61 protein-coding genes, 2 other RNA genes and 2 pseudogenes (1 of these 65 running past the window's edge) are annotated in these 54427 nt (G+C 59.2%); 13 read left to right on the forward strand and 52 right to left on the reverse strand.

The genetic code is table 11. The features are described from left to right. Positions 1-139: 139 nt before the first annotated feature. Positions 140-475 (reverse strand): annotated as a pseudogene (locus BN1128_RS24665) (transposase); the annotation flags it as partial. A gap of 238 nt (positions 476-713) precedes the next feature. Between BN1128_RS24665 and BN1128_RS25890 the strand changes: the two are divergent. Both BN1128_RS25890 and prfC read left to right on the forward strand, forming a co-directional pair. Continuing rightward, the gene (locus BN1128_RS25890) at positions 714-2576 is read left to right on the forward strand and encodes a GGDEF domain-containing protein (RefSeq protein WP_042869374.1); all 1863 of its coding nucleotides are present in this window, start codon (positions 714-716) and stop codon (positions 2574-2576) included. A gap of 301 nt (positions 2577-2877) precedes the next feature. Continuing rightward, positions 2878-4464: a peptide chain release factor 3 gene (prfC, locus tag BN1128_RS12635; protein WP_042869211.1), complete on the forward strand. Its 1587-nt coding sequence runs from the start codon at positions 2878-2880 to the stop codon at positions 4462-4464. 123 nt (positions 4465-4587) lie between these two features. Here the strand turns inward: prfC and BN1128_RS24670 are convergent, their stop codons facing one another. Both BN1128_RS24670 and BN1128_RS12645 read right to left on the reverse strand, forming a co-directional pair. Further along, positions 4588-5520 carry a bifunctional helix-turn-helix transcriptional regulator/GNAT family N-acetyltransferase gene (locus BN1128_RS24670; RefSeq protein ID WP_042869213.1) on the reverse strand — a complete coding sequence of 311 codons (933 nt, stop codon included), beginning with the start codon at positions 5518-5520 and terminating at the stop codon, positions 4588-4590. 205 nt (positions 5521-5725) lie between these two features. Continuing rightward, positions 5726-6763 (reverse strand): alkene reductase, encoded by a 1038-nt coding sequence (locus tag BN1128_RS12645; RefSeq protein WP_042869215.1) that lies wholly within the window; start codon positions 6761-6763, stop codon positions 5726-5728. Between the two features lie 187 nt (positions 6764-6950). On the opposite strand from BN1128_RS12645, the gene BN1128_RS12650 reads away from it, so the two are divergent. Then, a complete protein-coding gene (locus tag BN1128_RS12650) occupies positions 6951-7517 on the forward strand; it encodes a TetR/AcrR family transcriptional regulator (RefSeq protein ID WP_042869217.1) in 567 nt (188 codons plus the stop codon). Positions 7518-7589: 72 nt separating this feature from the next. Here BN1128_RS12650 and BN1128_RS12655 read toward each other — a convergent pair whose 3' ends face one another. Further along, complete coding sequence (locus BN1128_RS12655; protein ID WP_042869219.1) at positions 7590-8543, reverse strand: LysR family transcriptional regulator; 954 nt, start codon at positions 8541-8543, stop codon at positions 7590-7592. A 197-nt stretch (positions 8544-8740) separates the two neighbouring features. Between BN1128_RS12655 and aguA the strand changes: the two genes are divergently transcribed. Next, a complete protein-coding gene (aguA, locus tag BN1128_RS12660) occupies positions 8741-9838 on the forward strand; it encodes an agmatine deiminase (RefSeq protein WP_042869221.1) in 1098 nt (365 codons plus the stop codon). A gap of 265 nt (positions 9839-10103) precedes the next feature. Next, entirely contained in the window at positions 10104-11807 is a 1704-nt protein-coding gene (locus BN1128_RS12665) for an amidase (RefSeq protein WP_042869223.1), read from the forward strand. Positions 11808-11885: 78 nt separating this feature from the next. Here the strand turns inward: BN1128_RS12665 and BN1128_RS12670 are convergent, their stop codons facing one another. Both BN1128_RS12670 and BN1128_RS12675 read right to left on the reverse strand, forming a co-directional pair. After that, positions 11886-12350 carry a CesT family type III secretion system chaperone gene (locus tag BN1128_RS12670; protein WP_244464589.1) on the reverse strand — a complete coding sequence of 155 codons (465 nt, stop codon included), beginning with the start codon at positions 12348-12350 and terminating at the stop codon, positions 11886-11888. Between the two features lie 109 nt (positions 12351-12459). Beyond that, a complete protein-coding gene (locus BN1128_RS12675) occupies positions 12460-13368 on the reverse strand; it encodes a hypothetical protein (protein WP_209428562.1) in 909 nt (302 codons plus the stop codon). A 411-nt stretch (positions 13369-13779) separates the two neighbouring features. Between BN1128_RS12675 and BN1128_RS12680 the strand changes: the two genes are divergently transcribed. Further along, the gene (locus BN1128_RS12680) at positions 13780-14172 is read left to right on the forward strand and encodes a Mor transcription activator family protein (RefSeq protein WP_017409075.1); all 393 of its coding nucleotides are present in this window, start codon (positions 13780-13782) and stop codon (positions 14170-14172) included. 165 nt (positions 14173-14337) lie between these two features. On the opposite strand, the gene BN1128_RS12685 is transcribed toward BN1128_RS12680, so the two are convergent. After that, positions 14338-14700 carry a hypothetical protein gene (locus tag BN1128_RS12685; RefSeq protein WP_042869229.1) on the reverse strand — a complete coding sequence of 121 codons (363 nt, stop codon included), beginning with the start codon at positions 14698-14700 and terminating at the stop codon, positions 14338-14340. 52 nt (positions 14701-14752) lie between these two features. Beyond that, positions 14753-15361 carry a hypothetical protein gene (locus BN1128_RS12690; protein ID WP_042869231.1) on the reverse strand — a complete coding sequence of 203 codons (609 nt, stop codon included), beginning with the start codon at positions 15359-15361 and terminating at the stop codon, positions 14753-14755. 486 nt (positions 15362-15847) lie between these two features. On the opposite strand from BN1128_RS12690, the gene cphA reads away from it, so the two are divergent. Together cphA and BN1128_RS12700 are read left to right on the forward strand one after the other, a co-directional pair. Next, the gene (gene cphA / locus BN1128_RS12695; RefSeq protein WP_082030409.1) at positions 15848-16612 is read left to right on the forward strand and encodes a CphA family subclass B2 metallo-beta-lactamase; all 765 of its coding nucleotides are present in this window, start codon (positions 15848-15850) and stop codon (positions 16610-16612) included. Between the two features lie 224 nt (positions 16613-16836). Beyond that, the gene (locus BN1128_RS12700; protein ID WP_042869235.1) at positions 16837-18108 is read left to right on the forward strand and encodes a membrane protein; all 1272 of its coding nucleotides are present in this window, start codon (positions 16837-16839) and stop codon (positions 18106-18108) included. An 87-nt stretch (positions 18109-18195) separates the two neighbouring features. Here BN1128_RS12700 and BN1128_RS12705 read toward each other — a convergent pair whose 3' ends face one another. Then, positions 18196-19446 (reverse strand): DEAD/DEAH box helicase, encoded by a 1251-nt coding sequence (locus BN1128_RS12705; RefSeq protein ID WP_042869237.1) that lies wholly within the window; start codon positions 19444-19446, stop codon positions 18196-18198. Between the two features lie 181 nt (positions 19447-19627). After that, positions 19628-20497: a LysR family transcriptional regulator gene (locus tag BN1128_RS12710; RefSeq protein WP_042869239.1), complete on the reverse strand. Its 870-nt coding sequence runs from the start codon at positions 20495-20497 to the stop codon at positions 19628-19630. Between the two features lie 223 nt (positions 20498-20720). Between BN1128_RS12710 and BN1128_RS12715 the strand changes: the two genes are divergently transcribed. Continuing rightward, positions 20721-21953 (forward strand): MFS transporter, encoded by a 1233-nt coding sequence (locus BN1128_RS12715; protein ID WP_042869240.1) that lies wholly within the window; start codon positions 20721-20723, stop codon positions 21951-21953. A 19-nt stretch (positions 21954-21972) separates the two neighbouring features. Here the strand turns inward: BN1128_RS12715 and BN1128_RS12720 are convergent, their stop codons facing one another. Then, positions 21973-22428, reverse strand: a complete 456-nt coding sequence (locus BN1128_RS12720) for a hypothetical protein (RefSeq protein ID WP_042869242.1) — start codon at positions 22426-22428, stop codon at positions 21973-21975. 175 nt (positions 22429-22603) lie between these two features. Between BN1128_RS12720 and BN1128_RS12725 the strand changes: the two are divergent. Next, a pseudogene (locus BN1128_RS12725) lies at positions 22604-23269 on the forward strand (SAM hydrolase/SAM-dependent halogenase family protein); the annotation flags it as partial. 185 nt (positions 23270-23454) lie between these two features. On the opposite strand, the gene BN1128_RS12730 reads toward BN1128_RS12725, so the two are convergent. The 29 genes from BN1128_RS12730 to BN1128_RS12870 form a co-directional block, all read right to left on the reverse strand. Next, on the reverse strand, positions 23455-24009 hold the full coding sequence (locus tag BN1128_RS12730) for a hypothetical protein (protein WP_042869244.1): 555 nt from the start codon (positions 24007-24009) through the stop codon (positions 23455-23457). Then, positions 24006-25115 carry a hypothetical protein gene (locus tag BN1128_RS24115; RefSeq protein WP_052445512.1) on the reverse strand — a complete coding sequence of 370 codons (1110 nt, stop codon included), beginning with the start codon at positions 25113-25115 and terminating at the stop codon, positions 24006-24008. The genes BN1128_RS12730 and BN1128_RS24115 overlap by 4 nt, the downstream gene beginning before the upstream one ends. A gap of 2 nt (positions 25116-25117) precedes the next feature. Beyond that, positions 25118-25687 carry a putative phage tail protein gene (locus tag BN1128_RS12740; RefSeq protein ID WP_042869246.1) on the reverse strand — a complete coding sequence of 190 codons (570 nt, stop codon included), beginning with the start codon at positions 25685-25687 and terminating at the stop codon, positions 25118-25120. Further along, positions 25678-26769: a baseplate J/gp47 family protein gene (locus BN1128_RS12745; RefSeq protein ID WP_042869248.1), complete on the reverse strand. Its 1092-nt coding sequence runs from the start codon at positions 26767-26769 to the stop codon at positions 25678-25680. Before BN1128_RS12745 ends, BN1128_RS12740 begins: the two co-directional genes overlap by 10 nt. A 1-nt stretch (position 26770) precedes the next feature. After that, positions 26771-27211, reverse strand: a complete 441-nt coding sequence (locus BN1128_RS12750; RefSeq protein WP_042869250.1) for a phage GP46 family protein — start codon at positions 27209-27211, stop codon at positions 26771-26773. Continuing rightward, a complete protein-coding gene (locus BN1128_RS24675; RefSeq protein ID WP_082030410.1) occupies positions 27211-27759 on the reverse strand; it encodes a phage baseplate assembly protein V in 549 nt (182 codons plus the stop codon). Before BN1128_RS24675 ends, BN1128_RS12750 begins: the two co-directional genes overlap by 1 nt. A gap of 120 nt (positions 27760-27879) precedes the next feature. Continuing rightward, the gene (locus tag BN1128_RS12760) at positions 27880-29010 is read right to left on the reverse strand and encodes a phage baseplate assembly protein (RefSeq protein WP_042869253.1); all 1131 of its coding nucleotides are present in this window, start codon (positions 29008-29010) and stop codon (positions 27880-27882) included. Beyond that, the gene (locus BN1128_RS12765; protein ID WP_042869255.1) at positions 29003-30409 is read right to left on the reverse strand and encodes a DNA circularization protein; all 1407 of its coding nucleotides are present in this window, start codon (positions 30407-30409) and stop codon (positions 29003-29005) included. The genes BN1128_RS12760 and BN1128_RS12765 overlap by 8 nt, the downstream gene beginning before the upstream one ends. Then, on the reverse strand, positions 30409-32199 hold the full coding sequence (locus BN1128_RS12770; protein ID WP_042869257.1) for a tape measure protein: 1791 nt from the start codon (positions 32197-32199) through the stop codon (positions 30409-30411). Before BN1128_RS12770 ends, BN1128_RS12765 begins: the two co-directional genes overlap by 1 nt. 116 nt (positions 32200-32315) lie before the next feature. Continuing rightward, positions 32316-32699, reverse strand: a complete 384-nt coding sequence (locus BN1128_RS12775; protein WP_042869259.1) for a phage tail assembly protein — start codon at positions 32697-32699, stop codon at positions 32316-32318. Beyond that, positions 32700-33059: a phage tail tube protein gene (locus BN1128_RS12780; protein ID WP_042869261.1), complete on the reverse strand. Its 360-nt coding sequence runs from the start codon at positions 33057-33059 to the stop codon at positions 32700-32702. Positions 33060-33070: 11 nt separating this feature from the next. After that, positions 33071-34528 carry a phage tail sheath subtilisin-like domain-containing protein gene (locus BN1128_RS12785; RefSeq protein ID WP_042869263.1) on the reverse strand — a complete coding sequence of 486 codons (1458 nt, stop codon included), beginning with the start codon at positions 34526-34528 and terminating at the stop codon, positions 33071-33073. Beyond that, a complete protein-coding gene (locus tag BN1128_RS12790; RefSeq protein WP_042869265.1) occupies positions 34525-34716 on the reverse strand; it encodes a DUF2635 domain-containing protein in 192 nt (63 codons plus the stop codon). The genes BN1128_RS12785 and BN1128_RS12790 overlap by 4 nt, the downstream gene beginning before the upstream one ends. Before the next feature lie 3 nt (positions 34717-34719). Then, a complete protein-coding gene (locus BN1128_RS12795; protein ID WP_042869267.1) occupies positions 34720-35259 on the reverse strand; it encodes a DUF1834 family protein in 540 nt (179 codons plus the stop codon). After that, positions 35259-35681, reverse strand: a complete 423-nt coding sequence (locus BN1128_RS12800; protein ID WP_042869269.1) for a gp436 family protein — start codon at positions 35679-35681, stop codon at positions 35259-35261. The genes BN1128_RS12795 and BN1128_RS12800 overlap by 1 nt, the downstream gene beginning before the upstream one ends. A gap of 3 nt (positions 35682-35684) precedes the next feature. Then, positions 35685-36146 carry a hypothetical protein gene (locus tag BN1128_RS12805; RefSeq protein WP_042869271.1) on the reverse strand — a complete coding sequence of 154 codons (462 nt, stop codon included), beginning with the start codon at positions 36144-36146 and terminating at the stop codon, positions 35685-35687. A gap of 57 nt (positions 36147-36203) precedes the next feature. Then, positions 36204-37130 carry a Mu-like prophage major head subunit gpT family protein gene (locus BN1128_RS12810; RefSeq protein ID WP_042869273.1) on the reverse strand — a complete coding sequence of 309 codons (927 nt, stop codon included), beginning with the start codon at positions 37128-37130 and terminating at the stop codon, positions 36204-36206. 38 nt (positions 37131-37168) lie between these two features. Continuing rightward, positions 37169-38344, reverse strand: coding sequence for a phage protease (locus tag BN1128_RS12815; protein ID WP_042869275.1), 1176 nt, complete (start codon positions 38342-38344; stop codon positions 37169-37171). A gap of 207 nt (positions 38345-38551) precedes the next feature. Beyond that, positions 38552-39013 (reverse strand): phage virion morphogenesis protein, encoded by a 462-nt coding sequence (locus tag BN1128_RS12820; protein WP_042869277.1) that lies wholly within the window; start codon positions 39011-39013, stop codon positions 38552-38554. Further along, positions 39013-40293: a phage head morphogenesis protein gene (locus tag BN1128_RS12825; protein WP_052445513.1), complete on the reverse strand. Its 1281-nt coding sequence runs from the start codon at positions 40291-40293 to the stop codon at positions 39013-39015. The genes BN1128_RS12820 and BN1128_RS12825 overlap by 1 nt, the downstream gene beginning before the upstream one ends. Next, the gene (locus tag BN1128_RS12830) at positions 40286-41896 is read right to left on the reverse strand and encodes a DUF935 domain-containing protein (protein WP_042869281.1); all 1611 of its coding nucleotides are present in this window, start codon (positions 41894-41896) and stop codon (positions 40286-40288) included. The genes BN1128_RS12825 and BN1128_RS12830 overlap by 8 nt, the downstream gene beginning before the upstream one ends. Further along, positions 41896-43560, reverse strand: a complete 1665-nt coding sequence (locus tag BN1128_RS12835; protein ID WP_042869283.1) for a hypothetical protein — start codon at positions 43558-43560, stop codon at positions 41896-41898. The genes BN1128_RS12830 and BN1128_RS12835 overlap by 1 nt, the downstream gene beginning before the upstream one ends. Further along, positions 43557-44147: a DUF3486 family protein gene (locus tag BN1128_RS12840; protein WP_042869285.1), complete on the reverse strand. Its 591-nt coding sequence runs from the start codon at positions 44145-44147 to the stop codon at positions 43557-43559. The genes BN1128_RS12835 and BN1128_RS12840 overlap by 4 nt, the downstream gene beginning before the upstream one ends. 8 nt (positions 44148-44155) lie before the next feature. Beyond that, complete coding sequence (locus BN1128_RS12845) at positions 44156-44446, reverse strand: VpaChn25_0724 family phage protein (protein ID WP_042869287.1); 291 nt, start codon at positions 44444-44446, stop codon at positions 44156-44158. 9 nt (positions 44447-44455) lie between these two features. Further along, entirely contained in the window at positions 44456-44728 is a 273-nt protein-coding gene (locus BN1128_RS12850; protein WP_042869289.1) for a DUF2730 family protein, read from the reverse strand. Continuing rightward, a complete protein-coding gene (locus BN1128_RS25895; protein ID WP_042869291.1) occupies positions 44721-44993 on the reverse strand; it encodes a hypothetical protein in 273 nt (90 codons plus the stop codon). The genes BN1128_RS12850 and BN1128_RS25895 overlap by 8 nt, the downstream gene beginning before the upstream one ends. Further along, positions 44974-45165, reverse strand: a complete 192-nt coding sequence (locus BN1128_RS12860) for a hypothetical protein (protein WP_042869293.1) — start codon at positions 45163-45165, stop codon at positions 44974-44976. The genes BN1128_RS25895 and BN1128_RS12860 overlap by 20 nt, the downstream gene beginning before the upstream one ends. Beyond that, positions 45162-46013, reverse strand: a complete 852-nt coding sequence (locus BN1128_RS26045; protein ID WP_052445514.1) for a peptidoglycan-binding protein — start codon at positions 46011-46013, stop codon at positions 45162-45164. Before BN1128_RS26045 ends, BN1128_RS12860 begins: the two co-directional genes overlap by 4 nt. Positions 46014-46105: 92 nt before the next feature. Beyond that, positions 46106-46525, reverse strand: a complete 420-nt coding sequence (locus BN1128_RS12870) for a Mor transcription activator family protein (protein WP_042869295.1) — start codon at positions 46523-46525, stop codon at positions 46106-46108. 160 nt (positions 46526-46685) lie between these two features. On the opposite strand from BN1128_RS12870, the gene BN1128_RS12875 reads away from it, so the two are divergent. Both BN1128_RS12875 and BN1128_RS12880 read left to right on the forward strand, forming a co-directional pair. Further along, positions 46686-47720, forward strand: coding sequence for a DUF3289 family protein (locus tag BN1128_RS12875; protein WP_209428563.1), 1035 nt, complete (start codon positions 46686-46688; stop codon positions 47718-47720). Continuing rightward, positions 47717-48208, forward strand: coding sequence for a DUF943 family protein (locus BN1128_RS12880; RefSeq protein ID WP_042869297.1), 492 nt, complete (start codon positions 47717-47719; stop codon positions 48206-48208). Before BN1128_RS12875 ends, BN1128_RS12880 begins: the two co-directional genes overlap by 4 nt. A gap of 42 nt (positions 48209-48250) precedes the next feature. On the opposite strand, the gene BN1128_RS12885 is transcribed toward BN1128_RS12880, so the two are convergent. From BN1128_RS12885 to BN1128_RS24685, 4 genes are all read right to left on the reverse strand, one after another. Further along, positions 48251-48772: a gp16 family protein gene (locus tag BN1128_RS12885; RefSeq protein WP_042869299.1), complete on the reverse strand. Its 522-nt coding sequence runs from the start codon at positions 48770-48772 to the stop codon at positions 48251-48253. A 9-nt stretch (positions 48773-48781) separates the two neighbouring features. Then, positions 48782-48855, reverse strand: an RNA gene (locus tag BN1128_RS24680) — hammerhead ribozyme type II. Between the two features lie 270 nt (positions 48856-49125). After that, positions 49126-49677 (reverse strand): hypothetical protein, encoded by a 552-nt coding sequence (locus BN1128_RS12890; protein WP_042869300.1) that lies wholly within the window; start codon positions 49675-49677, stop codon positions 49126-49128. 10 nt (positions 49678-49687) lie between these two features. Next, an RNA gene (locus BN1128_RS24685) (hammerhead ribozyme type II) lies at positions 49688-49760 on the reverse strand. 57 nt (positions 49761-49817) lie between these two features. Here BN1128_RS24685 and BN1128_RS12895 point away from each other — a divergent pair. Beyond that, positions 49818-50024, forward strand: a complete 207-nt coding sequence (locus BN1128_RS12895; RefSeq protein WP_042869303.1) for a hypothetical protein — start codon at positions 49818-49820, stop codon at positions 50022-50024. An 87-nt stretch (positions 50025-50111) separates the two neighbouring features. Here BN1128_RS12895 and BN1128_RS12900 read toward each other — a convergent pair whose 3' ends face one another. From BN1128_RS12900 to BN1128_RS12935, 8 genes are all read right to left on the reverse strand, one after another. Continuing rightward, positions 50112-50564 (reverse strand): hypothetical protein, encoded by a 453-nt coding sequence (locus tag BN1128_RS12900; protein WP_244464590.1) that lies wholly within the window; start codon positions 50562-50564, stop codon positions 50112-50114. After that, complete coding sequence (locus BN1128_RS12905) at positions 50561-50779, reverse strand: ANR family transcriptional regulator (RefSeq protein ID WP_042869383.1); 219 nt, start codon at positions 50777-50779, stop codon at positions 50561-50563. Before BN1128_RS12905 ends, BN1128_RS12900 begins: the two co-directional genes overlap by 4 nt. Next, positions 50772-51290 (reverse strand): hypothetical protein, encoded by a 519-nt coding sequence (locus BN1128_RS12910; protein WP_042869306.1) that lies wholly within the window; start codon positions 51288-51290, stop codon positions 50772-50774. The genes BN1128_RS12905 and BN1128_RS12910 overlap by 8 nt, the downstream gene beginning before the upstream one ends. A 100-nt stretch (positions 51291-51390) precedes the next feature. After that, positions 51391-51909: a host-nuclease inhibitor Gam family protein gene (locus BN1128_RS12915; protein ID WP_042869308.1), complete on the reverse strand. Its 519-nt coding sequence runs from the start codon at positions 51907-51909 to the stop codon at positions 51391-51393. A 237-nt stretch (positions 51910-52146) separates the two neighbouring features. Continuing rightward, positions 52147-52479, reverse strand: a complete 333-nt coding sequence (locus BN1128_RS12920) for a hypothetical protein (protein WP_042869311.1) — start codon at positions 52477-52479, stop codon at positions 52147-52149. Continuing rightward, on the reverse strand, positions 52466-52750 hold the full coding sequence (locus BN1128_RS12925) for a hypothetical protein (protein WP_156140264.1): 285 nt from the start codon (positions 52748-52750) through the stop codon (positions 52466-52468). The genes BN1128_RS12920 and BN1128_RS12925 overlap by 14 nt, the downstream gene beginning before the upstream one ends. Before the next feature lie 11 nt (positions 52751-52761). Then, positions 52762-53469 carry an AAA family ATPase gene (locus BN1128_RS12930; protein ID WP_042869315.1) on the reverse strand — a complete coding sequence of 236 codons (708 nt, stop codon included), beginning with the start codon at positions 53467-53469 and terminating at the stop codon, positions 52762-52764. A gap of 51 nt (positions 53470-53520) precedes the next feature. Next, a protein-coding gene (locus BN1128_RS12935) for a Mu transposase C-terminal domain-containing protein (RefSeq protein ID WP_156140266.1) crosses the window boundary here: on the reverse strand, positions 53521-54427 show its 3' end. Its footprint extends 1325 nt past the window's final position; the window shows 907 of its 2232 coding nt (coding positions 1326-2232); the start codon falls outside the window, past its right edge — the gene reads right to left on this strand; it ends in the stop codon at positions 53521-53523.

The following is a 54427-nucleotide window of genomic DNA, read 5'->3' on the forward strand; positions in this document are numbered from 1 at the left end:
GAATCAACAGATTGAAATTACAATAATTAAAGTTCATTAGCAATGTTAAATGTTTCAAATAAATGCTGAGATTGGTCAACATTGGCGTTGATTCCAAAATAAGCCATCAAGTCATCACTGCCTCAGCCCGAAGTGACCCCTACACACGGGTTTTTCTGACAGGCAGGCCAAGGGCGTTCAGTTTGTTTATCGCGCTCACATATGCCATTACTGCTCCCACTTGGTCGTTGTAGTTACGCAGACTGATTTTTCCTGCCATCAACTATTTAAACCGGCACATCGCTGTCTCCGCCCGTGAACGACGGTGATACCCCTGCACGTGTTTCCTGTGAGCCAGTCCCTCTTTGCGCATCACCAACACAGCCTCATTTCTCGGATGTTCCTTTTCCCATAACCCCTCATTCTTGCGAGGTGGGATACAGGCTGTTCCTCCTTTGCGCGTTATCAGCTGATGGCTGGCTTTACTGTCATAGGCGGCCTGCAGCTCTTCGTGTGTCATGAAGGCACTCTTCCCTGTGATGAATGCCGCCTATAGTCGACGCTGATTTTCCTCCTGTAAAGGGGATGAGATCGGCAGTGTGAGGGCCAGCCTGAACCGGTGGTTTTTCTCTCCCTCACTCTGGTTGCTGTGCCCATCGGCAAGGAGAGATATGATGGGACATCCGAGTGCCAGCACCATCGAATGGGGAAACCGAACCGGCATGAAACGCATCATGACCTTGATCCTGCTGACCAGCCTGTGTGGCGCCCCCGCGTGGGCGGCCAGGGTGCCGCTCGTCGAGCCGCAACTGTCCCGAGAGTTGCAACTGCTGGAGGAGGGATTCCAGCCCGACCGCATGTTCCGCTTGCGCATCGCCGCCCTGGTGGCGAGTCGTGCCGCTTACCCGCCCGAGGTGCAGGGCCGCATAGTCAGGCTGCAGTGCTGGGCCATGACTGCCGAGCGGGACAGCGAATATCGCGCCGTGGTGGCCTTTGCCGACAAGGAGCTGGCCCTCGCCCGTGAGCGCAAGGACAGGATCACCGAGAGCGGCCTGCTCACCTGTCGCGGTTTTTATCAGCAGATGCTGGGCAACATGGATCAGGCCAAAGCCGATTACGATCAGGCGCTGCTGCTGGCGCGCAGGCTGGGCGATCGGGGGCAGGAGGCCGACATCCTCAGCTACCGTGGCGACATGAAAGCCTATCAGGGGGAGCTGGCCGAGGGGCTGATGGAGCTCATCGATGCACACAAGCGCTTCGAGGCGCTGGGGCAGGATGGCAAGGCGCGGGAGGTGTTGTCCCAGATCGCCAACGCCTACCGGCGCATGGGGCTCTATGCGCGGGCCGAAGGTTACTTTCAGGAGCTGGAGCGCGACTACAGCACCCTGGGGGATCAGGAGCGGCTGGTGGACATTCGCTCCCAGCAGGGGTTGCTCTATGCCGAGATGGGGGAGTTCGACCGCGCTCTGCCGCTGATGATGCAGGCCGAGCAGCTCTATCATTCGCAGCACAAGGAGGGCTTGCTGGCCTGGATCCAGATCGAAATGGCCACCATCCTGATCAACCAGGGCAAGGTGGTCGAGGCCATGGCCAGACTGCAGCAGGCCGATGTCATACTGCGCAGCCGCGAGGATGTCGACAGCGTGACCCTGGGCCACTGGCAACTGGTGATGGGTATGGCGGAAGACGCGCTGGGCCATCCGACCCAGGCGCTCTACTACCTGACGCACGCCGAACCCATCTTTGCCAGGGAGAAAAACCAGCGCTTCCTGGCGCGAGTCTACGAGGTGCGGGCCCGCATTCTCGAGCAGCAGGGCCAGGTCAACGCGGCCCTGGCCAGTCTCAAGCTTTACGTGCAGACCCGGCACGCCCTCGAGCTGGTGCTCAGGGAGCAGCGCTCCCTGCAGATGCGCTTCGAGTTCGATCTGGCCCGCAAGGAGCTGGAGAACCAGGCCCTCAAGACCAAGCAGCTGTTGCAGGAGGCCAAGCTCAAGCAACTGCAGGAGCGGCGGCAATGGCAATACGTGGTGGTGATCCTGCTGCTGGTAGTGATGGGCATGCTGGCGCTGTACCAGTTCAACCGTTCCCGCAAGCTGCGCCAGCTCGCCATGACAGATGACCTCACCGGCATCCACAACCGCCGCCAGATCCAGGCCCAGGGACAGGCCTGGTTCAAGCAGGCGAGAGAGCAGGGCAAGTCCCTGTGCGTGCTGATCCTGGACATAGACCACTTCAAGCAGGTCAACGACAGGCTGGGCCACCACATGGGGGATCTGGTGCTGGCGGCCGTCGCCAGGTGCATAGCCGCCCAGTTGCGTACTCTGGACAGGGTGGGGCGCAATGGTGGCGAGGAGTTTCTGGTACTGTTGCCCGACACCTGCATGGCGGAGGCGGTCGAAGTGGCGGAGCGTATCCGCCATCGGATTTCCCAGCTGCGCATCGAGGGGATGCCAGAGGGGCATCCGGTGCACGTCAGCATAGGCTGTGCTCAATACAGCCCCCTCGACGACAGCCTGGGGGATCTGATCCAGCGAGCCGACGAGGCCATGTACAGGGCCAAGCAGGCCGGCCGCAATCGGGTGATGCTGGCCGAGTAGGGGCCCCCGGCGCCCTTCGCGAACGGCCCTAAGCCGGGCTGGGTATTTTTCACTCGCGCGGGTATAATGTCGCGCAATTTTGCTTTGACTCAGGCGAGAAGACCCATGTAATGCAACCCGCTTCCCCTGTCCCACCCGGTTGGCCTCGATGCCCGCCCGCGTGGCGTTAGTTGCATGCAGTCCTGTGTATGCCGGCGGACCCGAGGCCGCATACATGCAAATGTGCCGTGAGTCGAATGCGGCATCCCGGATTTATTCCCACGGTGGCCAAGGCCATCGCTCAATAGAAGAACGTTGAACTATGTCAGCTGAATTTCTGAGTGAAGTCTCCAAGAGACGCACTTTTGCGATCATCTCGCACCCGGATGCGGGTAAAACCACCATCACCGAAAAAGTCCTGCTGTTCGGACAGGCCATTCAGCGCGCCGGTACCGTCAAGGGCCGTGGCTCAGGCCAGCATGCCAAATCCGACTGGATGGAGATGGAGAAGCAGCGTGGTATCTCAATCACCACCTCTGTGATGCAGTTCCCCTATGCCGATTGTCTGGTCAACTTGCTCGATACCCCGGGTCACGAGGACTTCTCTGAAGATACCTACCGTACTCTTACCGCCGTGGATTGTTGCCTGATGGTCATCGACGCCGCCAAGGGTGTTGAAGACCGGACCCGCAAGCTGATGGAAGTCACCCGGCTGCGCGATACCCCCATCCTCACCTTCATGAACAAGCTGGACCGCGAAGTGCGCGATCCCATGGAAGTGATGGACGAGGTGGAACGCGAGCTGAAGATCATGTGTGCCCCCATCACCTGGCCCATCGGCTGCGGCAAATCCTTCAAGGGTGTCTATCACCTCTACAAGGATGAGACCTACCTGTATCAGACCGGTCAGGGCCACACCATCCAGGAGAAGCGGGTGGTCAAGGGCCTGCACAACCCGGATCTGGATGCCGCCATCGGCGAGGATCTGGCAGCCCAGCTGCGTGGTGAACTGGAACTGGTGCAGGGCGCCTCGCCCGAGTTCGATCACGAGGCCTTCATCGCCGGCGACATGACCCCGGTCTTCTTCGGTACTGCGCTTGGCAACTTTGGCGTCGACCACATGCTGGATGGCCTGACCGACTGGGCGCCTGCGCCTATGCCGCGCAAGGCCGAGAGCCGTCTGGTCGAGGCGACCGAGGAGAAATTCTCCGGCTTCGTGTTCAAGATCCAGGCAAACATGGATCCGAAACACCGCGACCGTATCGCCTTCATGCGCGTGGTGTCCGGCACTTACAGCAAGGGCATGAAGATGCGCCATGTGCGCATCGGCAAGGACGTGAACATCTCAGACGCCGTCACTTTCATGGCCGGTGATCGGGAGCAGGCTATCGAGGCCGTTGCCGGTGACATCATAGGTCTGCACAACCACGGCACCATCCAGATAGGTGACACCTTCACCCAGGGTGAGGATCTCAAGTTCACCGGCATCCCGAACTTCGCGCCCGAGCTGTTCCGCCGCATCCGCCTGCGCGACCCGCTCAAGCAGAAGCAGCTGCTCAAGGGGCTGGTCCAGCTCTCCGAAGAGGGCGCTGTGCAGGTGTTCCGTCCGCTTATCAGCAACGATCTTATCGTCGGTGCGGTCGGTGTGCTGCAGTTTGACGTGGTGGTGTCGCGTCTGAAGAGCGAATACAACGTCGAGGCCCTGTACGAGGCGGTCAACGTCTCCACCGCCCGCTGGGTGGAAGGGACCGACGTCAAGAAGTTCGAGGAGTTCAAGCGCAAGAACGAGCTGAACCTGGCGCTGGATGGCGGTGACAACCTCACCTACATAGCCCCGACCATGGTCAACCTGCGTCTGTCTCAGGAACGTCATCCGGACGTTCACTTCCGTCAGACTCGCGAACACTGATCACAGCGTGTTTGTCTGCAGGCGCGCGATATCTGCAGGTTGATGACATAAGAGACCCCGCTTCGGCGGGGTCTTTTTTGTTGGCGGCTTGTGGTGCCCGGTCTGAACCGGATTCATCGATTGCTAGGATGCTGAGGGGCTTCGGGTGAGCGACAGCATCATGCAGATCTCGCAGGCATCGTGGCCGGTGCAGCCGAGCGGCCCTGGCAGGTGCTCGAAGCCGATGGATTCGTAGAGCGTGGTCGCCTCGCGCAACACCTCGGTGGTTTCCAGATAGCAGCGCTGGTAACCCAGGGTTGTCGCCTCGTCCAGTGCCTGCAGCACCAGCCGTCGACCCAGCCCCAACCCGCGCAGGGAGGGCATGAAGTACATCTTCTGCAGCTCGCAGACCTGATCCTCTTCCCCCGCCAGCGGCGCTATGCCGCCACCGCCGAGGATGGTGCCATCAGGTCCTTCGATCACCCAATAGCGGCTCTTCTCCCCTTGGTAGGTCTCGTGCAGCCGATCGAGGTCAGGGTCGGCCACCCCGTAGCCCTTGTCGGCGGTGAGGCCGTATTCGGCGGAGACGGCGCGCACCACGGCGGCGATATGGGGGTTGTCGGCGGCTGTGATGGGACGGATGCGGTAGCCCTGCTGACGGCGGGCGCGGGAGAGGGCGCTGCGGTAGAGACGCAGACCGGCCCACAGCTGCTCGCGTTCGCTCAGGGTGAGCTGGGCCAGGGTCTCTTCCATGGCGTTGTCCATCTCCTGATGCAGATCCAGCAGTTGGGCCTGGCCGGCGATGGTGAGGCGCGCCTCTTTGCTGCGGCCATCGGACGGATGGGGGTGCCAGCTGATGAGCTCGCGCTCGGCGAGTCGCGCCAGCGGGCGGCTGGCATTGGATTTGTCGATGCGCAGCCGCTCTGCCAGCTGCTGGTTGGTGGCAGGGCCGTTCTCCAGTTCGATCAGCAGATGGGCTTCGAGCGGGGTAAGCGCCAGCTCGCCGCACTGCTGGGAGAGCATGCCGAGTTCGCGAACCAGATCGCGCGACAGGGCGCGCAGGGGACGGGGATCCATATCAGGGCTTCCTATTTGGTTGTCTTCAACAACCAATATAGCCAACTAGTTGTCACTAGCAACCTTTTTATGGGGGGTGAGTAGTGGATCATGAGGCGGACAAGGAGAGGCCGGACATAAAAAAGGGCCCGAAAGGGGCCCAAACATTGGAAACCCGCGCCCGGGGGCGCGGATCCCATCCTTGGTTGGTCATGAACCGGCGTGTTTACACCAGCTCTGTCAGCATGGCGTCGGCATAAGGGGTCAGTGCCTCGCCCTTCTGCACTTTGGCGAGATAGTCCGGGTTGGCGATCAGCGGGCGGCCGATGGCGACGAGGTCGAACCGGTTGGCCTTGATGGCATCCAGGGCGGTGTCGGCGCTGTAGTTGCCGACTCCCACCAGATGGCCGTCGTAGTGGGCGCGCAGGTAGTCGGAGGCGCGGCCATCCAGATAGTCAAAGGTGAGGCTGTCATCGAAGATGCCCAGATGCACATAGGCCAGGGCGCGCTGGTTCAGCTCGGCCAGCAGATAATCGAACACGGCGCGATCCCGCTTGTCACCTTCCAGATGCACATAGGCACCGGGGGAGAGACGCAGTCCCACTCGATCTGCCCCGATGCGGGCGTTGACCGCATCCACCACTTCCAGTGCGAAGCGGCTCATGTTTTCCGGGCTGCCGCCGTACTGGTCGCTGCGCAGGTTGCTCGAATGGTGCAGGAACTGATCGATGAGGTAGCCGTTGGCGCCGTGGATCTCCACCCCGTCAAAACCAGCTTCAATGGCGTTGGCGGCGGCCTGGGCATAATCCTCGGCCAGCTGGCCTATCTCGGCCACTGTCAGGGGACGGGGCACCTGATACTCCAGCTCGCGCATGCGCGGTACCGTGCCCTCATGGGCGACGGCAGACGGTGCCAGCACTTCGCCATGATGGAAGAAGGGGTGGGAGAGGCGACCCACGTGCCACAGCTGGGCGAAGATCTTGCCGCCATTGGCGTGCACGGCGCTGGTGACTTTTTTCCAGCCTGCGATCTGCTCCGGGCTGTAGAGTCCGGGGGTATTGGGATAGCCCTGGCCGTCCGGACGAATGATGGTGGCTTCGGAGATGATGAGACCGATGTCGGCACGACGGGCGTAATAGGCGGCCATCTGTTCGGTGGGCACCAGGCCCGGGCCGGCCATGCAACGGGTGAGCGGTGCCATCATGAAGCGATTCGCGAGGGTGAGAGTGTCGTTGAGGCGATAGGGCTGAAACAGGGTATTCATGATCATCTGTCCTGAGGGAGTGATTCTTGAATGTGCATTCAAGACGTTTTTTGTTTTGTGTGCAAGTCTTTTTTGAACGAGCATTCAACATGGGTTGGTCTTGCCTGCCCGCTGGGGTAAACTTGCCGCCCTTTTTGTTCCCCCTCATCGGCTCTGCGCCGGTGATCGCTTTTTCAACGGAGAAACCATGCGCAGCGCCGAGTTCAACCGGGACGACGTCTTGCGAAATGCCATGGAGGCATTTCGGGCCAAGGGTTACGCCAAGACCACCATGCAGGAGCTGGTGGCGGCGACCGGGTTGCATCCGGGCAGCCTCTACGCTGCGTTTGGCAACAAGCGCGGCCTGCTGCTGGCGGCGGTCGATCACTATGTGCAGGAAAAAAGCGCGCTGCGCCGTGGCTTCTTTGCCGGCCAGAGCCCGCTGGCGGGGGTACAGGCTTACCTCAGCCAGATAGTGAACGATGCCCTGTGCGGCACCTGTCTGGTGACGCGCACCCTGATGGAGCTGGCGGAGCAGGACGAAGAGCTGCACCTGCGGCTCAAGGCCATCTATGCCGAGCTGGACGCCGATCTGGCGCAGATCCTGAGTCTCGCCCAGCAGCGCGGCGAGCTGATGGCCGACCGCGACATCCCGACTCTGACCGCCTTCCTGCTGATCAACATTCAGGGTCTGGTCACCTTTGCCCAGTGTCGCCCCGACCACGCCCTGCTCGATGGCGTCGTCACCCAGCTGATGACGGCCCTGCGGGCATGATGACAGGCAGATAAACAACAGTGGCTCCCGCGGGAGCCACTGTTGTTTCTGGGGATGCTGATCGCAGCGGGCTTACCTGGGGCCAACCAGCTCTTTCATCAGATCCTTGAGCCATACCAATGCGGGCTGTTGCGCATGCACGGGGTGCCAGACGCAGTTGAGGTGATAGTCGGGCACGTCCGCAGGCAATGGCAGGCTTTTCAGCGGCCAGTGGTTGGCGAGCAGTTCGGCCACCATGCTGGGCAGCACCAAGAGGTGATCGCTCTGGCTGACGATGGCGGCGGCGGACATATAGCTCTGGCTGTTGACCGAGATGGTGCGGCTGAAGCCCAGCGTCTGCAGATAGCGGTCCAGGCTCGCCTCCGAGGTGCCAAGCGGCGAGTGAAACACGTGGGGCATGGCGATCAGCTGCTGTAAGGTGATGCGCTCCATCCACTGGGAGGGGTCATCTTCGGCCCCGGCGGGGGCGGATGTGGCAATCGGCAGATCGGCACGCACCAGCCCGGCCAGCGGCTCGGTGAGCCAGGTCTCCTTGCCCAGATACCCCGGCACCTGCATGTATTCGTCAAAGCCCAGCACCAGATCGATCTCGCCGCTCGCCAACTCCGCCTCCGGCAGGGTGTCGCGCAGTATGCGGATCTCTATGGTGATGCCGGGTGCCAGCCGTCTGAGCCGTTGAATGAGCGGCGGGATCAGCACGCACTCCACATAATCCGTGGTGCAGAGCACGAAGCGCCGCTTCGACTGGCTCGGTTCGAACACCTCTTCGTCAGATAGCTGTTGCTCCAGCAGCCGCAGCGCCTGCTGCACCCCCAGATGCAGCCGCTGGGCGCGCGGGGTCGGCAGCATCCCCTGCGGGGTGCGCACCAGCAGCGGGTCGCCAAAGAAGGTGCGCAGCCGACCGAGGGCGTGGCTCATAGCGGGCTGGCTGATAAAGAGCGTCTCGGCGGCGCGGGTGACGCTGCCCTGTGTCATCAGGGCGTCAAAGGCGAGCAGCAGATTGAGGTCGAGCTGGTGCAGTTTCATGGTGGGATCATTTGCCGTACTTATGGGACAATCCATCCTATTCATTTGATGGATGGGTGCGCAACTTCTTACACTGCGGGCCACGCTTATTTTTTCCAGGGGGCGCCCGTCCGGCACGCGGCCGGGGCCCGCCCGTTTCCCCCATTACCGGCCCCGTGAGGCGTGCATCGCCATCACAGGCCCGCAAGGATATTGCGATGAGCATCAAGACCATTAATTCCACGCCGGCCGCCGACGGTTTCACCATGCCCGCCGAGTGGGCGCACCAGCAGGCCGTCTGGATGATCTGGCCGTTTCGCCCGGACAACTGGCGTGAAGCCGGTCGCTTCGCCCAGCCCACCTTTGCCAAGGTAGCCGATGCCATCGGCGGCGCTACCCCGGTCTTTATGGGGGTGCCAGCCCAGTTTATGGAGCAGGCCCGCGCCATCATGCCCGCTCACGTGACCCTGGTCGAAATGGCCAGCGATGACTGCTGGGCTCGCGACACAGGCCCGACTATCGTCACCAACGCTGCCGGCGAGTGCCGTGGAGTAGATTGGGGCTTCAACGCCTGGGGCGGCCACAAGGGTGGTCTCTACTACCCGTGGAATCAGGATGAGGAAGTGGCGGCCCAGATGCTGGCCCAGCATGGCATGGCTCGTTACGACGCGCCGCTCATTCTGGAAGGGGGCTCCATCCACGTCGATGGCGAAGGCACCTGCCTGACCAGCGCCGAGTGCCTGCTCAACGAAAACCGCAACCCGCACCTGAGCAAAGAGCAGATCGAAGCGCACTTGCGCGACTATCTGGGCGTCACCAGCTTTATCTGGCTGGACGAAGGCGTCTACATGGACGAAACCGACGGCCACATCGACAACATGTGCTGCTTCGTGCGTCCGGGTGAAGTTGCCCTGCACTGGACTGACGACCAGAACGATCCCCAGTACGCCCGCTCCGTGGCCGCCCTCAAGGTGCTGGAAGCGGCGGTGGACGCCAAGGGTCGCAAGCTGAAAGTGTGGAAGCTGCCCCAGCCGGGCCCGCTGTTCTGCACCGAAGAGGAGTCTGCCGGTGTCGAGAGCGGCAGCGGTGTACCGCGCGAGGCAGAAGGCCGTCTGGCCGGTTCCTATGTGAACTTCCTCATCACCAACGATCGCATCGTCTACCCGCTGCTGGATGCCGCCACCGATGGCGAAGCCCAGTGCATTCTGGAAGAGATCTTCCCGGATCATACCGTAGTCGGCGTGCCGGCCCGCGAGATCCTGCTGGGCGGTGGCAATATCCACTGCATTACCCAGCAAATCCCCTCTGGCAAGTAAGAACCGGATGACGATCCTGCTGCGAGGCCGTGATCAAGGCTTATGTGCTGCTCGGAAGCCTCACGTATGTTTATACGCTCCGGTTCCTGCGCTGCTCTTCACCTTGCTGACGGCCTCTCGCGACGGGTCGTAAACCGGTTTACGCCAGCAGTGGTTGGTATTCAAAACCCCACTCCGTGGGGTTTTATCTCTTGATGGTGTGATGGTCGCAGGCGCTGATGCGGCGATCATCATGACAAACAGTCACCCTTTACAGGAGATCAACATGATCGAAGTGACCGAGGTTTCCATTGCCGAGCTGCGTGCCGCGCTCGAAGCAGGCCGCACCACAGCGGTCGAACTGGTCAAGGCTTATCTGGCCCGTATCGAGGTCTACAACGGCCCCGAGAGTGCCACCAAACTCAACGCCGTGGTGGTACCCAATCCCGATGCGCTGAAAGAGGCCGAGGCTTCCGATGCCCGCCGCGCCCGTGGTGAAACCCTGAGCCCGCTGGACGGTATCCCCTACACCGCCAAAGACAGTTATCTGGTCAAGGGGCTGACTGCCGCTTCCGGCAGCCCGGCCTTCAAGGATCTGGTGGCCCAGCGCGATGCCTTTACCGTTGAGCGGCTGCGCGCCGCCGGAGCCATCTGCCTAGGCAAAACCAATATGCCGCCGATGGCCAATGGCGGCATGCAGCGCGGCGTCTATGGCCGTGCCGAAAGCCCCTACAATGCCGACTACCTGACAGCGCCGTTTGCCTCCGGCTCCTCCAACGGTGCCGGTACTGCCACCACCGCCAGCTTCTCCGCCTTTGGTCTGGCCGAAGAGACCTGGTCGAGCGGCCGTGGCCCAGCTTCCAACAACGGTCTGTGTGCCTACACCCCGTCCCGTGGCGTCATCTCGGTGCGCGGCAACTGGCCGCTGACCCCGACCATGGACGTGGTGGTGCCTTATGCTCGTACCATGGCCGATCTGCTGGAAGTGCTGGATGTGGTGGTCGCCGACGATAGCGACACCCGTGGCGATCTGTGGCGCATGCAGCCCTGGGTGCAACTGCCCAAGGCCTCTGAAGTGCGTCCGGCTTCCTATCTGGATCTGGCTGCCAAGGCCGATGTCCTCAAGGGCAAGCGCCTCGGCGTGCCGCGCATGTTTATCAACAAGGATGAACTGGCTGGCACCAGCGAGAACCCCGGCATCGGCGGCCCGACCGGTCAGCGCATTCATACCCGTCCGACCGTGATTGCCCTGTGGGAGCAGGCCCGTCAGGCGCTGGAAGCCGTTGGCGCGATCGTTGTCGAAGTGGACTTCCCGCTGGTTTCCAACTGCGAAGGGGACAGACCCGGCGCGCCGACCGTGTTCAATCGCGGCATCGTGAGCCCGGAGTTTCTCAACGACGAGCTGTGGGAGCTCTCCGGCTGGGCGTTCGACGACTTCCTGCGCGCCAACGGCGACCCCAAGTTGAACAAGCTGGCCGATGTCGATGGGCCGAAGATCTTCCCCCACGATCCGGGCACATTGCCGAACCGCGAGGGCGATCTGGCGGCGGGCATGGACGAGTACGTCAAGATGGCCAAGCGCGGCATCAAGCGCTTTGACGAGATCCCCACAGTGCCGGACGGTCTGCGTGGGCTGGAGCAGACCCGCAAGCTGGATCTGGAAGATTGGATGGACGGGCTCAAGCTCGATGCCGTGCTGTTCCCGACCGTCGCCGATGTCGGCCCGGCTGATGCGGATGTGAATCCGGCTTCCGCCGATATCGCCTGGAGCAACGGCATCTGGGTCGCCAACGGCAACCTCGCCATTCGCCATCTCGGCGTGCCGACCGTCACAGTCCCCATGGGGGTGATGGCCGATATTGGCATGCCAGTGGGGCTGACCTTCGCCGGTCGCGCCTATGACGACAACAAGCTGCTGCGCTTTGCCTCGGCCTTCGAGTCCACCGGCAGCAAGCGTATAGTGCCGCCACGGACGCCGCCGCTGGCCTGATTGTTGTTAGATCAGGAACAAAGAGGGAGGGAGGCATCATGCCTCCCTCTTTTATTGTCCATTTTCTGGCTTTGGCCATCATACCCGGATGTTCTGGCCTGCGCCCATCTCGCTCTTTGTCATATGCGGGGTCTGCCCCTCTTGGGACAAGCTGGCCTCCCACTCGTGAGCCTTCTCCAGCAGTTCGGCGAGGCTCTCCCTGATCTGCTGCGGGCGATAGTTCCCCAGCGCGATCTGGGAGAAAAACGATACCCGCTCGGTGCCGGGATAGATGCCGACTCCGTAGCCATGGCGCAAGGGGGCGAGGGCATGCTCGCCAAAGCGCAGGAACAACTCGCGAGACAGACGCTCGGGAAGATCGCTCGCCGTGGTCACCGAGAGCACTAGCGCAATCTCGTCGGGTTGAGCGACGAGATTGACCACAAAGGGGGCAGTCGCCTCCTCTGCTGCTCGCTGGATCTCGAACGTGCAGACGCCGTTTTCATCGAAGGCCAGCGGTTCGACCGACAGCTCGGCCACGATTTTCTGATAGATATCCAACACAACACTCCAGTCCGGTTGCCCGGTCATCTTCGAAGGGGCAGGGCAAGATCACAAAGAGATGGCCCCGCCACCGAGCGGGCAGGGCCGTCATCCATATTCACCACAAGGGTCACACCTTGATATTGAGTGCTCTGCCCTCTTCCAGCTCGAACACCTTGACACTGCTCACCGGGTTGTCGTTAAAGCGCACGCTTTTCTTCATCTTGGCGGAGACGTTCTCCCCGTCCGATGAGCCAATGCGCTCTTCGACCTGCGGTGAGGTTTCGTTGGCGCGGGTGTTTTCCTCGGTCAGGGCGTCCAGCTCGGCGCTGGCTCTTTGCTCAAACAGCTGGATAAAGCTGCGATTGAACTCGGCATTGACCTTGGTGTTGAACACCTCCGACTCCTGGCTCTGCACCTTTAATGCCTCTTGCAATGCCTTGGGATCGTTGCTCAGCGAGGCGAACAGTGTATTGGTCTGCTCGATGGCACGGGAACTCAGCAGGCCGAAGATGGCGTCTCTCCCGTTGATAAAACTGGAGAAGTGCTCCATGGCAAATTCCCGAGAGGAATCGCTCATGGCCTCAAGACCCAGCCGATTCTTGTTTGAGTCGGTAACATCCGCCAGAGTCGCGGTCTTGGGATCGCTGCCCGGTTTCAGATATTGGGCATCGTTTTTGAACTCGCTGATGGGCTGGTTAAAGGCTTGATGCACAATCTTCTTGATCTGGCCAAGTTCGGTCAGCTGCCGCTGCACCTCGGACTGAATTTGAGTGGCCCGGGTGGTGAGCGCACTCTCCCCCTTGGTGGCGGCTCTGCTAAAGAAATCGACCACCGCATTCTTGATGCGGCCCAGAGTGCTTAAATGGGCCAAGTCCCGCTGTACGGAGACATCCCCACTCTTGCCGATATGGATGCTGTACTCCTTGCCTTCACCCAGATGAAGGGCAAGCTTCTGATTGCTGCCGGGATTGACGTTGGCGAGCTGCAGGCTGTCGATAGCCTTCAACATAACCGGTGTAGCTCCATGAATAGCCATGACGTTGGTTCCTTATCTCACTACAAGCGATACATCTGGTCTGTATCATACCCGTCAGTAAAAACGCCGTTTATTAGCCATGGTTGCACTATTTTAGTTTGGGGTTGGCTTGCGCTGGCGGTCTGTGAGAGGACAACAACTTGCTGTGTTGCCTCAGCTTTGAGTCCACCGGCAGCAAGCGCAGGGTACCGCCACGCACGCCGCCGTTGGGTTGATTGCCATTTGCCTGGGTTAGGCTGGTGATAATGAAAACAAAACCACCCGCTTTGCGGGTGGTTTTTTATTGTCAGTTCTGGGGAGTGAGAGAGCCGAAAAGGGGGCTGGCGCGCTTGGCCTGAATGATTTCCCCATCGATTGTCACATTTCAACGTGATGTCATTTGGGTTCTCAAATGACACAAGGAATGAGGCAATGAAATACCATGGAGAGTGCATTTTGGCCGATGCGTTGGCCTATATCGATGTCACCAGACTGCCCGGGCAGTTGCAGGAACTTATCGATATTATGGGACTGGAGGAGGCGTATATGTTCACGCAATCCTTTGGAGGGCAGTGCAAATATATCCCTAAATCACCCAAGCACCATGCTGCGTATTGCAGTGAGGTGGCGATGGGGCGATTATGTAACGCCTTGGGGGGACTAAGCATAGAGGTGCCTCTGGCCAAGCATATCGATAGACAATTGCGCAACCGAGAGATCATGGTTCAGTCGGAGAGTGGTAAATCGCGCACTCAGCTCGCCAAAGAGTTCGATCTGGGGACTCGCCAAGTTGCCAATATCAAGCGAAAGATGAGAGAGCAATAATTCGCGGTATCAGCCATAAGCGGGGCGGGCAAGGCCCTGCTTTTATCAACCGAGAAACATGGACGGGCTATGGCCCTGCGTATAACGGCTATCGAATCGGCCTATGTGAGATGCTTGGATTGTCAGGCGAGAATAAAAATGCCCGGGTCTCCCCGGGCGAAGATATTATAAGGTGATGGACGCTTTATATTTGAAGTCACCCGCCGGTTGGCCGTAGAAATTCAGCTTGTAACTGGTGGCTGTCTTATGCTCGCCCATGGCAATAATATGGTGGTTGCCACCATCGTCGTAGTAGAAGAGGCTGACGCTCTTCTGTACGTTGCCGGACGATGCATGCAGCACAGCATGGCCGTTATATTGATAAGCGCCGGTCGCCTTACCCTTACCTCCCATCACGTCGTTCAAACACTGCTTCAGGTTGGCGTGGAGATTTTTCTCCAGATAATCACTCAGATACTGTTCGGCTTCGCGCTGGTCCATGGGATCCAGTGCATGGCCGTTACCATCGATAATAATGATGTCTTTCACCTTGTGCTCCTTGGTTGTGTAGAGGCGGCGGTATGAACCCGCCGCCCAATACTCAGGCTGTTGTGATGGCCCAAGAGTTGTCTTGTTTCAGGGTTGCAACCATCTCGTAGATGTTGGGCCCGAACTTGATCTCAACCGCATCAGTGATCTGCTCGATATCCAGGATCTCTCCTTGCTGGAAGTCGCCAAATACAATCCAGTAAGAGGGGTGGGGGACAAACTCCAGATGCAGGTTCGGCTGGGTCGCCTTGACGAAGGTACCCGCTTTGCTCATGCCGATACCGACAGCGGCCTGCTTGAGAGGCACATTGGCGCTCTCGTCGATATAGAGAGAACCTGATTGGCCGCTAAAGGAGGTTGGCGAGAAAAAGTAACCGCCGTTGTAATCCAGGGTAATGGTGTTGGCCGTGGTCAGATCGGCGGCTATCTCCTCTCCCCCTTCGAAGATGATGCCGGGTTTGATCTCGCCGGTATCGGACCAGACAAAGGAGTAATCAATTTCCCATTTGAAGATCTCGTGTACGTTTGGATTAACAAACTTACTGAACCAGGCGAGGGAGAAAATATTCTGGGCTCGTTGATCCGGCAGCTGCTGAAACAGCGCCACATTCCCTGAGTTAGTGGATCTGTTGACAAACTTAACGCTGTATTGATTGGACATGGTATTTTCCTTGGTTATGAGGCCCATTATTAGGCCCAAGTTCAATTTCCCATGTCGTTACCGATTAAATAATCGGGAAGATATTCAGGTGAGTGTTTTTAAGTGATAAGTGTTTATCAGAGCCGTAGGTTAGAATAGCTAAGCGTATTCTGACGATCGCGAATAGGTCGTGGCCGAGAGGTTGCTGAAATACAGGGGGCCGCCAGTATTGCTATGACGCGGTATGCGGACGATTACGCTGCGCTAATTGTCCCTGCATCAAGGCGCTGATTGACTGCTTCGACCATTTCCCTCTCACTGCCAACCGCCATCTTTGTCGTGGTTCACTGCCGATTTCCCCTGATTTTTCCAGACTTTCCCCAGACTTCACCTTCTCTTCACACAAGCCCATTTTCCCTTCACAAATCCCCCGTATTTTCTGCCCACTGATAAATGGGCCCGGCTTGCCACAGGGGTGGCGAGGGGCAGTTGTATCGAGGGAGCAAGATGATGAAAGGTTGGATGAAATGCGGGCTGGCCGGTGCCCTGGTGCTGATGGCGAGTTTCTGGGGCGGCAGCGTGCATGCGGCAGCGATCTCCCTCACTCAGGTGAGCGGCCCGGTCTATGTGGTGGAGGACAACTACTACGTCAAAGAGAACTCCATGGTCTATTTCGGGGCCAAGGGGGTGACGGTAGTGGGGGCGACCTGGACGCCGGATACCGCCCGCGAGCTGCACAAGTTGATCAAGCGGGTCAGCAGCAAGCCCGTGCTGGAGGTGATCAACACCAACTACCACACCGACCGGGCGGGCGGTAACGCCTACTGGAAGTCCATCGGGGCCAAGGTGGTGGCGACTCGCCATACCCGGGATCTGATGAAGAGCGACTGGGCCGAGATTGTCGCCTTTACCCGCAAGGGGCTGCCGGAGTACCCGGATCTGCCGCTGGTGCTGCCAAACGTGGTGCACGATGGCGATTTCACCCTGCAAGAGGGTAAGGTGCGCGCCTTCTACCTGGGCCCGGCCCATACGCCGGACGGCATCTTTGTCTACTTCCCCGACCAGCAGGTGCTCTATGGCAACTGCATCCTCAAGGAGAAGCTGGGCAACCTGAGTTTTGCCGATGTGAAGGCGTATCCGCAGACGCTGGAGAGACTCAAGGCCATGAAGCTGCCCATCAAGATTGTGGTCGGCGGTCACGACTCGCCGCTGCACGGGCCCGAGCTGATTGATCACTACCAGTCGCTGATCAAGGCCGCCCCGCAGGCATAGAGAGCCAGGGCGCAGAGATAACAAGAGACGCCTCACTCTTGACAGGTGCTGGCCAGAGAACACGCCTGAACGGGCGTTTTCCTGTTTTCAGCGCACCGGATTTTCTGTGGCTGATTTCCGAATCTTGCCGGCCGGCAGCCGGCCCCCGGCATTAAGGCTGTTCAAGCCGGGTGCGCTTTCATAAGATGGATTCCTCTCTGGCCAGCCATTAACAAGCAATTGATATGCAATATAAATCCCTCGAGCGGCTGAAGCAGGCCTTTGTCACCGGCATGTGGGCCTCGCTAGTCAGCATCGTCATCGGCTTCGCCTTCAAGGTGTGGCTGGCACAGTGGGTGGCCAAGGGAGATCTGGCGCTGTTCAACAGCGTGGTGGATCTCATCTCCCTCTCCCTTATCCTGATGACCGGCTTTCGTTCCTCCATGGTGGTGAGCTACTCCCAGACCAAGAACGACAGAGACATCATCAATATCTTCCGCTACTTCCTCATCGGCATAGTGCTGCTCACCTGGGGGCTGGTGATCCCCTATATCAAGCACGGGCTCCATATCCGGGTGGAGTATCTGCAACTGGTGGGCGTTATCTTCGGGCTGGGGCTCAAGGTCTATTTCACCAATCTGGTGGCCATGTACCGCATGTATGACATTTCCAACAAGGTCACCTGGCTGGAGCCGCTCGCCAATGCCCTGCTGTTTATGGCCTGCTATTTCGGGCTGGGGATGGATGCACTCTCGTCGCTCTTCTACGGGCTGACCTCCTCTTCGCTGGGCATTGCCCTCTATATGTATCTTTATCGCCGCCGGGCCATCGCCACCCGGCCGCTGGCCAAAGTCGAACTCGGCCCCGAGATGCGCAGCTATGTGAAGAAGAGCTTTACCGCGTCCCTCGAGGCGGGGGCCAGTATCCTGATGATTTACATTACCGTGCTGCTCACCATACGCCACTTCAGCCTCGACGAGCTGGGGGATTTCCAGGTGGTGGTGCGCCCCATCTTCACCTATATGACGCTGCTGTTTGTCTTCCCCATCTACCGCTTCGTGCTGCCGGAGCTGGCGGTCAATCTGCGCAACGGCGATCACCGCCAGATCAGGATGATCCGCCGCTGGATCTTCCGCCTCTCCGCCATCGTCAGTCTGGTGTTCTTTGTGCTGATGCTGCTGGCGGGCAAGCCGCTGGTGTTGCTGCTGTTCCCCGTCGACTATGTGGGCGCCGTGCCCGTGCTGTTCCACTTTTCCATCTTCTTCATCTTCATGATGCTCAACGGCTATCAGCTTGCCTATATCAAGGCCCACGGCCACTTTACCCAGAGTCTGCTGATCCGGCTGGCGGGTATAGTGGCGCTGGTGGCGGCCTACTATCTGGTGGCCGAGTTCACTACCAATGTGGTAGCCATTATCGTGGCGCTGGGGCTTGGCTATATGGTGATGTTTATTCTCTCCACCCTGGCGGAGCGGCGGATCCTGAAATCCCTGCCACTGGTGCTGGCGACCCGCTAGGTGTTCAGTCACCAAGCTTGGCGCTGACCCTTGTCAGATAACAAAAAACGCCCATGCGGGCGTTTTTTGTGGGCGGCGTTGAGCGGCTTAACGCTTGCCCTTGCTACTCTTGCCACCGCCGAGGGCCTGCTTTCTGGCGCGCTGCTTCTGGGCTGCCTTGCTGTTGCGGCGTGGCTCGGGTTCGAAGCGGGTCAGATCAGGCTCAAAGCCCGGGAACCACTGCTGGGGCAATCGGGTGTCGAGCACGGCTTCCACCTTCTCCAAGAGCGGCGCATCTTCCGGGCTGAACAAGGTGATGGCCAGCCCCTTGTTGCCGGCGCGGCCGGTGCGACCGATGCGGTGGACGTAATCTTCGGCCACAAACGGGAATTCGAGGTTAATCACGTAGTTGAGATCCAAGATATCGAGGCCGCGGGCCGCCACGTCGGTGGCCACCAAGGCCTGCAGGGTGCCGGCACGAAACTCCAGCAGCACCTTCTCCCGCGCGCTTTGCGACAGATCGCCATGGAAAGCCAGCGCATTGATGCCCGCCTTGCCAAGCTGCTGGGCCAGCTTGTCAGCCCCCTGACGGGTGCGGCTGAAGATCAACACAGGTGCCCACCCTTTCACCTTGATCAGGTGCTCCACCAACGCCAGCTTGCGCTCGCCATCCACGGTATAGACCCGCTGCTCCACCTCGGCCGCCGTGGTGTTGCGCGGTGCCACTTCGATCAGCTCAGGGTCGCGCAGCAGCACACGGCTCAAGGCAAACAGGTTGTCATCGCAGGTGGCCGAAAACAGCAGGGTTTGGCGATCCGCAGGTATTTGTTTGAGCAGCGCCTTGATCTCGTCCATAAAGCCCATGTCGAGCATGCGGTCCGCCTCGTCAAACACCAGATGGTCGAGGTGCTCAAGGCTCAGGGCCCCCTGACGCAGATGGTCTAGCAAGCGGCCCGGGGTGGCGATCAGCAGATCCACCCCGGCTTTAAGTGCCTCCACCTGCGCGGCTATGCTGACCCCGCCATAGACCAGGGCGCTGGTGAGGTTGGTGCCCTGACCGTAGCGCGTCACGCTCTCAAAGACCTGCACCGCCAGCTCGCGGGTCGGCACCAGCACCAGGGCGCGGATCGGGCGGGTGGTGTCGCTCGCCGGGTGCTGCATCAATTGCTCCAGCAGCGGCAGCACAAAAGCGGCTGTCTTGCCTGTGCCGGTCTGGGCGCCCGCCATCAGATCCCGCCCCGCCAAAATGGTGGGGATGGCGCGAGCCTGAATGGGGGTAGGGGCGGCATAGCCGAGCTCGCTCAGGGTCTGCTGCAGACGGGGGGAGAGGGCCAGTTCGGCAAAGGAGGCAATGGACATAGGGGCACCAGTGTGTGGTTATCGCGGCCAGAGCCACGATGGAAACAATCGTAGTGGCCGGCATGGTAACAGAAGCGGGGGCATGGGCAGAAGGCGGGCGAGGGGACTGGCCTCTATCCCGCGCTTCGCCCTGCTGGTCGTGCTCGGGAGCTGCGCCATGGCGAGCAGCTCCCTGTGCTGGTTAGCGGCAATGAAACACCTCTTCCAGCGCATCCACCACGGCGCGTACCCGGCTGGCCTTCTGCAGGTCGGGGTGGAGCACCAGCCAGATGTCGACCGGATCGCTGAGGGCGGGCAGTACCCGTACCAGCTCAGTTTCTTTGTCTGCCAGAAAGGTGGAGAGCAGCGCTATCCCCAGCCCCTGACGGGCCGCCGCCAGCAACAGCAGTTGGGCATTGCACTGCAGCACCACGTTCGGTTCGTGCAGCGGCTCCCCGCACAGGCTGTGCCAGTGGCGGGAGACCAGCTCCTTGGCAAACAGCAGCAGGGCGTGCTGACTCAGCCCGTGGCCGCTCTTGGGCGTGCCTTGGCGGGCCAGATAGTCACGAGAGGCGTAGAGCCCCATCTCTATGGTGGTGAGCCGCTTGATCACCAGCTCGTCGTTGTCGGGACGCAGTCCCCGGATGGCGAGATCGGCCTCCCGGTAGGCGATGTCGCTGACGCTGACCGCCGTCTGCAGGCTGAGGCGGATACCGGGGTGGCGCTCGCGCAGCAGGGTGAGGGCAGGTAGCACGAAGGCCTGAGCCAGGGTGTCTGTGGTGGCGATGCGCACCTCGCCACACAGGCTCTGATCCCCGGCGCTCGCCTTGCGTTCTATGGCCTTGATGGCCTGCTCCATGGCGCTGGCATCCGCCAGCATGGTTTCGCCGAGGGGGCTCAGGTCATAGAGTTTGGGGGTGCGGATAAAGAGTTTGGAGCCCAGATTCTGCTCCAGCGCCGTGATGCGTCGCCCGACGGTGGCCTGATCGACCCCCAGCACTCCGGCTGCGCCACGCAGTGTGCCCTGTCTTGCCAATGCCAGAAAAAAACGTGCGTCATCCCAGTTGATCATCGAGCCTCCCACTCAAAGTGCCCCCTCGGGGCGAGCCCATTAGAAGCCAGCGCAGGCGGGATCACAAGGCGAGTGTGGCCTTGCTGGCATGCAAATTGATGTCACCGGCATGCATTATTGAAGCAGCATGATGCATTTGTGCCGCTGTCGGCAGGGATGGACGGGCGCTATCATTGCCGACTCTCGTCAGCGGGGCTCGGCCTCGCGTTCATCGGAGTTGTGCATGTCATCATCCTTGTCCACCGCCCGGCCCTGCGAGGTGCAGGCTTCCCATGGCGCCATCTTGCTGTTTCTGCCGCTGGCCCTGATGTCGGCGCTGCTCAACAGCAGCGTGCCCACACCTCTCTATCCCCACTACCAGCAGGCACTGGCGCTGAGCGATGTGAGCCTCACCCTGATTTATGGCGGCTATGCGGCCGGCGTGCTCATCTCCCTGTTCGGGGTGGGCAATCTGGCAGGGCGGGTGGCGGACTTGCGCGCCATGATATTGCCTGCACTGCTGGCGGTCGCGGGGGGCGCCCTGCTCTTTTCCCTGGCCGATTCGTTCTGGTCACTGCTGCTGGCGCGGGTGCTGGCCGGGATCGGCACGGGGGCGCTGACCGGCGCCGCCAATGTGGCGCTGTTGCGCTTTGGCCCCCGCGACGGCGGCAAGCGGGCGGCGCTGAGCGCGACCCTCTCCTTCACTGCCGGACTGGCACTCGGCCCGGTATTCAGCGGGCTGGCGTTGCAGCTGGACTTTTATCCGACTCAGCTGCCCTTCCTGCTCATCATGGGGCTGGCGGCCAGCGCCATGGTCGGTGTTGTGCCGAGCTGGCCCGCCAGCGCGCAAGGGGCGCCGGCCGCGGCGCACGGACAGGGCAAGGGATCCCTGGGGGAGGGGCTCAAGGTCACTGGCGTTGCATTCTTTCTTTGCGCGGCGGCCCTGTTTACCGCCTGGGCGGTGGCGGCCAGCCTGCTGGCAATTGGCCCCAAGGTGGTGAGCCAGTTGCTGGGGATGCGGGATCTCGGCCTGTTCGGCTATCTGATCGCGGCTTATATGGTGCTCTCCGGCCTGTGCCAGCTCTGGGCCCGCCGCCTCGATGCCCGCCATACCCTGCAGAGCGGTTGCCTGGCGCTGGCACTCTGCGTGCTGCTGTTTACCGGCGCCGTGCACGTCCAGTCGCTCTGGTTGGCGGGGCTTGGGCTGTTGGTGGCAGGTTACGCCCAGGGAGCCGTGTTTGTCGGCAGTGCGACCCTGGTCAACCGCATCACCCCCGGCGCCAGCCACGCCCGGCTGGTGTCGCTCTTCTATATGATCGCCTATGTGGCGAACTGGGTGCCTGTGCTGCTGGGTTGGGTGAGTGACAGTGTCGGCCTGCGGGCTGCGGTGGATCTGCTCGCCGTCGGCAGCGTGCTGATCAGCCTTGGGCTGGCCTGGGGGGTATGGCGCAGCCGTTTCGAGCGAGCCGCGGCCTGAGCCATTTATCCGCCAGCACTTACTCCGCTACGACTACCCGTTTGGCATCCAGGTGATGCATCCATTCCCGCAGGATCAACAACACTGCGGCAAAGTGCCGTCCCTTGGGCAAGTGGGCCGCCGCCAGCGGATCCCCTTCCACCATGGCGGCAAACTGGCCGAACAGCTGCTCTATGCTCTCCCGACTCAGCTCATGGCTGCCGAGCTCGCCAGCCAGCGGGAGCGGGCTGTGCAGCGTCACCAGCTCATGGGCCGGAATGCGGGCCGCCAGCGGCATCAGCGCATCCTCCACCACCATGATGGCCCGTTCCAGTTCGTGCGCCGTAGGCGGATCCTGGCGAAACGGGCCCGGCGTCATGGCCTCGAGACCAAATGCCAGCTTGTAGGTGATGGTGATACCGTCTGCCTGGGTGATCTGCACCTTGCTGGTCTGCTCCTCCAGCTTCAGCATGATGGTGGGGTGGCTGCTTGTCATGGGATCTCCTTGCCGTGTTGATAACCAAGCCTATCCATACACCCGCCCATGCTTGCTGGCGAGGGCTTTCAGCTCCCCCATCCGGGTGATACGGCTTGCAAACTTGGTTATTGATGGCATTCTGGATGTCTAAATGGCTATTCTTGTTCATCTATCACGATTCAGGAGTTCTGATATGGATATTCGTACCGCTCCCCGCGCCATCGCGCTCGCCCTCCTGCTGGCCAGCGGCATCGCCGCCGCCAACGAGGCACTGGTGATCCAGACCGATTTTGGCCTCAAGGATGGCGCAGTGTCAGCCATGAAGGGGGTTGCCTTCGGGGTGGATCGCAGCTTGCCGCTCTATGATCTGACCCACGAAATACCGGCTTACAACATCTGGGAAGCCTCTTACCGCCTCTACCAGACCCTGCAGTATTGGCCCAAGGGCACAGTGTTTGTCAGCGTGGTAGATCCCGGTGTGGGCACAGATCGTCACTCTGTGGTGCTCAAGACCAAGAGCGGCCACTACATCGTATCGCCGGATAACGGCACCCTGACCCTGGTGGCCGAGCACTTCGGCATAGACGCTGTGCGTCAGATCGACGAGAAGCTCAATCGCCTCAAGGGCTCCGAGAAGTCCTACACCTTCCACGGCCGCGATGTGTACGCCTATACCGGCGCGCGGCTCGCCTCCGGTGCCATCAGCTACGAGCAGGTTGGCCCGCTGCTGCCCGCCGAGGTGGTGAAGATCCCTTATCAGCCGGCTGTGGCCGAGAAAGATGGCACCCTCAAGGGCACAATCCCGATCCTGGATGTGCAGTACGGCAACGTCTGGACCAATATCGACGATGCGCTGCTGTAGCGCGGCAAAACCAATGGGAATTTTTGCGGAACCAATGGGAAATCTAAGGCGGTGTTACTGGAGGGCTATATGATGACTTGGCACAAACATTGCTTTGTGATTTTTCGGGGTCGGTTAATGCTTAGGGGCTCGGTTGCATTGCAGTCATGGGGGTGCCAAATACAACCGAGCATCACAACTACTTAGTGCTCATACCGACTGAGCCATGCTGGCCGGATCACTTCCTCCTCTGCCGCCAGTCCCTTTATGTATGCTGTTGCCTCCACCATTTCTGCATCCGACACCAGCCCCAGCTCATGCTCCAAACGCACAAGCCCATAGCTTGCCAGCGCATACAGGTAATAGCGTCGCGTCTCCTGTTGCACGTGTGATGCAACTTGCTCCGGCGTGGCCATTTCCTGCCAGACCTCTTGCTCTACGTCGAACCGGGGATTTACGAGCGTAACGGAACACGCTGGTAACGCCTTGACCACATCATCCTTGACGTACATACCGCTCGGAACGATGTACTCCTGGACGAACTTCTGCGCCAAATCGTAAACCTCCTGGGGCGTCGGCTCGCGAATGGTGTCCGTGTCGTCAATGATGAGCCGCTCAGGCAAGCGCTCTGCGCAGTAAAGTCGCATCAGCAAGCCTTCCGTCTCCTCTTCGGGAAGTGGCTCATTGAGTGCCCTGAACACACACGGATAACCCTGCTCAAGATTGCGCAGATAGAGGTAGTAGTAGATTTTTTTCATGTCAGTCGCTTCCATACATGCAGTTTGTAAAAGGCATTCAGTACCGAAAATACGGCTCCGCCACCTTGCGCGTCAGTTGCCGGTGTTGCCCCCCAGGTATCTGTCTCGCCCGCAACGTTTGAGACACCCGCCCAGTTGCCGCCCACCGACGCCATCATCAAATAGTCATCACGGTCAGTACCGGTGCGGCTCACGCCCCCTATTGCAACCTCACTGGAAGGACTTGCCGCCAGCGGTTTGCCGTACTCACTCCAGACATCATTGAATAGATAGTGCGCATGCCCAGGAATGTGGTGCGCGTGGTCATCCACCGTGTGGGCATGACTTGGCATGTGCTCCAACCCCAACGTGACAGTGTCGCTACCACCTGTAAGACCGCCTGACTCACCCTCTGCCGCGCCGCGCAAGTTAAGGTTCACCGCTACCCGGCCCCAGGTCGTGCCGTTGTAAATAGCTGCCGGATTGTCGTTCCCCTCAAATAGCAAAACAGCACCGACAGGGGGGATGCTGCCCAGTTCCGACAGTGAAGGCGGATTAGCGGTGTCATAAAACATTCGCCAATCGGTCCAAGAGGCTGCCGTCTGCGCCTTGGCGCGCCAACAAGCGCCGCCGCTGCCCTGAGCGGGATAAGCAGTTTGGATAAGGCCTTTGTCTTTTTCGGTTGACCGTGTTTCGCAGTAAACCTTGGCGTCCTTAATAGGTGGGGAATTGGTGCACGAAGTGCGCTCGTATAGACCAAAATCGCCAGCCACGCAGGTATCCATATCCTTGTTTTGCGTTATAGATATGAGCCCCTGGCTGTTGTTCAGGCTGTCGGTTCTCGGTTTGTAGGTCTCACCTGGGAGCAGCCCGGCATCCTCAATACCCCCAGCAATCAGGAGGCCGATAGACTCCGTAATCTGGTTTAGTTTGAACTTGTCAGGTTTAACCCCCGCAGCAGCCAGAATGTTCAGCAGCTCCGCTTGCCAGATGTTCCACGTGGTCGAGCCAGGGATTGTAGGCGTCTCACCTGGCCCGCCCTCGGTGAACCACTGCGGGACGGCTGATTCCGAGGGGGGGATGTCAGGCATACTCGACACCCCGGTTTTATTGTCAACGTGATACATCGTTACTCTCCATCAAACGTAAATGTCATGCCCTGGTGGGCAGGCCAATAGCGCTCCAGCACACACTGCAACTCCGAATAGGAGTACACGCGCAGTGGCGTGGTACAGGGGTCTAGCACGTTGGCATCGCGATAGGGGATCCCCCCCTTCACGTTCACCTTGGATATGAACGAGTTATCCGGGTCTGGCGTGATGGCGATGTCGAACCCGTAGGCTTTCGCCAAATTTTCATAAAACACCCGGTTCAGACTGCCGTAAAAGGTCATCTTGTTTTGCGCCACGCGTTGGCGCTCGGCAATGGATTGGGACAGTCCGGCACACTCTGGTAGTCCCAGGCACGCCTCCCAATCAGGCAACAACCAGGTGGCACTGGAGGGGTAGCGCTCCCGACTGCTCAGCTGGCATTTGTCCCTATCCACGCGCGCAAACGAGTCGCCACAGGCCAGCATTAACTTGCCGGAGTCACCATCGGGCCGGGTATCCCACGCTTGCCCGCGAGGCATCAATTGCAGCAGGGCGCGCTGGTATGTCGGTGACGGGCGCGCCTCTCTGACGGAAACGTCTATTCCCATGTGTATTCTCCTGGCATCGCCAGTTGGTTATGGGTTGTCACGATATATGCAGTCGGGGACAGCAACTCGCTGTCATCCACTCCTGCGGCCCTCGCAATCGCCTTGCGGATATGAGAAGGGGGGATCGCGCTGTCAGGTGCCCCCTGACTGCCCATCAACGTGGCTATTTCCAGCATTACCTGAGCCTGCACTTCTGGCGTATTCGGGCTCACTTTGATGGTGAAGTCCACGTACAGCGGCTCGCTGATGAACGTCGTGACCACCGGCCCCAGTGGCTGGCCAACCGGCTGTCCGGTCAGTGGATCTGGGTGATAGTCGATGTAGCTTGCCACCCGTTCTGCATCCGCCTCCGTTGGGAACATGGCGTCCCCTTCACCATCAAGCACGAACGTAACTCCCACCGTGCCGGGGCCCTGCCAAGTGGGAAAACACCAGGCCATCACCACGCCAGGAACCTCACGCGCCCAACGTTCGTAATCCCACTTGGTGCCACCTTGCGGTGGGTATTGCACTCGCAACAGCAACCGCGAACGTAACTGCTCGATGGGTTCCTGGTTCGCGCCACCGACCATCCCGTCAAAGCTGACACTGCCTACCGGTTGCACTCCAGTAATGGGGCTAACCAGCGTCAAGGCGGTGCCTGCAATGCAGTTCCCCAACGCGCCGCGCTCCTGGGCAATCGCCTGAACGAGAAGCGAGCCACCAGACGAGGCCGTGATATCTGCATTGCTTTCATAGAGCGTCCCATCAGCGCGGCGCCACTGCGTACCTGCCGGGATGGTCAGTGCACTGGCAACTACTACCGACACGCTCCCACTGGCTACTGCCGGTTGTTTGCGTGGAACACCGAAGAACGCCGCCCAGCGCAGCAGGAACGCATCATCTGACAGGTGCGGAATAAGTTGATTGGCCAGCCAGGCCAGTTCGTCATATTCACCAGAGATCGCGCCGGAGAAGGCAAATGAAATGGCATTGAGAACACGGTTGCGCACTGATGACTCGGCACCGCTCAGGCGCGAGTCAATATCGGCCTGGATCTGGACAATAATCTCTGGCAGCGTAGGAGGGGTATACGATGACATGTCACACCCCCAACCCAGTGGCAATAAACTCAATCGCGGGTAAGGCTGATCCGTCAGGTAGGGTCACATCCGTGATCAGACGTAGCTCCCCCTCGCGAGGAGAGTTGGCCGTGATCTTGATAGCCGATACCAGCCCATCATCCTTCATCCAGTCGGTGGCCTCCTTGGCATAGCGCACCGCCTTCTCAAGCGCAGATTGCAACTGCTTCTCCCGCGCCAGCAGCCACAAACGGCTACCCATCGGCGAAGCCCGATACGCATCGCCCCAGTATCCCCGCGCATCGTTGCTACCATCCGGTATTGTGTCGCCAGGTTGCGCGCGGCGGTCGGTGAAGTAGGAGATAATCAGCGCGGTGTTAACGCTGTCGTCGTTGAGCAAGTCGCCACCGGTCAATACCAGACAGCCGCGCCCATTTTTCCAGGTAATGCCTGCGTCGCGCATTATTGCGGCCCCTCTGTCACGTCATTCGTCTCTTTATGGCGATGTTCATCAAATTCAATGCCGCCAATATTGGCCCCCCCCTCAAGGGTTGTTTCCCCCGTCACCTTGAGGTTTGCATTTAAAATAATGTCGGGGGCAGTCATGCTGATTTCCTCTTCTATTTCGCAAATCAATTTTTTGCTCTTTATTCGGGCCACCCCATTTTCTTCCAGACGAATTTCATGGCCCTGATAGTGGTAAATGCCAGCATCTCCGGCATTACCTTCTTTGGGGCGGCTGCGGTGATCGGCTACGCAGGCCACGACAAGGTGATCTTGTTTACCACCCACCGCCACCGCGAGCGCTTCGGCACCAGCCAGGGGCACGCTGAAAAAGCCGTACTCCTGCAAGCGTTCGAGATCATCCGCAGGCTCACCATCACGCAGCACAACCTGTACGGTCTGGTGACCGCTGGCGTCATTGATGAGCGAGATAATGCCGCGCGCTACCGATGTGCGAATGCGGCGTAGCAACGGTGCCAATGCACGGGCGAGGGCGTCTTTATTCACGAAAAAATCTCATCAGTGAAAGCACTGATGAGATCATGAGGGGGATAAGAGAGTGTGTGGATTTATGATGGTTGACACTGCTGCGCGAGGGAGTGTCAACCTGACAACGATAAGCGAGTATTACCCTGGGCGTTTCAGGTGTGTCGGAATTTCACGGTCGAATTGTTCTTGGGAAATGCCGATGCCTTTCCATGCCGACGCTTGTTCACTTGGAACAACCTCTCGTGGGAGATCGTACCCTTCCTTGGGGGCCAAGGTCATGGTCGCCAACTCCCCGCCATCATCATCCTGGCCAAATCGAATATCAACAATCAGCAGCTCCCTGTCCTGCAAACCTAATATGGGTGCCGTCACCGTAGTGGTGGCATTTATAGGCCAAAGCGCCCCGTTTTGTTGCTCCCAACCGCGTACCTTGGCCGTGACCCGCTGCCCTTGAGATAGGGCCTTGGCCCGTTCGGCTTGCGCTTGCGCCTTGGCGGCAACCGCGTTGGTGCTGACACTGGCTAATATCTGCTTTGGCCGCCAACGAGGCACCGCATCATCCACGAACGTGGCTGTCACACTGGTGACCTGCTCTAGCAGCATGCTTTCCCCAAGTTCGGTGCCACCGGCGCTGTCGCCGAGTACCTGGTACACACTGAACCGGTCGCTGTCATCATCGACGTATTCACACTCCAGCAGGTTCTCTCCCAACACCAGGGCATCGGCATGACCTGCCAGTCCTGGCTCGGTAAACACCACCCGCCCATGGGGGTCGCTGGTCAGGATAACCCCGCGCTGCCTTGCGCCTCGGGACAGCGCCTCAAATACTGTCTCGGAGTGATCCAGTTTGAACTTGGGAAAGGGCTCCGCCGCCTTGGGGTCGGCCACCTGCCATACTACGTCGATATGAAAGAGCGACAACAGGTCGCGGGCTATCTGCTCCAAGTTGCGACCTACCCAGGAGCCAGCCTTGAACACCGCACTGCAATCCACAAGGTCTGCGGTGTAGTCACGACCGGTGATGGTCAATGTCAGTTCCTCTCCCGTTATTTTGTTCACCGTCTTGCGCACCCATCCCGAGATGACCCGCTGCCCCTCAATTTCAACCAGCACTTCTTGGCCACGCACGATGGCCGGAAATGGGGCGGTGGACTCCAGTACCGCGCCCACCGAGAACTCCCCCGCCAGCGACTCCAGGCTACGGGATATGTCCACCGACAGCCAACCGCTGTAGCGTTGACCCGCAACTCGCAAGGCGACATTACCCATGACTCAATACCTCCACATCCGCCCCACCTGGTACAAACAGTGGATTGATCACATCGTTGCGTCTGGCCATGGTTTGCCAGCCCCGGCAGTCGCCAGCATAGCGATGCATCGTGAGCAGCGCGGGCTCCATGAGCGTGGTGGTGACCCTGTCACTTTTGGGGAGCAACAAAATACGCTCTCGGGTGTCGGCCAAGATGAGCAGGCGCATTGTTCTGGCTTCCCTGGAAAGCCCTGACCAGCGCAGGGTGCTGGCTTGCAGCATGACGTCATCCCAAGCGCTGGCGAGAACACTGACACCGTCCTGGGCTTGTGCACGACTCTCCAGCACCCAGGTCGCGGGCATGGTTGCGTCGTACACCTTGCTCAGGCCTGATTGGCGCGCCCGCTGTTGGGCGACCTGTACTGCCTGTGTCAGCGAGTCGGAAAAGGATTGTGTCAGGCATGTCAGGATGCATTGCGCCATAAAAAAATCCAGGCTTTCCAGATTGGCCAAGGCTTGTTGAGCACTGACAGGGAGCACCCTGACTTGTGGACTCAATCCGCGTTTGGTACGCCACAGATTAGTTTGCAGGTGGCGCTGATAGCGCGAGGAGGTCATGACGACGCCATTGCCCGTCAATCCCATCCGAGCACTCATGTGACGATAGGTGGCCAGGCTGTCGGACACGCTACAGATAGTGCGGATACTGCCGAGGCTGCTAGACAGTGCCGAGGCCAGTTGGGCCGGGGCGTTGATGAGGTGTTCAGCGTTGGCCTTCATGGCATCGATCAGCCCCAGAGTGTGCTGCACATCATCGACCCAAGACAGCATGGAATTCACCGCCCCTTCTATGTCTGCAAGCGTGTCCGTCACGCCTTTGATGACAGTGTCCATATCGCTGAGACTCAAGCCATCAAGTGACCAGCTATTCGTGAAATTTTCCTCTGCGGCTGCGGTGACATTATCGGCGGCATCCGCCACCTGTTGCTCGGTATCGTCACTGGCTTGGGGGGCCGTAGTCGAGAGCGGTGGTAGGCATGAAATGGTGAAATCACAGCGCCCTTGCGCCGACAGGGATTCCCGACTGTCCCAGGACTCGATAACCACGGGCAAGGTGCCCCAATATGGATGCACCAGCTCACCTTGCCCTGGTGCATCCAAGGCGGTCATCAGCGCATCGCGCTGCGCCATGTAATCGCCACCCAAGACCACACACTGGAAGGTGCGCTCGCGCATTTTTGTGCCCAAGCTATCAGCTCCGCCATCGCTGCGCTGGGGGAACTCGCGGCGGGCAACGCGTTGCCCACCTCGTTGACTGACCTCATCCATGATAAGGAACGGTACCCCGCGAAAGGTGCCTTCTCCCTCTCCCAGTGTTGTCCGGTAGTGGCCGGAGCCATCAGATACAGCCGTGACCATCAAGAACCTCCCCAGTACGCGCCACGGTAAAAGGCCATGGCGTTTTCATCTGTGCGGGTTTGCACGCTTTTGACTTTCACGCTGTCCGGTACGTCCAGCGTGACCTTGATTTCGCTTTTCGACGGTGACGGCTCAGGCTTGACGGGCTCATCGAGTTCTCGGCCCGCCTTGCCGCCCAGCCAGCTGCCCAGATAATCCCCCAGTACACTGCCGAGCACCGTGCCGATACCTGGCAAAATGGCGGTGCCGATAGCGGCCCCCATGATAGCGCCAGCACCGCCCCCCAACGCTTCGCCGCGCTGCTCATTGTTATCTGCAGACGCCACTGCTGCGACGGTAAAGGCGGCGTTAAGCAGCGGCACCCCCTTCTCGGCAAGCGAGGCAAACTTGAGCGCTTTTCCCACACCGGCCATGGGCGGCACGTTCGGCTGAACCGATGGCAACGGGGTGCGCCTGGCTGTCGGTGTAACCGACTTGCTGCCCCGGCCTTTCTTGCCAAGCCCCTTGCGCCGTTTACCGCCATCCATCTCGCCCCAGCCACCGGCGCTCATGCCCGCTGGCCAATTGACCACAAACACCCGCTGCAACCCTGCATCCAGTCCGGGCACCTCAACGCCACCGCTAGCTGGCCCACCTTGGCCACCTCGACCGCGTAGATAGTTCCAGCCCGAACGTGCCACTTTCACACCAGACTGGCCCACGCCATAGGCCGTTTTGCCCATGCCAATGCCCGCATTGCCCATCCGGATCATTTTGTTGGCGGCATACAATGCCACCAGGGTTTTGCCGATGGTCTCCCAGCCGCCCAATCCCTCTGCCACCGTGTTGATAGCGCTCGCCACTTCCATCACGCTGCGAGCGGCTTTGGGGCCTTCTTCAATGATGGTTTTGAGCATCGAGGCGGCACTGTTAACAACGCTGTCCAACTGCCCCGACTGTTCGGCCGCGTCGTACAACTGCACAATGGCCTGCACTTGCTTGGTGATGGCGTCAGTGACGCCTGCGTCCATCACCTTGATTTGAAACTGCTCCCAGGTGTTACCCATGCTGGATATCGCCCCGTTGATGTCGTTCATGGAATCAACCGAGGCGCCGTCGAATTCCTTTCTCATGGCCACCACGAGCAACCGCAGCGCATCACGCCCCAATTGCCCCTTTTTCATGGCCTTCATCAGCTCGTCGGCACCCTTGCCCGTCTCCTTGGCCAGCAGCGCGATAGGGTTGAGCCCCTGGGCGGTAAACGCCTTCACCGCACCCGGTGACATTTTCCCGTTCTGCCACATCTGGCCAAATTGCCCCATCAGGTCTTTGGCACTCTCTGGCCCCAAGCCTGCGGCAGCGGCGGCGTCCTGGAACGCGGGCAAAATTTGGGTGGGGTCGAGATCGAACGACTTGAGGATGTTGATGGATTCAATCACATCGCCGATGGCAAACGTGGTCTTTCGGGCGTTCTCCTGCACCCAGTTCAGCACATCGTCAGCGCCCCCCTTGCCAAACGAGGTTCGCAGTTGCCCGCGATAGGACTCCATCTGTTTGGCTTGGGTCAGAAAGGTGTTTTTGAGGGCGTAACCGGCGGCAGTGATGCCGAGCACGCCCACGCCTAGTGCGCGTTTGCCCATGCTATCAATGCTGTCAGATGTTGAACGAACTGATTGGCGCAGGTGCGAAAGAGACTGGCTGGCGTCCTTGTCCATGCGAGTGATAGCGCCCCCAAACTCACGGGCGCGCTGGGCCATATTGCCGACAAGGTTGACCACCACCGAGGCGGTCATGGTGGTGTTAGTTGCCATCCGATGACTCCTTTAGCAAGGCGCAGTATCTAAGAAGGCGGGGCAGTGGGAGTGCCAATGCCCACTGCGGCCCGCCTTGAAATTTCATGCCGACCGCCAGCGCAGCCCGCTCCAAATCACTCAGATACTGCTTGCACTCGCCCCCGCTCAGCCATCTCACCCGCGATCAGGACATTGGCCTGTGCCTTGTCCATGTCGCGGATGCCCTTGTTGATGGCTTCATAGTCATCGGGGGTCAACTGGCCCAACAGCTCGCGAGACAGTGGGCCATTGATTTGGCCAACCCGTTTGATGCGCCGACGCGTCACTTCCAGGCCAAATCGAAACGGGCTGGATGTCAAGGTAGGCTGACCTTGCAGGTCGAACACCACTTTCTCGGAGGCCTCCTCAGCATCGAGCAACTGGGCCGTGGTCAGTTGCTGGAGCTCCACGTCACGCTCGAAGGTGCGCTGTTCATCTTTGCCAAATGGCAGGCCCGTTTTTAAGGTCAGGGTATGCATTTAAATCTCCTTGGATTCAACAGCGGCGAACTTGACTGAAATCTCGCCCTTGAATGTCAGACTGGCCGGGTCGGCGACCCAGGCGTTGGCCATCATGTGGGTATGGCCCACATCTGGTTTGAACTGCACGGTCACGTTGTCCCAGGCATTAATCTTGGCGATGGACAACGCGCCGTTGTTGGGAAATTTCGCCTCTAGTGTGGCCTCGGTCGGGGTCGCACTGAACCCGTAAACCTTGGCCCCCTTGATAACCTCGCGGGTGTCGCCAGAGGGGGTGAACGTGGCGCCGTCCAGAGTGGGATATTCCGCCCCATCCACCGTGACGATGGCTTTTCCCTGGTACTGATACGGTGATGTCATGATGTAACCTCTTATCCGACGTAGTTGATGGCTTGGGCATAGATGCGAAACTGCCTGACGATGTTCTGCGAGGCGTAGACGTTGACCCGGTTACGGTCGTTTTCATCTATTTCTACTTGCAGCTCGTCCTTGTAGTGTTCGAAGTTGACAACCAGTCCCGCCCACTCCAGCTCGGTAAACAGCGCCAGCAGCTCGGTCTTGATAATGCTGGGGGTCACAATGGAGGAGCCCGGCCGAAAGCGAGCGCCATCTTCGGCCAGCTTCATTCGCCCGAATTTGCCCTCGATACGCACCTTGGTGACGTAGCGGATATAGGACAGCGTGGCGATGGTATTGACGTCCAGGTAGCTGTCATCCAGGTTCCCGTAATCGTCTTTGCGGTACATGGTGATCTGCCGCAGGATATGAGCCACCCCGCTATCGTCCACCGAGAACGGTGAGATACCGTCGTAGAGCAGGTTGTTGCTCTCGTTCCACTCCCAGCGATCGCCCTCCGCAGGCGGCAAGAAACCTGGCAGTGCCAACGTCTGCAACGGCAGCGCCGGATCGATGGACAGGCTGGAACATGCCACTGCACAGTTGATGGCCGCAAGCTCCCAAGGCGGGGTCGGTGAGATCCCGGTGGCCATGGTCGAAAACAGAAATTCATTGCGCGCTAAACCAAAGGCTGACGTCTCGCCATAATTGCCACGAAATGCCTGGAATGCGATGCCATCGATCATCTTGAGCGGCCCCCATCGGGTCAGCAGTTCAGTGGCCATTTGGGTCAATGCGGCACTGTTCGTGAACGGGTTCACGACCCGGTTAAACCAGGTGTTGCCCATCGCACCGATGGCATCTAACAAAGAGGAGTCAGTGGTACTGCCGCTCATCTTGGTGATGTCGACATCCAGGCCAGCCGGAACCCGTTGATGGGCGTAGTAGTTCATCCGGACATCAATCTGGCATCCGGTGCTACCGTTCCATTTTGCCGTCAGCAGCACCCCGTCTTTCGCATCTACAGACGCAATGACGGGCATGGCGGGGATAGCATTGATGGCGGCGATGAGCATGGGATACAACATGGCAGGGGTATCCTTCTCAACCACGTCAATCTCTACCTGCTGACCGGCGATCATCACAGACAAGGCACCCGCAGCGGTGGCTTTACCCGTCAGCGTGAGTACACCGGTGGCCGTGGTGATCGTGCCGTTTCGGATGGGGACACAATAGAGCCTTGCTGTCTTGTTAATGGCCAAAAAACGGGTAGCCATCATGGCCAGCATCGAGCCTTGACCGTACAGCGCGGTCGCAGCAGCCCCGGAGGTGATTTCCATGGGCTTGACCACCAACCCCGTTTGCGCTTCCGTGGTGGTACACCCGAACATCAGCACCGTATCTTGACGGGTAGCCAGCCCCTTGCCTGAAGCCCGGTTGTTGATCTCGATATAGGTCAACGGCATCCGGACGGTATTGGGGATTTGGTTCATTTGGCCACCGCCTTTTTCTTGGGTTGAGTGTCTACCAGCACCACACTGCCGTCGTGCAAACGACGCAGCCAGTAGCCAATGGCAGGTTTCATTTCCCCGGCGGCTGCCAGCGGCAACCGGGTGCGGGGGTCGCGCACCTGGCAGCCCGGTGCGGGTTTGATATGCAGTTCATCGAGCACGTCGCTCATCTCTTACTCCTTGGGCGTATCCAGGGTGATATGGGCCGCCATCTCCGGGGCGCCCACGTTGTCGGCGGACCAGGTTTGGTAATGGCGTTCAAAGTCGGGCAAGGCTTCCTCCTCATCGGTCAGCTCGTCTATCAGCCCTGGTGAATTGAAATAGAGGCCATAGATGGCCACGCCGGTGCCGCTTTGGGTTTCACTCCACAGATTCCTGACCTCTTGCAGTGAAAAGAGACCGCCAGGAGAGAGGGAGCGACCATGCAGTGTGGCAATGAGTCGCTCAGTGATTTGATAGGCGCCGAGCTGGTCGGTGCGCTGGGCATTGGCCACCGGCGCTGCCACGAACGCCGCCCATCGGTTGACGACCTCTCCATCAAAACGTCCTGGCATCAACCCCAACCAGGCGATGTACACCGCTGGCGGAGTGCGAGTGACCTGACGTACCGCTTCGTCATCCCAGTGACCTGGATGGGATGCCACCTCCCGCACAGTGCGCCCCAGTGATGTACTGATACGGGCCAGCAGGGCGGCCTCTACGTCGGCAATCATCAGATAAACCCCTGTGAGTCCTGGCGGGCGAACACGTGTCCACCTGACGTTATCTCGCAAGACATCCCCGGCTCGGGGCGGGCACCTTCCGTGGACAAGCCCAGGGAAAGCTCTCCCTTGCCGATTTTCTCCAGCATCTTGAGGGCTAATGTGTAGTCATCATTGACGCGGTCAGTGGCGCACCCTTCCTCCAGGTGGTAGCGCGCCAATGAGGTCGACAGGCGTACCAGCACGCGGGGCACGGTCGCCAACGGCAGCGGATAGCGGCCATCTAAAAAACCGTCGATAACTACATCTGCATCCTCCAGGGCGCGGGCGATGGCCGCGTCCGCTCGCTCGCCGGTGTTGTCCTTGTCTGACAGCCGAGTGATGAGGGTCGCGCCGTAGCGCTCATCCAGGTCGGTCGGGGTTGCATAACGCATGATTTACTCCAGGGATGTCGCCATGGTAGACAGCGCCGCATCACGTTCGGCGGCGGTTACTTTCTCGCCCAGGGTTTTCTTGAGCCAGGCCAGGTCCGGTTTGCCTTCCCCGTTAAGCACGACAGGGGCGTCTTCGGGGCGATTGCTCAGGGCGGCGACGATATGCGCGAGCTTATCTTTGCCCAGTACCACTTCCTGCTCCGGGTCTGGGCGGTCTTTACCCACTAACTCATCGCCCACACCATCCACCGAAAACGCCGGTGTTTCGCTGTCAGTGGTCCCCGGTTCTGTCTGGGCAATCGAGATCTTGAGCGCCCCGGCCCGGTCAGCTTGCAGGATGTCCAACTGCGCACGGGTGACCATATGGGTTGACGTGCCAAAGGGGAACGCCACACCCGCCCGGATATAGCGCGGGCGACGCTTGCAGCGCACATTAATAGCGATATCTTGATTCGTATCAGCCATTGCATTGTTTACTCCATCAACGGGCCAGCCAGCAGGCAGGCCCTTGGGGGGGAAGGGTTACAGGTAGTCGGCGACCAGCAGTTCCAGGCGATTGCGCAGTTCGTTGGAGGTGGTGCCGTTCATGGACGCATCCAGCTCACGTTCCAGCAGACGGGTTGCCACTTTCTCCAAGCCCGGCGGCACAACCAGCATGGTCGGCTTCATGGAGAGCTTGCGGCCACCATCAGCCTCGATGGTGCGCATTCGTTGGATCACTTCCCACAGGTTGTCCGCGTTGAGCTCGGCCAGACCGGCCATTGCCATCTGCCAGAACCCATAACCCACGTTGTTACGCATCCGCACGCCGTGCAGGTATTCGTCCAGCATGAACACGTGATCGGAGTTGGCGGCGCTGTACTTCATCTCCAACTCCGCTTTGGTGCGTTCCTGGTAGATGATGGGTTTGATGGCGCGGGAGGTATCGAGCACGAACCAGGGCAGGCCCTTCCAGTCAGCATCCGGCATGTACACGTTGGAGTGCATTTTCGGGGTGCCCGTCCCATCCGGATTCGGGTAAATGGGGTGCTCGGTATCAAAGAAGTTCTGGCCGTCATAGCACGGTTGATCGAACCCGTTGGCCAACGCCTCGAACACATGAATGTCCGGGTGTTGTTCGGCGGCCAGCCCCATTTCCTGGAACAAGGTGGCGTAGATGCCCAGGTTGTCATCTTCGATATCAACCCGCGACACACCCACCGTCCCTTCGAACAGTTTGTTGGGCACCATGTAGCCGTCAGATTTCATCGATTCGATGACACGGGCACCGATCCACTCACGCAGCATCGGGAACTTGCCGAGCCAGCCGTAGACGTTGGCCCCGCTACTGGACGGGATCACCGAGGCGATTTTTTTGTACTGGCTTGGCGCCATGGCCAGGCCGTTTTGAAAATCCTGGCGCCAGGTGCGTTGCAGCTCCGTGAGCAAGGCGGGGGTGATCATTGCCATATAAATAAGTCCTTTGAAAAATTGACGATAACGGGGAGTTAAACCGGGTACTTGGCCAGGTATTGCTCTGGGCTCAGTCCTGCGGCTTTGGCAGAAATGGCCTGGGTGTCTGTCAGAACGGCCACGCCTTTGGTCTTACCTTGGTCGACGTCCACGCTTTGCGGGGCGCTGGCAGTGAGGGCTGCGATGACCGGGCGGGCATCTATCATCGCGGACAGAGCGGCCACCCCTTGTTGGGAGGCCAGCTGGCGGGCGTAGCTCTCTTCGCAAGCCAGCAGTTGCCCCTTGTCGCGGGCGCCTTTGATGAGGACGTCCACGCTCTGGGTGTTGGTCTTGGCACTCAGGACAGCGACTTGTTGCACCAGGCCGTCATAGGTGGCTTTGGGCACGAACTGGGTCAGATCAACCTGGCCACTGGCGGCGGTCAGGGCCGCTGTCTTTTCGCTGACCTGGGCGGTCAGGGTGGCCATTTGGCTTCGGCGGCTACTGATGTAAGCCATCAGACCTTCGCGGCTCAGCATGGCCTCGCCATCGGCCTCGGTTTTTATGATCTCGACGATGGCTTGCAATGCGCCCTGGATCTCTTGGGCCGTGGCCGTTGCGGGCAGTTTGAGCAACATGCGCAGGCGTTCGAGTAATTCGTCCATATGGATATCCTTTTGAATAGAAACGGGAAGGGTCAGGGTTGCCGCCAGGGCGGCCAGGGCATCCATACCAACCACGCCGGGGTCGTTGGTGATGGCTGCCATGCGCAACTCGAGCGGACGGCCCGAGGCGTCATAGGGGAAAACAGCGGAGAGAAACCGGTACTCTTTGGCGTCGATAAAGGCATCCGCCTTCTTCGTCCAGCGGGGCTTGACGTAGAGTCCCGCGCCTTCACGCCATTCAATCTCCGAGCCGGTGAACCAGCCGGCAGCCGGGGCGGGCTGACCGTTCACCTCTTTGTTGAGGGTCTGGTGCTCATAGTCGATGAGAATGTCCTGCCCCAGCAGCGTGGCTTTGGTGATGAGATCTGCCGCAATCTCGGCATCCAAACGCCAGTGACCGCCGTCCACATCGAAGGGGCGGCCGTCTCGGGCCTTGAACTTGCCAGCGGGCAGCAGCTGGTACCATCCGTCAGCCGCAGATTGCAGATCGGCGGTAAGGATAGCGACGCGGGCCGGGGCCAGGGCGGCAGCTGTCAGTGCTGCAATGGGGTGAAGTTGTGTTTTCATGCCGCCATGATGGCGGGGGCCATCATGGGGTGGGGTTTATCTCAAATGACACGTTGCACAGCGGTGCAAACGAGGGGGAAATATAGGAAGAAATGGCGTGAGCGACGATAAGACGGGTGAAAGCGACATCGCCATGCGCGTGAAAACCGCGTGAGAAATCGCAAGGTTCAACTTTAACACCCACGCCAATACGTTGGTAGCGCCATCCTATAGCGAGCCCGTCAGCGCGCCCTGGATGGCTTGCAAAATCTCCTGGCGAGCAACCCCATCCAACCCCATGTACGGACGAGCGGAAATGGCCGCGGGGCCGGGAGGCATTCCAGCGGTCCCTCCTAGCTGGTGAATGGCCGCATATTTCATCGGTGAGCCTATCCAGGCAGTGGTGGGGCTATACCCGGTGGTCAGCGACGTTGCCAGCAAGCCCTTGACCTGCAAGATACGCCCAGGCCAATGTCCGCCTTTCTTTCGCCGGGCCTGATGCCTGGGTGTCAGGTCGGCCCAGGGGGCACCCGTCTCAGGATCCCGCTCATCGGCAAATGCCTGCTCGCTACTGTCCGCCAGGATGCCCGCAATCTGGCGCGTGATGATGCGCGGGTTCTCACCCATCGCCTGGAACCTGGCAAACGCGGCCTGGATGTTGGCCGTGTCAATGCTGATGTCGAGATCCATTATTCGCCTCCCGGCAGTTCGCCCTGAATAAGAACATAACGGCCCGCCGCCATATCCTGCGCCAATGTGTCCCCGTGGTAACGTGCCAGCCCGGTGCGCACGGCCTGCTCGTTGGGCTCGCTCGTTGCCAGGGTGGCCATCAGGCGGTTGTCGCCGAGCAGCAGCAGATCGCCATTATGTTCGTCTCGCAGCATGGCGCGCGGGGCGGCGAGCAGGCTAGGCAATGCCTCATAGTCGGACTGGTCGAGTGGTGTTGACTTCACCGCTCGCTGCGACAACACCGCAACCCGCCCCATGGATGATGAGCCTGCCTGTTGCACCAGTGCATCACTGAGGAACGCCACCGGCATTACCCCCTGGGTGGCGCGCCCGTCCAAGGCTGCGCCAACCCAGTCACGATAGGCCGCCAGGCGTACCGGGGCGTTGTTAAGAGACTGGGTCATTGCTTGGCGTAATGGCCGGTCCTGCATCTCGATTAACTTGTTGGCCACGGCTGCATCCGTCCCGAACGCGGCACTGCCCACGTTATACGACCAGCCTGCGCTCGGTGCCATACTCACGCGCTTGCCGTTACGGACGGTGCTAAAGCGGGTGACATCCGACTGATACACCTCGCCAGTGACCAGGCTCTCACCCATTTCCACCGTGGTGGTGCTCAAGTCCCCCTCGCTGCTGCTGACGCTCAGGCCATTGGCCTCCAGGCGCTGTTTGCTCATTGCCCGCACCCTGCACCGGCAGCCCCAGTCATTGGGTGGATAATGCGTTTCCCAGATGGGGTCCGTCGCGGCGAACACCAGGCCGTTCATGGCGGCGTGAGAAGATCGCGTGCTCTTGTCCATGACCGCGATGTACTGCCAGTAGGGGTGCTCAGGCTGGTTCATCTGTTGCAGGTAACGTCCCGCCTGGTACGCGGTGGTCATGTTGGTGCGGTAGATGGTTTCGAGCCGCCGTGGTGAGCCCAGTGTCACGGTCTGTTGCTGGCCGTTCTCATGGGTGACCGTGGTTTGCCCCCACCACCCGAGCCGCTTGAGCTCGGGCATCAGCTGGTTGCTAAATTCGCGCATGGTCATGCCCGTGGCCACCGCTTGCCCCACCGATGACTGAAGGGTGGTCAACACCTCCAGGCTGGTCGCTTTGGCTACGGTAAACCCGCGCGCGTGGGCACTGTGCAGCGTTTCTTGCCAGTCCCAGCTGATGGTGTGGCCCTTTGCCTGGAAGTAGTCGACCACCTCCTTGGGCTCCATGCGCAGCAGCAAGCCGATATTGAAAATGTTAGCCATCGACATCCGCGCGAATGCGCCCCCAGGTGTCTGCCAGGAAAATGGCGCGTGTCAGCAGTTCGGCCAGCGCGTCAGTGTTCATCTGCGGGTACAGCGTGGCGGCTTGCGCCATGGCCGCCTCTGGCCCGCGCTTGATGATGGCCTCGATCACCGGTTGCAGCAGCGGCCCCATCACCCGACCCCACTCATCGCCATTGATAGCAGCCATCACGCTATCCAACTGCGTTTGCCCCTCATCTTGCGCGGCCTGCGTATCCTCTGCGGTCAAGGTAGCCACTGGTTGATGCGCGCTCAGCATCGCAGACGGCAGGCGACCAAACAGGGAGTCTGACGACGCGGCGCGCAGTACCTCCTCATTTTTTCCTGGCATCGGAATTTTGAGTTTTTCATGCGCCCAGGTCAGTGGGATCCGCATGCCGATGCCAACCAGTCCCGGCACGCTCTGGGCAAACATCGTCATGTCCTCGGGCTCTGTGGTGTCGAACACCAGCTTGGGCAGCCGACCTGGTGAGCGGTACGAGCGGGCATTGAGGGCATACAGCGGAAACACCAGATCGCGGTTGAGGGTATGGGCCAACTGCATCAGGTCGGAATTGCGCAGCTCCTGGCGCACTTCGTTGTGGACATTGCCCAGGGCATTGGTGGAGCTCTGCCCGTCAGCCTGCGAGGTCAGGGTGCCGCCCAGGATAGCCTTGGACATGGAGCGCTCGCCCCAGGAGATCATCAGTTCAAATGGATCGGCCGTGCCGGTGGCAGCCTGTTGAAAATCAATGTCCATGCCGCGCGGAATGATACCGCCCGCGTTATGGCCGATGGAAAGTACTGCCCGCATCAGGGCGGACTTGTCCTTCTCGGTGGCCCCTTCCGGGAACTTGCCCAGTTTGAGCGGGAGACCATAGATCTCCAGGAACTCGGCCAGGTCGCGCACACTGTAGTTTTTCCAGATGAACGGCCAGATGAGGGTGCGCACCAGGCCGGTGCGGGCCATGTAACCTGATTTGGATTTGGCCCGATGCACCATCCAGCCCAACGGATTAAGGGCAATGCCGTTCTCACTGCCATCACGCAGGCGCAACGTCTGGGGGTCTGCACGGGCGACCTGGAAGATAGACGGATCGCGCCACTCGCAGCCCTGCGGCACCAGCAGGCCATCCACGTTTTCCCAGCCGGTAAACTCCTGCGCACTGAAACCCTTGAGCAGGGCGTCAGAGGCATCAAAGATGGTATCGGGCAGCCAGTCAAAGCTTCGCAGCAACTGCTCCATCAGCGCGCAGTCGGCTTTCTCGGCCGCACTGGCATCACCAGGTGGTTGCAGGGTCCACGCGACAGGCAACCAGGCGCGACGCCGTTTGCCAAGCTCACTGAACAGGTGGGTATCTTTCTCCTCCATGTCCTCGGCCAGCTGACACTGGGCGAGGAGGTTGCCAAGCTCAGCCTCTTTGAGCAGATCCGCCGCCCGATTGGGGGTGATACCCACGCTGGGATGAGTGCTGACCTGCTGCATGACCATCCCCACCTGGGGATTATTCTCGGTTTGGATCTCCTGCCTGGTCGGTGCCGCCAGCGGCTGGCCATCCGGCCCCAGGATCTTGCTTTTTGCCATTACCAACACCCTTGTTCAAATTGGTGATAATCATCCAGGTCGCTGTATTTCGAGACCGGCGTATGCCTGCTTGGCAGTGGGATGAACCCTTCCATGGTGCCCCCCTCCATCCAGCTGGCCCGGACGGCCATCACCAATGCCACGGCGAAATCGCCATGGCGCCTGGCTTTGCCATCCTGGCTTTCCAAATCTTTCTGGCGGCCCTTGTCGATCTGCGGGATGCCGTTGACCAGCTTGATGCTGAGCAGGTCATCGAGTACTGACTGGTGACGGGGCAAGTCCAGGTTAAACCCTTCAAATTCGCCCTTGAGTTTGGGCATCCACTCGGCGTACCAGGACTGGGACAGGTTGACCGCGTCAATCATGTCCGGCCCAAAGCGCAGCTTGGCCGATTCGGCCAGATAGCCGCCGTTGCCGGTGGCATCAAACGCCCCCGCCCGAAAACCCGGCAGACGGGTCAGGATGTAGAACATGATCTGCTTTTGCTGGTCGTAGGTGAGATTGCGCAGCTCGACTGCGAACGGGACACGCTTGCGTAGGTCACTTTGGATGGTAAGCGGCACAAACACGGTGAGATCGCCTTTGCGGGCAAAGTCCTCACCAAAGACATGACGACTGCGCGGATCGAGCTGGTCAATCAGCGGCTGGATGTGGGTCTGGCACCACGCCTCTATTTCGGCCACACGAACGGGCTCTGGCCAGGATTCAAAATCCTCTGGCGCTTCATAACGCAGGATAGGAATATCCCGTGCCTGCACCATGGCCGACTCAATCAGAATGCGGGAGAGGTAGTTTCCGCCGCTCTTTTTGGGGATGCAGCCATACTCCTCGTCAGCCGATTCCTTGTTGGGGGCATTTTTATAAAGCCGGTCTCGCCATGCCCTCTCGGCCTCCAGGCTCCACTCCTGGCGGGTGACATAGCAGATTCGGCGATAGAGTCCGTCAGCCAGCGCATCGTCCAGCGTGATGCGGTGAATGCTGTAGTCCTTGCGCCCCTCACGCACGTCCTGGATGTATTGGTTAAACAGGTTGTCCACGCCGTTATGGGTACTGATAAGGCGGACCTTGTTACCCCACATGGTCAGCGCCATGGCCGCCTTGAGCAGCTCGTCAAGTGACTCATGAAAGCCCGCTTCGTCAATCACCACATCACCTTGCAGGCCGCGCAAGTTGGATGGGCGCGAACTCAGTGCCTGAATTTTGAATCCACTGTTGGGAAAGCGGATCATGTAGGTCAGGATCTCTTCGTGCTTGTCACTGTCCCACAGTGTCTGCTCATAGACATCGGCCTTGGCCAACTGGTTGAAGGCGCGGGCGAACAGGGCGCAGGCGGCGATGTATTCCAGCGCCATTTCCTGACGACTGCCAACGTAGAACGTATTGCAGCCCCCCCGCCGTTTTGGCTTGGCAGCGTTGGTGACATTGCGGCCTGCCTCTGCCCAGGTCAGGCCGGTACGGCGGCTCTTCTCGCCAATCATGACCTCGCTTTCGTCTGCGAACCATGCGGCCTGATAGGGTAAAAACACGGGTTCCTTGAGCGGAAATGCCGTGCTGGTGTCGGTGGTGATATCGACGCCAAGCTTGCTGGCTTCGGCATTCAGGTCGATGAGCAGTGGCTCACCGACAGGACGCAATGCCTTGGGTTGTGCGGTCTTGGCCATCATGCTCTCCCCATCAAAATTTCACGGATCCGTGCTTCAATTTCCTCACTGATACCGTCCTGGCCACGTAACTCCTCCGTGACGGCGTTGGCCGCTTCCTCGGCATAGGCCGTGCGAATTTCGCGCTCACGCTTGAGGTTGTTGGATGCGGCAGCTTCCAACCGTTGCAGGGCCAGCGCCATTTCATTGAGCGCCTTGGGGGACACGGTCTTCTCGCCCTCACTGAGCGCCAGCGAGGTTTCAAACGCCAGGGATTGCACGAACTGGAACAGCAGTTTGCCCACATCGGATGAGGGCTCTTTGCCCAGCTTGGCGGTCCAAACCTCGGCCATCTGACGGCCTGCCAGGATCTTGTCGCCCACGGCCTCCATACGCCGATGATAACGGTTGAAGCTGGTGTAGCTCGGCATGGCCGCCTCTCCCAATCCCTTCTCTTCGATGAGCTGGCGTAGCCGGGCATGAATATCGAGCTGGGTCAGGCTGCCAGAGCGGATCATGTCGTTGATCTGTTCTTTGAGCTCGGGTGGCAGCAAGGCCACTTTACTTTTTCTGGATTTTGGCAACTGTGCTCGCACTCGTTCGTCAACCATGCGGCCTCCTATGGACGCGGACGCTTGACGCCCGGCACGATCACCACGCCGCGAGCCGTATCACCGCCACGCCCGGTCAGGGTGGCGACCATGCAGCCGGAGACATCACGCACTGATACCAGGTTTTGCTCCGCCAGCCAGGCCAACTCGGTGCGCACCGTATCGCGGCCACAAGCATGGCCATACATGCCTAGGCACTGCTCCAGGATGGATTCGTTCGCCTCAAAGCCGCCCATGTCACGCAGAGCGCGCAGCAGCACCAGGCGGCGGTCTTGTTGCTGTACTTCTTTAAAATCCATGATCACTCCTCAATTCAACTTGCTTTCAACAACCAGGCTCACCAGGCGATCTACGCCCTCCAGCTTTGCCGAGATGGAGCGCATCGCGCCGGTCACTTCGGTGATATCGCGGCGCATCGCGCTCCACTCATCCCGGTCTGGCAGGTGCAAGGTGCGCTCTTCCAGCTCATTCACCCGGCGGTGCAGTTGCTTGAGCTGTGATGCGCGCAGGATGCTCGTAAACAACACCCCGAGGGCCACACCAATCAACAGGCTACCGACGATCAAACCTGGCTCATTCATGGTCGAGCTCCTGTTGAGTGGTCGATGCCTCATTGGTGGGCACGGTGGCTTTGGTACTGGTGTTGTTGGTGGTGGTTTTGCCCTGTTGGATGATGACGCAGGAGCGCTTGCCGAACTTGATCTGCGATTCATCCGGTTCGCACTGGACGTTGTCGTTACGGGTGTCGGATTTGACGTAGGTCACGATCCCGGTACACCCGGACAACCCGAGCAGTCCCACCAAGAACATGGCTGTCGGGAAGGGTTTAATGTTGCGGTTTTTCACAATGGATCTCCTTGGCCTGCACACGAACAGAGACCCCCATGGCGGAGTCGGTCACAACAACCGGGGCACACCCCGGTTGACCAGAAACTTCATAGCGGACGTAAGAGGCGGCGCACCCGGTCACCGAAATGGCCAGGGCCAGCACGACGGCCAGACGTTTGATGTGTTTCATAGGCCATAGACCTCACTGTCGATGGTGCTCCAGGTCGTGGGGCCAACCACGCCGTCGACTTGCAGGCCATGAGCTCGCTGGAATGCCTTGACGGTCTCTTTGGTCTGAGGGCCAAAGACTCCGTCGTGAGGCAGGCCGAGCGCCAGTTGTAGTTCAATCACATCGCTGCCCTTGGCGCCGGTCATCAACTGGGCGCGTTCAATGCCCAGCCCTATTGCCAGGCGCCCTGCTTCTTCAAACTGGCGGGCGTAACCTGCGATGAGTTCCGCGCGGTCGGTGCCGTTGATGATGCGGCGGGCATTGATGTAGTCAAAGGAGCCGTCGGGGCGGTCGTAGTCGGCGAGGGATTTGCCGGTGAACCAGCCATGGCGCATGCCAAAGAGAGCGGCCTGGGCGGCGTAGAACGGCACCAGCATGCGCTCTGGATTGGCAACGAAATCCAGTTCGCCCTGGACAAGCTGGGGGTCAAAACAGAGGCGACTGGCCTTTTCGTAGTTCTCGCGCCAGGTGAGCTGCAGATAGCCCCGGCCGTAATAGGCGTGGCCGGTCTCTTTGTCCGGTTCGCCGTATGGGCGGCCAGCGCCTTTGCCGTATTCCTCAATGGGGCGCATGGTGGTGGCGGTTTCGTGGTAGATGGTGGCCAAGACGTATGCCAGGTGCGCCATGGGGGCGGCGAAACCGACCCCGCGCGCCACTGCCGTGGTGGCAATCAGTCCGCCGATACAGGCAGTTTGGGCGTTATCCAGGGAGCCCTTGAACAAGGTGGCCGCTATGCGATTGCGCAGCGCCTTGATAGAGCGAACGTCAGAGGGGGACGCCGCACAGGTGCAGCGACGTAATGCTTTCATGGTGGTTATCCGGTTTCATTGGGTAACCACATCATGAAGGTGGGGGGGGCGGAGGGGGATTTATCTGAAGTAACACCACCGGGCAAGCGGTGTTAGGCGAACATATCCGGTTGCAAACGGCGGGACAGGGCTTTGCGCTGGGTGGCGATAATTTTGTAGAGCGCCGGGTGGCTCAGGTGATATTTGTGCGACAGCATTTCGATGTTATTGCCGGTGAACTCGGCAAAGATGATGTTATCGCGCAGGGCGGCTTTGAGTGTTTCCCCGGTCGGCAGGTAGGTGGCGCGTCCGCCCATGTACCAGGCGATGGCCCCAGCGCACTTGGCTGCCAGCTTAACGCTGTTCTCGGACTCGACACCATTACGGGCCAGTTCACTTTGCAGCACGTGGAACAGGTCAGCAATGCGTTCAGGCCATTTTGCGCTCAGCTCGTCGGCGGGCATGTGCTCCATCCGATCCAGCAGCAGCGCCGCATCCGGGTCGTTAAAGAGGGAGAGGTTTTGTTCGCTCATGGCAAGCTCCTGATCATTTGTACAGCGGTGATGCTGGGATTATAACGAGTGGCATGTATCGGCGCTCAACATTTTGCCACTGACAAAAAGAGCAGGTTATCGGTTTATTGATATATGAAACAATTCACGCTTTCGGATCTCACATAAGAGGTTGTTCCGAATGGATGACGTGGATGTATGCGCCCGATGTGGCGGTGGGGTGATTGAGTATCGCCCCTTCATGGGGGCAATGATGCCCATGCCCAGGTTACCGACGTTGGCCGCGAGTGCTCGCGCTCGATTTGGTTTGCCGCCCGGCGGCAGGTTCATGCTGTGTAATCCGTGTAGAGATGGCGTTCCCGCCCTTCAGTCAGACATTTCCCGCCAACTCTCGTCGTCAGGCGATGTCTATCACACCCCAGCGGTGCCTATCCCCAAGCCGATTTCGGCAATTATGCCACTCCCCTTGCCTGCGCTTATCTTTACCAGCCAGCGGCGGATGGACGACATGAATGCATCCGATATGCATTATGGCGATATTCCGGAGGATGCCTTGCGCAACTTCTACGGCTTGCGCGACGTCTCGGCGCGCTGCAATCCGTTCACCATGGCGGACAGGAAGGCGAGCGCGGCCATATTGTTTGATGAGTTTCGGGCGCTGTCGGATATGTTTTCGTTCTACGGCCCCTACAAGGGATTGATGCGGTTGATGATCGGCCACATGCAGGGCAACAGTGGGACGACGTTTCGCCATCCGCTGCTGGATAGGGCAATGAGTGAACGGCTGGATATGAAAGAGGAAACAGAGACGCTGGCGAAACTGCAAGCTGCTCTGGAAGACAACATCGATTGGACATCAGGGTGCTACCCCTTGTATCGCAAAGTTGAGCTGAGAGACGCGGTACTGAATACTGTTTTGCCCAAGTTCAACAGCTGGCCAGACCGGGTTAACGGTATGGGCATCACGGTGCATGATACCTGGTCGACCCATATCACCCTGCAATCGCTGGAGGTGACGGGCAACCGCTACAAAGCCCAAGTGCAATTTCGCATCCAGGATCATTTTGGGCTGGATGACGATGATGTGCAGAATCCCTTTTATCGCCAGTTTCGGATCTTCCGGATATGGTTCGTGCTGCAACGCTGGGTGGGGTACGGCTATCGGCCGTTCATCACCGAAATGAACGTGACCAAAACAATTGAGGGTAGTCGATGAAGATGATGCGCAAACTGATGCTCGGGGCCGCCTGCGCAGCTGTGCTCTATGGAGTGTGGCAAGTGAGCCAGCCCCCTCAGATAGAGGCTGTACACCAACTCAGCGGAAGGCCACATCTTATCCTAGTGCGGCATTTCCCGTTGACCAGGCAGGGCAAGATTGACTGGTGGGATCGCAACCAGGTCACGCTCAAATCCCAATACGGGATCCCGGCACCTTACCCTAACGGTAATTTCTCCGTCACAGTGATGGAGTGGGATGGCAACTATCGTGTTGATCCTGGCCGGGATGCTTCGTTTTTTGAAGATGCCATCGATCTGCTCTGCTTTGAAGACATGAGCCCGCCAACTAATTGCATAGCAAAAAAGCCCGTCATGCATGTATCCAGCTTTGATGGTGAGCGAATGCGTTTCGCTGTTGATGGACCAACTGGGTGGGCAACCTACATCCGGGAACCCGGCTCTGATGAACTCAAACTCCGCCGATAACGCGTGGCGCGCTGCATAGCAAAACAGCCTCCAGGGAGGCTGTTATTTCTTCATTTCAAACTGCTCGACGAGCGGGCCGTAACCGGAGAGAGGTACGTGGCCACGCTGTTTTATCACCTCCCTCATCACGCGCATATGCCAGCGTTTGAGGGCTTCCAGTACCCGCACGGCCAGTTTGTCATCCAGCCAGGCGATGCTGGCTACGCCCACCCCTCCGTTCTCTGCCTTGGTCATCCTGACCACGTAGGCATCAAGGGCATGGCGGGAGGTATCAGTGATAACCCCGTGCTGGCCCATGATGACCCACACTGCCACGATCTTGTCCCCAATGCTCACGCGCGGGGCGGGGCGGCGTTCCTGGGGTTTAGTCGAGGTAGTCTTGCGGGACTTTTTGAATCCAATCGCAGAGAGCGCCTGATAGGCCGCTTTGAGCTGTTCGGACGACATCTCTTTGCAGCTTTCTTTCCCCGTAGCGCCCAGCAGGAGCGCTTGATAGTCCTCATCGCGCAGGTTCAGATTGCGCTTGGCCACGTGGATGATTTTGATGAGGTAGTTGCGGTTCATGATGTTCTCCTATGGCTGCTCATCAGTACCCGATCACCACATCGGATAGACCATCCCCGCCAGGTGGCGGGGTGGTTTCGCAGGTCACGGGCAAACGCTTCGTGACCATTTTGTTTTACCTACATGCGCAAAGGAACCTTTAGTGACTGAAGCTGAACGAGAGAAAATCATGTCCCCCTTACGTGAATTTCTTCACCACCCCACACTCAAATGGCCAAGGGGAAGTACCACGTTGTTACCTGCCTTGTCGTCAAACACCCAGGCTTGGCTGGAGGAACGACTGGCTGGCGAAGCGCTGACACAAGAAGAGTGCCTGTCTCTATCAACGCATCGTCAAATGTGGCTATGGATACTCATCGAGCAGCATTATAGCCATTTGTTGAAGGCGTCTCTTGACCCGACTCCATGCCTTCATGGCACGTCTCAACATGTAATTGGCACGCCGTTTCTGCGCTATCTCCTGCAAGAGGGATGGCTGGATTGACACGTTGCTCGGAGCCTTCATTGAGGGCTCCATTTTTTGCTTTATATCGGATGTCATCCCCCTCCCTAAAACTAGGGTAAGTCGCCATTGCTTCCTCTATCGACATCCCCCAATCAAATTCTAAGTGCGTAAATAAGCGTGTAAATTTGTTGGATCTTATTTCCTTGGGGAAGCCACAGACGTAGGTTAGGGGAGGTGTGGCATTCGCTTTGGCTGCACTCTCCAGATTTTGCCACTCAGGCTCATCGTCATCACCCAATACGCGCTGCAACACAATGAACTCTGTCGGTTCATAGCCCCACCAACGGCGGCGTGTTTCAAGTTGTTCGAGTAGCATCAGTAGCTGTTTTTGCTCACTTTCATTTAAAAACGCGGATGCTTCCAACCCTCGAATGAGGAAGTAGTGATTCTGTTTATCCATGATGTTTTTCCTTTGGTTGCTCATCAGTACCCGGAAACCATTCCGGGCAGACCAACCCGCCGCTTGGCGGGGTGGTTTCGCTTATCGTTTTACGTTGGTCGTGCTACCGTTTTTCTCCCTTTCATTACTGGAGCAGCCCCATGACTGATGGCGAACTCTACAAACTGGCCGTTGAGCTGGTCATCGCCGAGATCCATTCCAATTTCATTTCCCAGAGCACGATGGGCCGGGAAGATCAGATTGAGGACCGGATTGCGATGTACCACGACAGGCTGCGCAACCAATGGCGTTCACGGCATCAGACCGGAAATATTGAACCGTTCCCTGGTAGCGATGGCCGGTCTTGATGTAGATGACGTGACCACCGCATTTGTGTGTTGCTTTTTCCATGCCTCACCTCTCACAGGCCCCTTGCGGGGCCTTTGTTTTGCCCGTCATTCCAGTGGGGTTATCAAGGTCAGCCCTTCGATTTTCTTGAACTGACGCACCAGTGTGGCGGCAGAGCCGAAGTGCGACATCAGGTAGTAGCACCCTTGTTTTTTCAGATCGCCGTCTCCCCATTGGGCCTTGAAGCGCTTGATGCCGATCTGTTTTTTGTACTTCTCCAACTGCGCGATCTGCTTGGCGCTGTATTGCGCAAAAAACTTGTGAAACCAGACCTGCTTCACCACCTGGTTTATGAACTGGTCGGCAGGATCCAGCTTGTCCACGCTCTGCACCCACTCGCCCTTGATGGCACCGTCGATAAACACCTCCAACACGGTTCTGCTTTCGCTTTTGCGTGCCCGGCGGATCTGAATTTCGTGGCCGTGCAGGTCGAATTTCATATCGACCCACATGGCCTTCAGGTGCTCTTCGATGGCTTTCCACTGCTCTTTACTGATCATGATTCCCTCCGGATACCGAGCTTGATGCAGGAGCGGCAGAAGTCGCGGCGACGTTCAGCCCACCATGCGTTGTGTTTTTGCTTGCTGACTTGGCGGGCCTTGCCCCACATATCTGCCGCCTCCTCTAACTGGCCAACGCGCTCCAGTTCGGCTGCTCGTTGGGACAACGCGGCATAGCCGTTCGGGTTCTGAGCCTTGAATCTGATGTTATTCATGGCCATCACCACGCTCATCAGCTGCGGAACGTGGCGTGGCGGACAGGAATCCCAGCAAGGCTTTGATGACTTGGGCGCCATCACTCATTTCCTCAGCCCAGTCGACAAGCCCACGCTCTTTTAAGCCCGTGGCAGCGTTGCGCATCCCAGTGACCAGGGAATTGATAGAGCCATACTCAGCCAAGAGCTCGGTCAGCTCCGCGCTGTACTGCTTACAAAGAACCACAGACGGCGCCTCGCTTTGTTCCTGCGCATTCATTTCCTCCAGGCCTTTCTGCAAGTGGTAATAGCCGCCCTGGTTGTTACCCATTTCACTCATGGCGGTGTTGATATGACGGCGAGCGATGGAGGCTTGCCGCCCTGCAATGCTGGCATGACACATCAGCACCGAGCAGGCGTCGTACAGCCGATTGGCCAGTGGGTCAGTGAAGTCCACCCCGATGGGGAATCGGCGGGCTTCAATGAGGGCAACGAGCTGCTCGACACCTACGTGATTTGCACTTATTTCCATGGTCATTACTCCTGAAATTTGGCGTAAGAAAGCCCCTGGCTGTTACGCCAAATATTTTCAAAATGGTATTTGTTGTTATTTCAAATAAGCGTTGCGCTTATTACTGAATATCTTGCTCAAACGGAATGATTTCAAAATCCTCGATACCGGACTTGATAGTGAGCCCTGGTACGGCGGCCACTTTCGTCGGGTCAGCCAGGATCGCCTCCTTGTTGAGCTCGATTTTCTCGCGCAGGAACTGCTTGAGGTTCATCTTTTGCAGGCAGTCGATCACATCGTCCACGCCGCGTGCTGTGACTGACGGCGGGCGGATGCGCCAGCGGATCTCGCCAGTGATGAGATTGGCGGTCTTCACCTTGCCATTCTCGGTCAGGGCTGCCCGGTTCGCCTCGCACCACAAGTGCACCCCGCCTTGCAGCTCGGCGACCTTCTCCTTGAGCTCGGCCACCTTGGGAGCTGCCGCGTTGGTCAGCTCGGCAATCTTGTCATTGAGCTCGGTTTCCAGGCGCACAATCTCGCGCTGGGTGTCGCCGATGGCGCGGATGTCATCCACTGCCTGCTCGCGGCTCTGGCAAACATAGGTTTTGGCCGGGGCCTTGTTACGTGGTTTCTTAGCCATTACATCTTCCTCAGGGTTAGCGAGCGCCAGATAATTAGGCACCCTTCTCGATTCGCGGCCCAGGTAATGCGCACCTGGTCCCCGACGATTTCCTTAATTTCCACCGCAGTCTCCTTGAGATGCCGTGGAGGTCTGTCTACCTCAATCATTGGGGATGAAAACCCCAGTCGAATGGATACTTCTCGGCATCCTTGAGCGTTAAGCCACTTACGGGCCTGGGTTGATATGAGCACTCGTTCACTGAGTGGTCGCATAGGCTGCCTCCTTGTGGCAGTTATGGGGGCAGATTTTGCAGCTGCGATACAGCAGCACCCTGACGCCCGTGGTGGCCCGAAGTGGTTGTGACTGGTGAAACAGGCACTTGTCTCTGGCCAACTCACCAAACACTGGGCAACTCACCGTATTGGCGGGGTACGCTCTTTCGACCGCTGCCTGGATGTGTTTGGTATTGCCGGGGTATTTTCCGTTAATGACCTTGGATACGGCGGTGCGTGAGTACCCCAGTTCGGCAGCCACAACCTGAATTTGGCGGCTCAGGCACTGCTCGCGTAGCGTATCAATCCAGCACATAGGTCACTCCGGCATTTTCGTCGGTGACACCGCGCAGACCGCGTTTGCCGCGCCCTTTGTAGCTGGGGGCGGGGGGCCTTGGCCCGTTGTTGCGTACCAGTTGGTACTTGTCGCCCTGCTGGCGCAAAAATCCGGCTTTCAGAAGACTCTGCAGATACACGCGAACGGTGTTCACGCTGGCCTCGGCGGTGGTGGCCACGTCATCACGGTCAAACAGTTTCAGGATGCGCATGGATTGCCACATGCGGTGACGAACGCTCGGGTTTTGCATCACATCGCTCCTCATGCTGCTTTGTGTCCCAGGAAGAAGGCGCCCTCAAAATCACGCTGGGCCAGTACCTCAAGGCCTTTGGATTTGGCGACTTTTTCGAGCTGGTGCAAGCCGACCACGATACGGCGGATCTCCCCGTTAGCGGCACTGAGCAGGGCTTGCAGCAAGTCATCTGCCACCCGGAACCCTTCGCACATGTCATCAGCGATTTTGCGGGCATCATCAAACTTGCATAGGCCGAACCCAACCCAGGCCATCACTCGGCTTTCAAATTGCGGAAAGTTCTTGAGCTTCTTGGCAATCTTGTCCATGCCGATCAAGATCACCGGCACGGTGGATACGTCATGAATATCCCGCACGGTCTCGACCAGATCGCCTCTGTCCATCAGGTAATCGGCCTCATCGATAAACAAAGGGCGGTTGTCCTCGGCCATGGCGCGTGTGATGGCGCGAATGGCTGCCCGGCTAGTACGGGGGGCATCCAAACCCAACTCTTCGCAGATGTCTTGCAACAGGCTCAAGGGGGTGCAGCAGCGCATAGCTCGCACATAGACTCCGTTCACCTGGTTAACGTACCAGGTCACGGCGGTCGTTTTGCCAAGCCCAGGCTTGCCGTATACCAACCCAAGGCCGGGCGCCCCAAACGGACGATTCATCAATTCATTGCCCGCGATAGCCAGACGGGTCACGTTATTGACGGGGACGATAGTTGATTTCATAATCAAAATTCCTCAGACGTTTACGCTGTAAATTGTGTGTGGGTGGCGGTGTTATTTGGCGATGGGGGTGCTGCCCCAACCCTTGTAATCCGCCACCATTTTTCTGCCCTGAAACTCGCTGGTATCTTCGTAACCTCGTTGCCAGCGCAGCTCAAATTCTGATAATTCCTCTCCGGCTTTTGCCTTGGCATCCATCGCCAGCCAGCGCGCCCACTTGGCCTCTTCGCTTTCGTCGCTGATGCCTTTGTCTTTGCGCACCTGAGCCATTACCTCTTCGAGGTCTTCCACTGTCAGTGGCGGCAGGCTATCCCCTGGCATTGGTTCGCGGTCAATGTCCTCCAGTGCCTCGCGGGCTTCCCTGGCCGCCATCAGCGCGGCTGGCTCGTACACTATGGCCGGGGCTGATGGGGTGAGCGTGGCCGCCAGTCCATCCGCGTTCTCCACTTCATGGGCCAGTATTCTGTCGGCGATGTCCTTGACGCTGTGCTTGCGCTTGGCGCGTTCGGCCAGCTTTTTGGCCTCAGACAACATGGCGCGCTGGGTTTTCTTGGCTTCCAGAGCCAGGGTGCGACGAGAAACCCCTAAGTATTCCGGCGCGGTAGCGATGCACAAAAACTCATGGTTTGCGCTGTAGACCACAAGGCGGCCCATATCACGCTCGTCGTAATAGACCTGCACCAGGTCGCCCACAACCAGCTCGGCGGCGACGTACCAGATGTTGTCAATCTTGATGCCCTTCTTGGACACAGTGCGGGTGCCACCGCCGTTGACCGGTTCGGCCAGCAGCATGTCCAGCGCCCGTTCATCATTAATCAACTCAATCTCACCCTGGTAGCTGGCGGCCTGCTCGGCAGGTGAACACTTCAAGCTCGCATGACGACGGTGGTGATAGACCTTGCTCCAGTCATCGCAGAAGGCTTGCAGCTCATCCGGGGTCATTCGCACTTCAATCAGCTCG

Source organism: Aeromonas piscicola (genome assembly GCF_000820005.1).
Lineage (GTDB): Bacteria > Pseudomonadota > Gammaproteobacteria > Enterobacterales > Aeromonadaceae > Aeromonas > Aeromonas piscicola.

What these genes read in the sequence shown, in the direction of transcription:
- BN1128_RS12720 (WP_042869242.1), bottom strand. Translation starts at nt 22,428, where the DNA reads ATGACAAGCAGCCACCCCACCATCATGCTGAAGCTGGAGGAGCAGACC.
- cphA (WP_082030409.1), top strand. Translation starts at nt 15,848, where the DNA reads ATGATGAAAGGTTGGATGAAATGCGGGCTGGCCGGTGCCCTGGTGCTG.
- BN1128_RS12900 (WP_244464590.1), bottom strand. Translation starts at nt 50,564, where the DNA reads ATGATCAGTAAAGAGCAGTGGAAAGCCATCGAAGAGCACCTGAAGGCC.
- BN1128_RS12800 (WP_042869269.1), bottom strand. Translation starts at nt 35,681, where the DNA reads ATGCGTTATGCAACCCCGACCGACCTGGATGAGCGCTACGGCGCGACC.
- BN1128_RS12805 (WP_042869271.1), bottom strand. Translation starts at nt 36,146, where the DNA reads ATGGCTGATACGAATCAAGATATCGCTATTAATGTGCGCTGCAAGCGT.
- BN1128_RS12845 (WP_042869287.1), bottom strand. Translation starts at nt 44,446, where the DNA reads ATGGATTTTAAAGAAGTACAGCAACAAGACCGCCGCCTGGTGCTGCTG.
- BN1128_RS12830 (WP_042869281.1), bottom strand. Translation starts at nt 41,896, where the DNA reads ATGGCAAAAAGCAAGATCCTGGGGCCGGATGGCCAGCCGCTGGCGGCA.
- BN1128_RS12710 (WP_042869239.1), bottom strand. Translation starts at nt 20,497, where the DNA reads ATGATCAACTGGGATGACGCACGTTTTTTTCTGGCATTGGCAAGACAG.
- BN1128_RS12905 (WP_042869383.1), bottom strand. Translation starts at nt 50,779, where the DNA reads ATGAATAACATCAGATTCAAGGCTCAGAACCCGAACGGCTATGCCGCG.
- BN1128_RS12785 (WP_042869263.1), bottom strand. Translation starts at nt 34,528, where the DNA reads ATGAACCAAATCCCCAATACCGTCCGGATGCCGTTGACCTATATCGAG.
- BN1128_RS12780 (WP_042869261.1), bottom strand. Translation starts at nt 33,059, where the DNA reads ATGACATCACCGTATCAGTACCAGGGAAAAGCCATCGTCACGGTGGAT.
- BN1128_RS12895 (WP_042869303.1), top strand. Translation starts at nt 49,818, where the DNA reads ATGACTGATGGCGAACTCTACAAACTGGCCGTTGAGCTGGTCATCGCC.
- BN1128_RS12875 (WP_209428563.1), top strand. Translation starts at nt 46,686, where the DNA reads ATGGATGACGTGGATGTATGCGCCCGATGTGGCGGTGGGGTGATTGAG.
- BN1128_RS12760 (WP_042869253.1), bottom strand. Translation starts at nt 29,010, where the DNA reads ATGGGTAATGTCGCCTTGCGAGTTGCGGGTCAACGCTACAGCGGTTGG.
- BN1128_RS12650 (WP_042869217.1), top strand. Translation starts at nt 6,951, where the DNA reads ATGCGCAGCGCCGAGTTCAACCGGGACGACGTCTTGCGAAATGCCATG.
- BN1128_RS12700 (WP_042869235.1), top strand. Translation starts at nt 16,837, where the DNA reads ATGCAATATAAATCCCTCGAGCGGCTGAAGCAGGCCTTTGTCACCGGC.
- BN1128_RS24115 (WP_052445512.1), bottom strand. Translation starts at nt 25,115, where the DNA reads ATGTATCACGTTGACAATAAAACCGGGGTGTCGAGTATGCCTGACATC.
- prfC (WP_042869211.1), top strand. Translation starts at nt 2,878, where the DNA reads ATGTCAGCTGAATTTCTGAGTGAAGTCTCCAAGAGACGCACTTTTGCG.
- BN1128_RS24670 (WP_042869213.1), bottom strand. Translation starts at nt 5,520, where the DNA reads ATGGATCCCCGTCCCCTGCGCGCCCTGTCGCGCGATCTGGTTCGCGAA.
- BN1128_RS12810 (WP_042869273.1), bottom strand. Translation starts at nt 37,130, where the DNA reads ATGGCAATGATCACCCCCGCCTTGCTCACGGAGCTGCAACGCACCTGG.
- BN1128_RS12715 (WP_042869240.1), top strand. Translation starts at nt 20,721, where the DNA reads ATGTCATCATCCTTGTCCACCGCCCGGCCCTGCGAGGTGCAGGCTTCC.
- BN1128_RS12860 (WP_042869293.1), bottom strand. Translation starts at nt 45,165, where the DNA reads ATGAAACACATCAAACGTCTGGCCGTCGTGCTGGCCCTGGCCATTTCG.
- BN1128_RS12930 (WP_042869315.1), bottom strand. Translation starts at nt 53,469, where the DNA reads ATGAAATCAACTATCGTCCCCGTCAATAACGTGACCCGTCTGGCTATC.
- BN1128_RS12795 (WP_042869267.1), bottom strand. Translation starts at nt 35,259, where the DNA reads ATGATTGCCGACGTAGAGGCCGCCCTGCTGGCCCGTATCAGTACATCA.
- BN1128_RS12765 (WP_042869255.1), bottom strand. Translation starts at nt 30,409, where the DNA reads ATGGTCACGGCTGTATCTGATGGCTCCGGCCACTACCGGACAACACTG.
- BN1128_RS12745 (WP_042869248.1), bottom strand. Translation starts at nt 26,769, where the DNA reads ATGTCATCGTATACCCCTCCTACGCTGCCAGAGATTATTGTCCAGATC.
- BN1128_RS12750 (WP_042869250.1), bottom strand. Translation starts at nt 27,211, where the DNA reads ATGCGCGACGCAGGCATTACCTGGAAAAATGGGCGCGGCTGTCTGGTA.
- BN1128_RS12835 (WP_042869283.1), bottom strand. Translation starts at nt 43,560, where the DNA reads ATGATGGCCAAGACCGCACAACCCAAGGCATTGCGTCCTGTCGGTGAG.
- aguA (WP_042869221.1), top strand. Translation starts at nt 8,741, where the DNA reads ATGAGCATCAAGACCATTAATTCCACGCCGGCCGCCGACGGTTTCACC.
- BN1128_RS12920 (WP_042869311.1), bottom strand. Translation starts at nt 52,479, where the DNA reads ATGTGCTGGATTGATACGCTACGCGAGCAGTGCCTGAGCCGCCAAATT.
- BN1128_RS12775 (WP_042869259.1), bottom strand. Translation starts at nt 32,699, where the DNA reads ATGCATACCCTGACCTTAAAAACGGGCCTGCCATTTGGCAAAGATGAA.
- BN1128_RS12825 (WP_052445513.1), bottom strand. Translation starts at nt 40,293, where the DNA reads ATGGCTAACATTTTCAATATCGGCTTGCTGCTGCGCATGGAGCCCAAG.
- BN1128_RS12740 (WP_042869246.1), bottom strand. Translation starts at nt 25,687, where the DNA reads ATGGGAATAGACGTTTCCGTCAGAGAGGCGCGCCCGTCACCGACATAC.
- BN1128_RS12880 (WP_042869297.1), top strand. Translation starts at nt 47,717, where the DNA reads ATGAAGATGATGCGCAAACTGATGCTCGGGGCCGCCTGCGCAGCTGTG.
- BN1128_RS12840 (WP_042869285.1), bottom strand. Translation starts at nt 44,147, where the DNA reads ATGGTTGACGAACGAGTGCGAGCACAGTTGCCAAAATCCAGAAAAAGT.
- BN1128_RS25890 (WP_042869374.1), top strand. Translation starts at nt 714, where the DNA reads ATGACCTTGATCCTGCTGACCAGCCTGTGTGGCGCCCCCGCGTGGGCG.
- BN1128_RS12915 (WP_042869308.1), bottom strand. Translation starts at nt 51,909, where the DNA reads ATGGCTAAGAAACCACGTAACAAGGCCCCGGCCAAAACCTATGTTTGC.
- BN1128_RS12910 (WP_042869306.1), bottom strand. Translation starts at nt 51,290, where the DNA reads ATGGAAATAAGTGCAAATCACGTAGGTGTCGAGCAGCTCGTTGCCCTC.
- BN1128_RS12925 (WP_156140264.1), bottom strand. Translation starts at nt 52,750, where the DNA reads ATGCAAAACCCGAGCGTTCGTCACCGCATGTGGCAATCCATGCGCATC.
- BN1128_RS12680 (WP_017409075.1), top strand. Translation starts at nt 13,780, where the DNA reads ATGAAATACCATGGAGAGTGCATTTTGGCCGATGCGTTGGCCTATATC.
- BN1128_RS26045 (WP_052445514.1), bottom strand. Translation starts at nt 46,013, where the DNA reads ATGAAAGCATTACGTCGCTGCACCTGTGCGGCGTCCCCCTCTGACGTT.
- BN1128_RS12655 (WP_042869219.1), bottom strand. Translation starts at nt 8,543, where the DNA reads ATGAAACTGCACCAGCTCGACCTCAATCTGCTGCTCGCCTTTGACGCC.
- BN1128_RS12790 (WP_042869265.1), bottom strand. Translation starts at nt 34,716, where the DNA reads ATGAGCGACGTGCTCGATGAACTGCATATCAAACCCGCACCGGGCTGC.
- BN1128_RS12665 (WP_042869223.1), top strand. Translation starts at nt 10,104, where the DNA reads ATGATCGAAGTGACCGAGGTTTCCATTGCCGAGCTGCGTGCCGCGCTC.
- BN1128_RS12870 (WP_042869295.1), bottom strand. Translation starts at nt 46,525, where the DNA reads ATGAGCGAACAAAACCTCTCCCTCTTTAACGACCCGGATGCGGCGCTG.
- BN1128_RS12770 (WP_042869257.1), bottom strand. Translation starts at nt 32,199, where the DNA reads ATGGCAACTAACACCACCATGACCGCCTCGGTGGTGGTCAACCTTGTC.
- BN1128_RS12705 (WP_042869237.1), bottom strand. Translation starts at nt 19,446, where the DNA reads ATGTCCATTGCCTCCTTTGCCGAACTGGCCCTCTCCCCCCGTCTGCAG.
- BN1128_RS12885 (WP_042869299.1), bottom strand. Translation starts at nt 48,772, where the DNA reads ATGAACCGCAACTACCTCATCAAAATCATCCACGTGGCCAAGCGCAAT.
- BN1128_RS12890 (WP_042869300.1), bottom strand. Translation starts at nt 49,677, where the DNA reads ATGGATAAACAGAATCACTACTTCCTCATTCGAGGGTTGGAAGCATCC.
- BN1128_RS12645 (WP_042869215.1), bottom strand. Translation starts at nt 6,763, where the DNA reads ATGAATACCCTGTTTCAGCCCTATCGCCTCAACGACACTCTCACCCTC.
- BN1128_RS12675 (WP_209428562.1), bottom strand. Translation starts at nt 13,368, where the DNA reads ATGGCTATTCATGGAGCTACACCGGTTATGTTGAAGGCTATCGACAGC.
- BN1128_RS12730 (WP_042869244.1), bottom strand. Translation starts at nt 24,009, where the DNA reads ATGAAAAAAATCTACTACTACCTCTATCTGCGCAATCTTGAGCAGGGT.
- BN1128_RS12690 (WP_042869231.1), bottom strand. Translation starts at nt 15,361, where the DNA reads ATGTCCAATCAATACAGCGTTAAGTTTGTCAACAGATCCACTAACTCA.
- BN1128_RS12815 (WP_042869275.1), bottom strand. Translation starts at nt 38,344, where the DNA reads ATGAAAACACAACTTCACCCCATTGCAGCACTGACAGCTGCCGCCCTG.
- BN1128_RS12850 (WP_042869289.1), bottom strand. Translation starts at nt 44,728, where the DNA reads ATGAATGAGCCAGGTTTGATCGTCGGTAGCCTGTTGATTGGTGTGGCC.
- BN1128_RS12820 (WP_042869277.1), bottom strand. Translation starts at nt 39,013, where the DNA reads ATGGATCTCGACATCAGCATTGACACGGCCAACATCCAGGCCGCGTTT.